Annotated in this window: 57 protein-coding genes (1 of these 57 only partly in view); 18 read left to right on the top strand and 39 right to left on the bottom strand. The window is 72.3% G+C overall.

Annotated elements, in window-relative coordinates:
• The 5 genes from EKO23_RS03625 to EKO23_RS03605 form a co-directional block, all read right to left on the bottom strand.
• Nucleotides 1–189, bottom strand: the beginning of a protein-coding gene (locus EKO23_RS03625; protein WP_134714153.1) for a hypothetical protein. 912 nt of this gene lie to the left of the window's left edge; only the first 189 of its 1101 coding nucleotides appear in the window; its start codon is at nt 187–189; its stop codon lies off the left edge, out of view.
• Nucleotides 190–199: 10 nt separating this feature from the next.
• Nucleotides 200–448, bottom strand: coding sequence for a DUF6752 domain-containing protein (locus EKO23_RS03620; protein ID WP_246050876.1), 249 nt, complete (start codon nt 446–448; stop codon nt 200–202).
• Nucleotides 445–2037: a class I SAM-dependent methyltransferase gene (locus tag EKO23_RS03615; protein ID WP_134714151.1), complete on the bottom strand. Its 1593-nt coding sequence runs from the start codon at nt 2035–2037 to the stop codon at nt 445–447. Before EKO23_RS03615 ends, EKO23_RS03620 begins: the two co-directional genes overlap by 4 nt.
• Before the next feature lie 76 nt (nt 2038–2113).
• Nucleotides 2114–3178: a hypothetical protein gene (locus EKO23_RS03610; protein WP_134714149.1), complete on the bottom strand. Its 1065-nt coding sequence runs from the start codon at nt 3176–3178 to the stop codon at nt 2114–2116.
• Between the two features lie 49 nt (nt 3179–3227).
• Nucleotides 3228–4130, bottom strand: coding sequence for a PhzF family phenazine biosynthesis protein (locus EKO23_RS03605; protein ID WP_134714147.1), 903 nt, complete (start codon nt 4128–4130; stop codon nt 3228–3230).
• A 26-nt stretch (nt 4131–4156) separates the two neighbouring features.
• On the opposite strand from EKO23_RS03605, the gene EKO23_RS03600 reads away from it, so the two are divergent.
• From EKO23_RS03600 to EKO23_RS03585, 4 genes are read left to right on the top strand one after another with little or no spacing between them, the layout of a single operon-like run.
• Complete coding sequence (locus EKO23_RS03600; RefSeq protein ID WP_134714144.1) at nt 4157–5440, top strand: magnesium transporter MgtE N-terminal domain-containing protein; 1284 nt, start codon at nt 4157–4159, stop codon at nt 5438–5440.
• Nucleotides 5433–6002: a DUF1003 domain-containing protein gene (locus EKO23_RS03595; protein WP_134714142.1), complete on the top strand. Its 570-nt coding sequence runs from the start codon at nt 5433–5435 to the stop codon at nt 6000–6002. Before EKO23_RS03600 ends, EKO23_RS03595 begins: the two co-directional genes overlap by 8 nt.
• 11 nt (nt 6003–6013) lie before the next feature.
• Nucleotides 6014–7168 carry an Mrp/NBP35 family ATP-binding protein gene (locus tag EKO23_RS03590; protein ID WP_134714140.1) on the top strand — a complete coding sequence of 385 codons (1155 nt, stop codon included), beginning with the start codon at nt 6014–6016 and terminating at the stop codon, nt 7166–7168.
• Nucleotides 7169–7171: 3 nt separating this feature from the next.
• Nucleotides 7172–7498 (top strand): sec-independent translocase, encoded by a 327-nt coding sequence (locus EKO23_RS03585; RefSeq protein WP_134714138.1) that lies wholly within the window; start codon nt 7172–7174, stop codon nt 7496–7498.
• A gap of 101 nt (nt 7499–7599) precedes the next feature.
• On the opposite strand, the gene EKO23_RS03580 is transcribed toward EKO23_RS03585, so the two are convergent.
• Genes EKO23_RS03580 through EKO23_RS03570 form a run of 3 tightly spaced genes read right to left on the bottom strand, consistent with a single transcriptional unit; the run spans nt 7600 to nt 9557 of the window.
• Nucleotides 7600–8160 (bottom strand): hypothetical protein, encoded by a 561-nt coding sequence (locus EKO23_RS03580; RefSeq protein ID WP_134714136.1) that lies wholly within the window; start codon nt 8158–8160, stop codon nt 7600–7602.
• Between the two features lie 57 nt (nt 8161–8217).
• On the bottom strand, nt 8218–9015 hold the full coding sequence (locus EKO23_RS03575) for a hypothetical protein (protein WP_134714134.1): 798 nt from the start codon (nt 9013–9015) through the stop codon (nt 8218–8220).
• On the bottom strand, nt 9012–9557 hold the full coding sequence (locus EKO23_RS03570; protein ID WP_217702432.1) for a SigE family RNA polymerase sigma factor: 546 nt from the start codon (nt 9555–9557) through the stop codon (nt 9012–9014). The genes EKO23_RS03575 and EKO23_RS03570 overlap by 4 nt, the downstream gene beginning before the upstream one ends.
• Before the next feature lie 169 nt (nt 9558–9726).
• Between EKO23_RS03570 and EKO23_RS03565 the strand changes: the two genes are divergently transcribed.
• Complete coding sequence (locus EKO23_RS03565) at nt 9727–10464, top strand: LysM peptidoglycan-binding domain-containing protein (protein WP_134714130.1); 738 nt, start codon at nt 9727–9729, stop codon at nt 10462–10464.
• Complete coding sequence (locus EKO23_RS03560; protein ID WP_134714128.1) at nt 10464–10991, top strand: Rv3235 family protein; 528 nt, start codon at nt 10464–10466, stop codon at nt 10989–10991. Before EKO23_RS03565 ends, EKO23_RS03560 begins: the two co-directional genes overlap by 1 nt.
• Nucleotides 10992–11167: 176 nt before the next feature.
• Here EKO23_RS03560 and secA read toward each other — a convergent pair whose 3' ends face one another.
• On the bottom strand, nt 11168–13978 hold the full coding sequence (gene secA, locus EKO23_RS03555; RefSeq protein WP_134714126.1) for a preprotein translocase subunit SecA: 2811 nt from the start codon (nt 13976–13978) through the stop codon (nt 11168–11170).
• Between the two features lie 125 nt (nt 13979–14103).
• On the opposite strand from secA, the gene EKO23_RS03550 reads away from it, so the two are divergent.
• The 3 genes from EKO23_RS03550 to EKO23_RS03540 all read left to right on the top strand — a co-directional run bounded on the left by EKO23_RS03550 (nt 14104) and on the right by EKO23_RS03540 (nt 17977).
• On the top strand, nt 14104–14289 hold the full coding sequence (locus EKO23_RS03550) for a hypothetical protein (RefSeq protein ID WP_134714125.1): 186 nt from the start codon (nt 14104–14106) through the stop codon (nt 14287–14289).
• Between the two features lie 85 nt (nt 14290–14374).
• Nucleotides 14375–16012 (top strand): glycoside hydrolase family 13 protein, encoded by a 1638-nt coding sequence (locus tag EKO23_RS03545; protein WP_134714123.1) that lies wholly within the window; start codon nt 14375–14377, stop codon nt 16010–16012.
• A gap of 165 nt (nt 16013–16177) precedes the next feature.
• Nucleotides 16178–17977, top strand: coding sequence for a hypothetical protein (locus EKO23_RS03540; RefSeq protein WP_134714120.1), 1800 nt, complete (start codon nt 16178–16180; stop codon nt 17975–17977).
• A gap of 130 nt (nt 17978–18107) precedes the next feature.
• Here EKO23_RS03540 and EKO23_RS03535 read toward each other — a convergent pair whose 3' ends face one another.
• The 13 genes from EKO23_RS03535 to EKO23_RS03475 all read right to left on the bottom strand — a co-directional run bounded on the left by EKO23_RS03535 (nt 18108) and on the right by EKO23_RS03475 (nt 31817).
• On the bottom strand, nt 18108–19286 hold the full coding sequence (locus tag EKO23_RS03535; protein ID WP_134714118.1) for a winged helix-turn-helix domain-containing protein: 1179 nt from the start codon (nt 19284–19286) through the stop codon (nt 18108–18110).
• A 10-nt stretch (nt 19287–19296) separates the two neighbouring features.
• Entirely contained in the window at nt 19297–19980 is a 684-nt protein-coding gene (locus EKO23_RS03530; RefSeq protein WP_134714116.1) for a response regulator, read from the bottom strand.
• Between the two features lie 57 nt (nt 19981–20037).
• Nucleotides 20038–20658 carry a ribosome hibernation-promoting factor, HPF/YfiA family gene (hpf, locus tag EKO23_RS03525; protein WP_134714114.1) on the bottom strand — a complete coding sequence of 207 codons (621 nt, stop codon included), beginning with the start codon at nt 20656–20658 and terminating at the stop codon, nt 20038–20040.
• Between the two features lie 394 nt (nt 20659–21052).
• Nucleotides 21053–21772 (bottom strand): ComF family protein, encoded by a 720-nt coding sequence (locus tag EKO23_RS03520; protein WP_246050875.1) that lies wholly within the window; start codon nt 21770–21772, stop codon nt 21053–21055.
• 81 nt (nt 21773–21853) lie between these two features.
• Entirely contained in the window at nt 21854–23596 is a 1743-nt protein-coding gene (locus EKO23_RS03515; protein WP_167880307.1) for an LpqB family beta-propeller domain-containing protein, read from the bottom strand.
• A gap of 11 nt (nt 23597–23607) precedes the next feature.
• A complete protein-coding gene (gene mtrB / locus EKO23_RS03510) occupies nt 23608–25209 on the bottom strand; it encodes an MtrAB system histidine kinase MtrB (RefSeq protein ID WP_246050874.1) in 1602 nt (533 codons plus the stop codon).
• A 6-nt stretch (nt 25210–25215) separates the two neighbouring features.
• Nucleotides 25216–25938 (bottom strand): MtrAB system response regulator MtrA, encoded by a 723-nt coding sequence (gene mtrA / locus EKO23_RS03505; protein ID WP_134714107.1) that lies wholly within the window; start codon nt 25936–25938, stop codon nt 25216–25218.
• A gap of 22 nt (nt 25939–25960) precedes the next feature.
• Nucleotides 25961–27391: an adenosylhomocysteinase gene (gene ahcY / locus EKO23_RS03500; RefSeq protein WP_134714105.1), complete on the bottom strand. Its 1431-nt coding sequence runs from the start codon at nt 27389–27391 to the stop codon at nt 25961–25963.
• Nucleotides 27392–27504: 113 nt separating this feature from the next.
• Nucleotides 27505–28608: a DUF808 domain-containing protein gene (locus EKO23_RS03495; RefSeq protein ID WP_134714103.1), complete on the bottom strand. Its 1104-nt coding sequence runs from the start codon at nt 28606–28608 to the stop codon at nt 27505–27507.
• Between the two features lie 159 nt (nt 28609–28767).
• Entirely contained in the window at nt 28768–29793 is a 1026-nt protein-coding gene (locus EKO23_RS03490; RefSeq protein ID WP_134714101.1) for an SIS domain-containing protein, read from the bottom strand.
• 7 nt (nt 29794–29800) lie between these two features.
• Entirely contained in the window at nt 29801–29965 is a 165-nt protein-coding gene (locus EKO23_RS03485) for a Trm112 family protein (RefSeq protein WP_134714099.1), read from the bottom strand.
• Nucleotides 29962–31365: a phosphomannomutase/phosphoglucomutase gene (locus EKO23_RS03480; protein ID WP_134714097.1), complete on the bottom strand. Its 1404-nt coding sequence runs from the start codon at nt 31363–31365 to the stop codon at nt 29962–29964. The genes EKO23_RS03485 and EKO23_RS03480 overlap by 4 nt, the downstream gene beginning before the upstream one ends.
• A gap of 77 nt (nt 31366–31442) precedes the next feature.
• Nucleotides 31443–31817 carry a DUF3499 domain-containing protein gene (locus tag EKO23_RS03475; RefSeq protein WP_134714095.1) on the bottom strand — a complete coding sequence of 125 codons (375 nt, stop codon included), beginning with the start codon at nt 31815–31817 and terminating at the stop codon, nt 31443–31445.
• A gap of 49 nt (nt 31818–31866) precedes the next feature.
• Here EKO23_RS03475 and EKO23_RS03470 point away from each other — a divergent pair, with 49 nt between their 5' ends.
• On the top strand, nt 31867–32298 hold the full coding sequence (locus tag EKO23_RS03470) for a metallopeptidase family protein (RefSeq protein WP_134714093.1): 432 nt from the start codon (nt 31867–31869) through the stop codon (nt 32296–32298).
• Nucleotides 32299–32428: 130 nt separating this feature from the next.
• Here EKO23_RS03470 and EKO23_RS03465 read toward each other — a convergent pair whose 3' ends face one another.
• Genes EKO23_RS03465 through sigE form a run of 3 tightly spaced genes read right to left on the bottom strand, consistent with a single transcriptional unit; the run spans nt 32429 to nt 35057 of the window.
• Nucleotides 32429–33934 (bottom strand): S1C family serine protease, encoded by a 1506-nt coding sequence (locus EKO23_RS03465; RefSeq protein ID WP_134714091.1) that lies wholly within the window; start codon nt 33932–33934, stop codon nt 32429–32431.
• Between the two features lie 14 nt (nt 33935–33948).
• A complete protein-coding gene (locus tag EKO23_RS03460; RefSeq protein ID WP_134714089.1) occupies nt 33949–34476 on the bottom strand; it encodes an anti-sigma factor in 528 nt (175 codons plus the stop codon).
• On the bottom strand, nt 34473–35057 hold the full coding sequence (sigE, locus tag EKO23_RS03455) for an RNA polymerase sigma factor SigE (RefSeq protein ID WP_217702431.1): 585 nt from the start codon (nt 35055–35057) through the stop codon (nt 34473–34475). Before sigE ends, EKO23_RS03460 begins: the two co-directional genes overlap by 4 nt.
• A 260-nt stretch (nt 35058–35317) precedes the next feature.
• On the opposite strand from sigE, the gene EKO23_RS03450 reads away from it, so the two are divergent.
• Nucleotides 35318–35959 (top strand): O-methyltransferase, encoded by a 642-nt coding sequence (locus EKO23_RS03450; RefSeq protein ID WP_134714210.1) that lies wholly within the window; start codon nt 35318–35320, stop codon nt 35957–35959.
• Nucleotides 35960–35983: 24 nt separating this feature from the next.
• Here EKO23_RS03450 and EKO23_RS03445 read toward each other — a convergent pair whose 3' ends face one another.
• The 3 genes from EKO23_RS03445 to EKO23_RS03435 are packed head-to-tail and all read right to left on the bottom strand — an operon-like array spanning nt 35984 to nt 38092.
• Complete coding sequence (locus EKO23_RS03445; RefSeq protein ID WP_134714087.1) at nt 35984–36328, bottom strand: hypothetical protein; 345 nt, start codon at nt 36326–36328, stop codon at nt 35984–35986.
• Entirely contained in the window at nt 36328–37923 is a 1596-nt protein-coding gene (locus tag EKO23_RS03440) for a leucyl aminopeptidase family protein (protein ID WP_246050873.1), read from the bottom strand. Before EKO23_RS03440 ends, EKO23_RS03445 begins: the two co-directional genes overlap by 1 nt.
• A gap of 1 nt (nt 37924) precedes the next feature.
• Nucleotides 37925–38092, bottom strand: coding sequence for a DUF3117 domain-containing protein (locus EKO23_RS03435; protein WP_134714085.1), 168 nt, complete (start codon nt 38090–38092; stop codon nt 37925–37927).
• Nucleotides 38093–38210: 118 nt separating this feature from the next.
• On the opposite strand from EKO23_RS03435, the gene EKO23_RS03430 reads away from it, so the two are divergent.
• Complete coding sequence (locus EKO23_RS03430; RefSeq protein WP_134714083.1) at nt 38211–38984, top strand: PaaX family transcriptional regulator; 774 nt, start codon at nt 38211–38213, stop codon at nt 38982–38984.
• 52 nt (nt 38985–39036) lie between these two features.
• On the top strand, nt 39037–39831 hold the full coding sequence (locus EKO23_RS03425) for an enoyl-CoA hydratase-related protein (RefSeq protein WP_134714081.1): 795 nt from the start codon (nt 39037–39039) through the stop codon (nt 39829–39831).
• Between the two features lie 21 nt (nt 39832–39852).
• On the opposite strand, the gene EKO23_RS03420 is transcribed toward EKO23_RS03425, so the two are convergent.
• Genes EKO23_RS03420 through ileS form a run of 7 tightly spaced genes read right to left on the bottom strand, consistent with a single transcriptional unit; the run spans nt 39853 to nt 47350 of the window.
• Nucleotides 39853–40626 carry a M14 family zinc carboxypeptidase gene (locus EKO23_RS03420; protein ID WP_134714079.1) on the bottom strand — a complete coding sequence of 258 codons (774 nt, stop codon included), beginning with the start codon at nt 40624–40626 and terminating at the stop codon, nt 39853–39855.
• Between the two features lie 3 nt (nt 40627–40629).
• Complete coding sequence (locus EKO23_RS03415; protein WP_134714077.1) at nt 40630–41055, bottom strand: hypothetical protein; 426 nt, start codon at nt 41053–41055, stop codon at nt 40630–40632.
• Nucleotides 41056–41069: 14 nt separating this feature from the next.
• Complete coding sequence (locus EKO23_RS26575; protein WP_175582656.1) at nt 41070–41474, bottom strand: DivIVA domain-containing protein; 405 nt, start codon at nt 41472–41474, stop codon at nt 41070–41072.
• 7 nt (nt 41475–41481) lie between these two features.
• Entirely contained in the window at nt 41482–42243 is a 762-nt protein-coding gene (locus EKO23_RS03405) for an LOG family protein (protein ID WP_246050872.1), read from the bottom strand.
• Complete coding sequence (dapE, locus tag EKO23_RS03400; RefSeq protein ID WP_134714075.1) at nt 42240–43361, bottom strand: succinyl-diaminopimelate desuccinylase; 1122 nt, start codon at nt 43359–43361, stop codon at nt 42240–42242. The genes EKO23_RS03405 and dapE overlap by 4 nt, the downstream gene beginning before the upstream one ends.
• A 25-nt stretch (nt 43362–43386) precedes the next feature.
• Nucleotides 43387–44064 (bottom strand): VOC family protein, encoded by a 678-nt coding sequence (locus EKO23_RS03395; protein WP_134714073.1) that lies wholly within the window; start codon nt 44062–44064, stop codon nt 43387–43389.
• 52 nt (nt 44065–44116) lie between these two features.
• A complete protein-coding gene (gene ileS, locus EKO23_RS03390) occupies nt 44117–47350 on the bottom strand; it encodes an isoleucine--tRNA ligase (protein WP_134714071.1) in 3234 nt (1077 codons plus the stop codon).
• A gap of 294 nt (nt 47351–47644) precedes the next feature.
• Between ileS and EKO23_RS03385 the strand changes: the two genes are divergently transcribed.
• The 3 genes from EKO23_RS03385 (at nt 47645) to EKO23_RS03375 (ending at nt 50180) form a co-directional block, all read left to right on the top strand.
• Nucleotides 47645–48169, top strand: a complete 525-nt coding sequence (locus tag EKO23_RS03385; RefSeq protein WP_134714069.1) for a DinB family protein — start codon at nt 47645–47647, stop codon at nt 48167–48169.
• Nucleotides 48170–48237: 68 nt separating this feature from the next.
• Nucleotides 48238–49182, top strand: coding sequence for a 2,3,4,5-tetrahydropyridine-2,6-dicarboxylate N-succinyltransferase (gene dapD / locus EKO23_RS03380; RefSeq protein WP_134714067.1), 945 nt, complete (start codon nt 48238–48240; stop codon nt 49180–49182).
• Nucleotides 49183–49223: 41 nt separating this feature from the next.
• Nucleotides 49224–50180 carry a VldE C-terminal domain-containing protein gene (locus EKO23_RS03375; RefSeq protein WP_246050871.1) on the top strand — a complete coding sequence of 319 codons (957 nt, stop codon included), beginning with the start codon at nt 49224–49226 and terminating at the stop codon, nt 50178–50180.
• A gap of 124 nt (nt 50181–50304) precedes the next feature.
• Here the strand turns inward: EKO23_RS03375 and dapC are convergent, their stop codons facing one another.
• Entirely contained in the window at nt 50305–51435 is a 1131-nt protein-coding gene (dapC, locus tag EKO23_RS03370; RefSeq protein ID WP_281280843.1) for a succinyldiaminopimelate transaminase, read from the bottom strand.
• A gap of 8 nt (nt 51436–51443) precedes the next feature.
• Nucleotides 51444–51770 carry a ferredoxin gene (gene fdxA / locus EKO23_RS03365; protein ID WP_134714063.1) on the bottom strand — a complete coding sequence of 109 codons (327 nt, stop codon included), beginning with the start codon at nt 51768–51770 and terminating at the stop codon, nt 51444–51446.
• Nucleotides 51771–51827: 57 nt separating this feature from the next.
• On the opposite strand from fdxA, the gene EKO23_RS03360 reads away from it, so the two are divergent.
• Nucleotides 51828–52790: a GNAT family N-acetyltransferase gene (locus EKO23_RS03360; protein ID WP_134714061.1), complete on the top strand. Its 963-nt coding sequence runs from the start codon at nt 51828–51830 to the stop codon at nt 52788–52790.
• Here the strand turns inward: EKO23_RS03360 and EKO23_RS03355 are convergent.
• Nucleotides 52787–53761 carry a DUF389 domain-containing protein gene (locus EKO23_RS03355; RefSeq protein WP_134714059.1) on the bottom strand — a complete coding sequence of 325 codons (975 nt, stop codon included), beginning with the start codon at nt 53759–53761 and terminating at the stop codon, nt 52787–52789. The two genes, EKO23_RS03360 and EKO23_RS03355, sit on opposite strands and share 4 nt — an antisense overlap.
• Before the next feature lie 112 nt (nt 53762–53873).
• Here EKO23_RS03355 and EKO23_RS03350 point away from each other — a divergent pair, with 112 nt between their 5' ends.
• A complete protein-coding gene (locus EKO23_RS03350) occupies nt 53874–56012 on the top strand; it encodes an ATP-binding protein (RefSeq protein WP_134714057.1) in 2139 nt (712 codons plus the stop codon).
• A 12-nt stretch (nt 56013–56024) separates the two neighbouring features.
• Here EKO23_RS03350 and EKO23_RS03345 read toward each other — a convergent pair whose 3' ends face one another.
• A complete protein-coding gene (locus tag EKO23_RS03345; RefSeq protein WP_134714055.1) occupies nt 56025–56297 on the bottom strand; it encodes a hypothetical protein in 273 nt (90 codons plus the stop codon).
• Nucleotides 56298–56427: the final 130 nt, after the last annotated feature.

The following is a 56427-nucleotide window of genomic DNA, read 5'->3' as shown; positions in this document are numbered from 1 at the left end:
GGGGTGCCGCCGGTCGAGCCCCTTCTCCTCGCGCACCACGCCGCTGGCCCACAGGTGCTGGCGCGGTCCGAACCCGGGCAGCAGCACGCCCTGCTCGCGCAGGACGTCCTTGTTGGCCCACGCGATGGACTGGAGGTACGTCGTGCCGGTCTTGGGGAGCCCGACGTGCAGGAGGACCCGGCGTGCCATCGACGAACGGTCAGCCGAGGTTCTTGGTGTAGCGCTCCATCACCTCGGTGATGCGCGCCTCGTCGCGCCGCGCCACGGGCAGCAGCAGCTCCTGGACCACGTCGGTCAGCTCCGCGAGCCGCAGGTTGAGCTGCCGGCACTCCTGGACCTCGGCCTCGAGCTCGGTCACCCGGGCCGAGAGCTTGACCATGTCCACCCGGGCGCCGCCGGCCTGGCGGACCTTGTTCACCCCGCGGGAGAGCTTCGTGCGCACGTTCATGCCTGCCATTCGACCACCAATCGACAGATCCGACGACGTCCGGCACGCGGGCGTCGCTGTTGCGTCCCCGGGCGACGGCCCAGGTTCTTGTCCTCGCGGGCCACGACCGTGGCGCCACGCGCCTCGAGCTCGCTGATCACGACCTCGGGCGAGAGCGGGTGCAGGTGACGTCGCCGGGCGAACCCGGCCCCCACCGGCCGCTGGCCGTCCTGCTCGGGGACCAGGAACTCGAGGTAGAGCCGGCCGCCCCCCGACAGGACCATCTGGGCGAACCGCCAGAGGTTCTGCCGGCCGACCGGGTTGGTCGCGTCGGCGACGTGGCGGGCGGTCACGATGCGCGGGCCGTCGTGCGGGGCGTGGGCCAGCCGCGCGCCCCAGCCGAGGACCTGGCGCAGCTCGAGCAGGTTGAACGTGTGGTACGTCGCGGGCACGCCGGCCTCGCGGGCCTGCTCGGCGAGGCGCTCGGCTCCGCGCGGGGAGTAGTCGAGCCCCACCGCCGGCACGCCGTTCTCCGCGAACCAGTAGGGGTCGACGCCACGACCGGTGCCGACGTCGACGACCTCGGCGATGTCCGCCTCGCGCTCGCGCACCCAGCGGGCCAGCCCGCTCGGCTGGATCCGGGGCGCCGTGCGCCGGTGCGCCGAGGAGTAGATGCGGTCCCACTCCTCACGCTTGATGCGGGTGCCGCGGAACCAGCCGTTGAGACGGCGATGGGTCGAGCGCGGGGTCTCGAAGTGGAACGCCGGGTCCGGCACCCGCCAGTGCGGGCCGTAGGTGGCGGCGAGGAAGCGGTCGGTGTCGGCGGGTGCCGGCAGCGTGCGTCCCTCGAGCGTCGTGGTGCCAAGCGGGAAGATCCAGTCACGCTCGAACGGGGTGCGGATCTCGCCCATCAGGACCAGGTTCCCGTCGTGCAGGAAGCCGCCGAACACGTCGAGCCCGCGGACCGAGCCGTCGGCCTCGATCACGTCGACCTTGAACGCGGCCCCGCTGTAGCGGGTGATCCGGTACCCCATGTCGGCGAGCCGGCGCTGGATGCGGAACGACTCGCGGACCACGTCGACCGGGTGGGTGTGCTCGCTGACGTAGCCGAGGTCGGCGTCGCTGTCGTGGCCGATCAGCTTGCCGCCGCGCACCGCGCCGAGCAGCGTGCCGTACGCGGGGAACGCCTCGATCCCGGCCTTGCGCAGCGCCTGCAGCACCTCCTCGATGGAGTCCAGGAGCGGCGCGACGTGCTCCTCGCTGCGGGTGTCGAAGGTCTGGGCGAGGCGGTTGCTCTTGTCGAGTCCGAGCGGCTTGCCCTCGGCGTTGACGACCGCGATCCGGGTCCCGGGGGCGGCCCGGCCGAGCGTGACCTCCTGCTCGAACACCGTGGTCCCCGAGACGTGCTCGACCAAGGCGAGCGTCGTCGTACCCCGGAGGAAGCGCTGGAGGGCCGGCGGCCAGGCGACGAACTGCCCGCCGTCACGCTCGACGCCGTCGCGGATCAGCCAGAACGACCAGATCCGGCGGCCGTCGAAGAGCACGTCGAGGACGACCTCGCTGCGGGTGGCGGCGAAGATCCCGTCGTCGTCGACGTGGACGCGCGACACCGAAGCCATGCGACGCGGGCTCTCTTTCCGTAGCGTGGGGGGACAGGGCGGGAGCGTACTCCTCCTGTGCCCCGAGTCACGCCTCGCCGGCGCTCTCCCGGCTCGCCCGCAGCTCCCGGGCCGCCTGCCGGACCACCACACCCCGCTCGTAGGAGCGGCGCGCGAGCAGGGTGACCGCCTCCAGGGCGGCGTCGAGCAGGTCCTCGGCCGGCACGTCGTACGACGCCGGGGCGTCGGGGTGCTCCCCGTGCAGGTCCGCGAGGTCCCCGACCACGTGGAACCCCCCGGTGGACAGCGTCTCGACCAGCCAGTCGTTCTCGGCCCGGGCCAGCGCCAGGGCCTCCCCCTCGAGCGCCGGCCGGATCGTCGACGAGCGACGGGACAGCTCGCCGTCGGCCAGGAACCTCTTGATCTCGCCGCGCTGCACCGGCACCGGGAGCTCGGGCTCGCGGGCGTTGACGCGGCGCAGCATCTCGGTGGCCACGAAGTCCAGGGAGGTGTTGCGGCGCTCGGCCTCGAGGGTGTCCATGGCGCGGGGGTCGACCCCCAGCACCGAGCAGAACCGCTCGAACAGGCGCTCCCGGGGGCCGCCCGGCGGCGGGACGGTCACGACGTGGATGCGCTCCGGCGGCACCACCGGCGGCCAGATCGTCAGCACCCGACGGATCCTCCGGCGCTGCTGCAGGCGGTAGGGGTCGGCGACGCCGTGGGCGCAGAAGTCCGGCCAGCTGCGCGTGCCGCCGTTCTTGACGTACTCCTGCCAGGCCGACGGCTCGGCCGCGACCAGGTCGCGCACGGTCACGACCAGGTGCACGTCGGCACCGGCCAGCGACTCGACGAAGGCGGCGACGTCCTCCCGCCGGGCCACCAGCGAGTAGCGCTCGGAGCTGAGCACCGCGCCCCGGGTCGGCGCGGCCTCGACCAGCTTGACCACCTTCGCCCACCTGTCGGTCGGGACCCGACCGGTCCGCTTCGACTTCGCGCCGCTGATCTCGCTGGCGGCGTCGTAGTGGAGCCGATGCCGGCCGATCACGGTCACGCCCTGCCGGGCGAAGGCGTCGCGGTTGGCGTAGAGCAGGGCCTGGAGGTACGTCGTCCCGGTCTTGGGCAGCCCGATGTGGGCGAAGACTCTCGACGGCACCGTTGTCCCTCCTGCCGACCCGCTGGATGGAACCCCCGTGCACGGCATCCTATGCAGGCGGCGCCTTCAGGGTGCCCCGGGCGATCGCGTGCACCTGGCCGGAGACGTGGCAGGCGGTGGCCCGCCCGTCCGTCGCGTCGACCCGGCCGGTGAGGCGCGAGGGCCGGCCCATCTCGACACCCTGCCGGATCCGGTAGCCGCCCCCGTCGGGCAGCACGCCCCTCGCGACCAGGGCCATCCCGAGCCCGGCGGCCGCGGAACCGGTGGCGGCGTCCTCGGCGCCGAGCAGGCCGGGGACGAAGACCCGGGCATGCACGTCGACCGGGCCGCCCACCCGCGCCGGCTGCGTCACCGCGACCAGGTTCACGCCGTCGCAGAGGTCCCGCAGCACCGGCCACCCGTCGTACGTCTCGAGGCGCCGGGTGCCGAGCCGGGCCCGCCCGAGTGCCTCCTCGACCACGGGGACGTGGGTCCAGCCGAGGCCGCAGCCGGCCACCCAGGCCTCGCCGGCCAGGTCGCCGGGCGCGAGTCCGTGGTCGCCGAGGATCGCGTGCACCAGGGGCTCGGGCAGCGGCCCGGCCAGCTCGCTCGGGGTCGCGGACAGCTCGACCCAGTCGCCGTCGAACGCGACCCGCACCTCGCCGGCACCGCAGTGCTGCACCACCGCGCCGCCGTCGATCTCGCCGCGCTCGCGGAGCACCCAGGCGGTGCCGAGCGTCGGGTGGCCGGCGAACGGGATCTCCGCGCTCGGGGTCAGGATCCGGACGTCGTACGCCGACCGGGAGCGGGCGGTGGGGAACGTGGTCTCGGAGTAGCCGAACTCCTGCGCAATCGCCAGCCGCTGTGCATCGGTGAGGTCGGCGCCGCCGTGGACGACCGCGAGCTGGTTGCCGGCGTACGGCGACTCGGCGAACACGTCGACGACGTCGAAGGCGAGCTGGTCGGGAGCCATGCCTGCAGACGCTAACGTGTGTGCCCGTGAGCACCGCCCCCTCCCGCGTCTTCGCGGCCCGCCTCGTCGGGCTGCCGATCTTCGACCCCCAGGGCGACCAGGTGGCCAAGGTCCGGGACTTCGTGGTGGCGCTCCGCTCGGAGGCCAGCCAGCCGCGGGTGCTCGGGATGGTGGCCGAGGTGTTCGGCCGGCGGCGGATCTTCGTGCCGATGACCAGGGTCACCAACATCGACAGCGGGCAGGTCTACACCACCGGACTGCTCAACATGCGCCGCTTCGAGCAGCGGCCCACCGAGACGCTCCTGATCGGCCAGATCCTCGACCGCACCGTCGGCATCAAGGGCAGCGAGGTCACCGGCACCGTCTTCGACGTGGCCATGGAGCAGGCCCGCACCCGCGACTGGGTGCTCAGCCGGGTCGCCCTCCAGGAGCCGAGCCGCGGCTTCCGCCGGCGCGGGCAGACCCACGTGGTCGAGTGGAGCGAGGTCACCGGGCTCATCAGGAGCGAGGAGTCGCAGGGCGCCACCCACCTGCTGGCGGCGATCCAGGAGATGCGCCCGGCCGACGCGGCGAGCATGATCCACGACCTCCCCCCGGCCCGCCGTTCGGCGGTCGTGGCGGCGCTCGACGACGAGCGGCTCGCCGACGTGCTGGAGGAGCTGCCGGAGGAGGACCAGGTCGAGATCCTCGGCCACCTCGACTCCGAGCGCGCCGCCGACGTCCTCGAGGAGATGTCCCCCGACGACGCCGCCGACCTCATCGCCGACCTGCCGCCGGAGACCGCGGCGACGCTGCTCGGGCTGATGGAGCCCGAGGAGGCCGAGGACGTGCGGCGCCTGATGTCGTACGTCGAGAACACCGCGGGCGCGATGATGACGCCCGAACCGGTCATCCTCGGCCCGGACGCCACCATCGCCGACGCGCTGGCCCACGTGCGCAACCCGGAGCTGACCCCGTCGCTGGCCGCGCTGGTCTACGTCTGCCGGCCGCCGCTCGAGACCCCGACCGGCAAGCTGCTCGGCGTCGCGCACATCCAGCGGTTGCTCCGCGAGCCGCCCTCGACGCTGGTCGCCGGCGCCCTCGACGTCTCGATGGAGAACCTCCCCCCGGAGGCCTCGATCGACGAGGTCGCCGCCCACCTCGCGACGTACAACCTGGTCGCGGCGCCGGTCGTCGACGACAACGGCCACCTCCTCGGGGCGGTCACCGTCGACGACCTGCTCGACCACATGCTCCCCGAGGGCTGGCGCGACCGGGCCACCCGTCCGCTGACGCCGCAGGCCCGGCGCCCGGGGGTGGGCCGTGGCTGAGCGCCGTACCCGCCTCGACACCCCGCTCGAGACCCGCCGCCCCCTGGTTCGGCGCCCGGAGTACGACTCCGAGATGTTCGGGGTGTTCGCCGAGCAGTTCGCCCGGTTCATGGGGACCGCCCGGTTCCTCGCCTACATGACGCTGTTCGTCGCGATCTGGATCGGCTGGAACATCCTGGCGCCGGCGGACCTGCGGTGGGACGACTACCCGTTCATCTTCCTCACGCTGATGCTCAGCCTCCAGGCGTCGTACGCCGCGCCGCTGATCCTGCTCGCCCAGAACCGGCAGGAGTCGCGCGACAAGGTGCTCGCCGAGCAGGACCGCCAGGCGAACACCCGGGCGCACGCCGACATGGAGTTCCTCGCCCGCGAGGTCGCCTCGCTGCGGATGTCGGTCGGCGAGGTGACCACCCGCGACTTCCTGCGCTCGGAGCTCAGGGGTCTGCTCAGCGACCTCGACGAGCGGGCCGCCGCCGCGGAGTCCCCCGACGGGGAGCCGGCACCGAGAGGCGGTGACGAAGGCCACGACGCCGACGGCGTCCGGCCCTCGGGCACCACGTAGGCTTGGGGATCATGAGCAGCCCCACCCTCGAGCAGGTCACCGCCGCGCTCGCGACGGTCAACGACCCCGAGATCAAGCGTCCCATCACCGAGCTCGACATGGTCGACTCGGTCGACGTCGCCGACGACGGCAGCGTGTCGGTCAAGGTGCTGCTCACCGTCGCCGGCTGCCCGCTCAAGGACACCATCAACCGCGACGTCACCGCCGCCGTCCAGGCGGTCCCCGGCGTCACCTCGGTCGCCCTCGAGCTCGGCGTGATGACCGCCGAGCAGCGCGCACACCTCCAGCAGACCCTCCGCGGCGGCCAGGCCCAGCGGGAGATCCCGTTCGCCCAGCCCGGCTCGCTGACCAAGGTGTTCGCCATCGCCAGCGGCAAGGGCGGAGTCGGCAAGTCCTCGGTCACCGTCAACCTCGCCGTCGCCATGGCCGGGCAGGGGCTCAAGGTCGGCATCGTGGACGCGGACATCTACGGCCACTCGGTGCCCGCGATGCTCGGTGTCGGGGACGAGCGGCCCACCCAGGTCGAGGACCTGATCATGCCGGTGCCGACCGCCTCCGGCGTCTCCGTGATCTCGATCGGCATGCTCAAGCCGCGCCGCGACCAGGTCGTCGCCTGGCGCGGCCCGATGCTCGACCGGGCGCTCGTCCAGATGCTGTCCGACGTCTACTGGGGCGACCTCGACGTGCTGCTGCTCGACCTCCCGCCGGGCACCGGCGACGTCGCGATCTCGCTCGGCCAGCACCTGCCGAACGCCGAGGTCGTCGTGGTCACCACCCCGCAGGAGGCCGCGGCCGAGGTGGCCGAGCGGGCCGGCACGATGGCGTCGATGATGCACCAGCGCGTGGTCGGGGTGGTCGAGAACATGTCGTTCCTCCCCTGCCCGCACTGCGGCCCCGAGCACCAGATCGACGTGTTCGGCTCCGGCGGCGGCGAGCGGGTGGCGACGACCCTCTCCGCCCGCTTCGGGTACGACGTGTCCGTGCTCGGCCGGATCCCGCTCGACCTGTCCCTCCGCGAGGGCGGGGACACCGGCAAGCCGATCGTCGAGGCCGACCCCACCGCGCCGGCCGCGGCCGAGCTGACCAGGGTCGCCGAGGGCCTCTCCGGCCGTGGCCGCGGCCTCGCCGGCATGCAGCTCGGCCTCACCCCGTCGTCCAGGTTCTGACCCGTGTTCGGCATCGGGCTCCCGGAGCTGACGGTGATCCTCGTGGTCGCCGTGTTCGTGTTCGGGCCCGAGCGGCTGCCTGAGTTCGCGCGCCAGGCCGGCCGGTTCCTGCGCCAGATGCGCACCTATGCCGACGCCGCCCGTGACGACATCCGCCGTGAGCTCGGCCCGGACTTCGCCGACCTCGAGCTGCGCGACCTCGACCCCCGCACGATCGTCCGCAAGCACATCCTCGAGGCGATGGACGAGGACGACGAGCCCCCGCTCCGCGCCGGCCTGCGCCCCCTCGCCGACGGCGAGCTCCCGCCGTACGACATCGACGCCACCTGACCGCCGAGCGGCCAGCTCTTGCGCAATGGCTGGCCGCTCGACCCGCCATTCCTGGCCGCTCGGGCGGGGTGGGTCAGAGGGGGTGGGTCAGAGGGGGTGGGTCAGAGGGGGTGGACGGCGGCGAGGGCGGTGAAGGCGACCAGCACCGGACCCGTCCTCGTCCCGGGTGGAGTCTCACCGAGGTGGGCCTCGACGAAGTCGGCGCCGACCCGGCCCAGGCGCGCGTCGTACGTCGTGCCGTCGCGCAGCAGCAGCCGGCACGGGTCGCGGGCCTCGGCCACCCGGCGCAGCGCGGAGCCGAGGCCGAGTCTCGCGGTCACCGGCCAGGCGGCCTCGGCGACCGACCGGGCGGGGAGCCCGCGGACCACCTGGACCGCCGGCAACCGCACGATCCAGCCCTGGCCGGCGACGTCGAGCAGGCACCAGCCGGCCGCCACCCGCTGCAGGGTGCCCTCCAGCGCGCCGACGCCCTCGACGGTCAGGGAGACCGGGGCACCGACCGCAGCCATCAGCCGTGCTGCCAGCGCGACCTCGGCGTACGCCGACCGGGCCTGCTCGGCCACCTCCCCCTCACGCTCCGCCGCAAACGCCGCCTCCGCCTGCTGCTCGAGGTCGTCGAAGAGCGCGAACAGCTGCTCCTCCCAGCGAGGGTCCCGAGTCATGGGCCGACCCTCACCGGCCGGACCGCGCGGTGTCAACATCCGGACCGCGACCACGAGTCAGCCGGTGCCACCGCCGGCGTGCGTCTCGACGTAGTCCTCGACGTGCTTCCGCCACAGCTCGATGGACCGGGGGGTCTCGGACTGCACGTCCCCCACCGGCCAGTCGGCGTACATGACCGCGGCGTCGCGCGGGTAGGCCTTGCTCACCCAGTCCACGAACGGGCCCCACATCTGCTGTCCGAACCCGTTCGCGCCGGGGCTCTGGACCTGACCGGCCTCCACGATCTTCCCGTCCTTGACGGCGAACGAGAACGTGTTCAGGTCGTAGGGTCCCTTCCCGAGCTGGTCGGAGCCGAAGGCGTGGAGCTTGTAGGCACACGACACGTAGGTCCCCTCGGACGACCTCCGGATGGTGTCGCAGCTGTCGAGCAGGAACTTCGCCTGGACCGCCTCCAGCCAACGGTTGCCCCGCTGCCAGTGGTCGTCGCCGTACTGGTCCACCCACAGGTCGAGGACGGCGTCGTCGGCCAGGTAGGAGGCGGCACGCTCCCGGTCGAAGGAGCCGTAGGCGTCGACGAACGCGGCGGCGGTCTGCTCGGCCCCGCGCTCCTGCGCCGGAGGGGCAGGCTGGGAGTCGCGGGAGACCGTGCCCGGCAGCCAGGCGATCAGTGCCGCGGCGGCAGCGACCGCCACGAGCCCTCCCGCTGCCCAGCCCTTCCGGCGCCGCTTCGCCTGTCGCTCGGTGTCGGCCTCGAACCTCGTCAGGAGCTCGTCGGTGCGTGTCTCGTTCATGGCGTCCTCCGCGTGCTGGTCGAGCACCGCTGCCAGCCGGCGCTCCAGCTCTGATGTGGTCATGACCCCGCCTCCATGGATCGGGCGAGGGCGTCGATTCCTCGACTGGCATGCCTCTTGATCGAGCCCGGGGACACCTGGAGCGTCTCGGCGATCTCGGCTTCGGACTGGTCGAGGTAGTAGCGCAGCACGAGCACCTGGCGCTGGCGGGTCGGAAGCCGCGTCAGCGCGCGCCACAGGCGGTCGGCCTCGTCGTGCTCGATGGCGCCCTGCTCGGCGGACTCGAGCGTCTCGGCCCGCGGGACCATCATCAGTCGGCGGGTGGCGGCCCGCTGTCCGCCGCGCAGCCGGTCGCGCCCGCCGTTGACGACGGCCCGGTTAAGGTAGGCGACCGCGGCGTTGGGGTCGCGCAGGTGCCGCCACCGTCGGTAGAGACCGACGAACGCGTCCTGGACGACGTCCTCGGCGACTGCCCGGTCGTCGACGAGGAGGGCCGCGAGCCCGACCAGGCGCCGGTGCTGGCTCCGGAAGAGGCTCGCGACCGCGTCCGCGCGCCCGAGCCCGGCGAGCTCGTCGGCCGCTCGCACCTCGTCCACGTGGCTCACGCCCCTCATGACCGATCAGACGTCTCAGCGTGGCGCCGGTTGACCGGAGCGGACAAGAGGGCCCGGAACGGCCTGTCCGGTCCAGAACTCCGACCTGTGGAAGGTCGATTGACAACTTCGACGAACAAGCCTTGACTGAAGCAAACGCAAGCAAACGAAGGCATCGGACATGTTGACTCGGCGACGTGAGAGCGGCCGGCCCTCGGGGTCCCCGGCTTCCTCGCTCACCCGCTGCCTGCTCGTCGAGACCACGGCCACCGCCGCGGCGACGGTCGTCCTGCGCCTCCTGTCCCCCGACCTGGCCTCCCTGCGGCACGCGGTCCCCGCGGGCGCCCCGTTCGACGTCCTTCTCGCCAAGGTCGCGGCGGTGTCGCTCGCGGCGTGCGTGCTGTGGGCGTGGATGGCCACGACCGCCGTCGTGGTCGAGGCGGTGACGGGCGTGCGGGTGCAGCGCGGCGGCTGCCCCCGCGTCGTACGGCGCGCGGTGCTGCTCGCCTGCGGCGTCGCCCTCGTCGCCGGCACCACCCCCGCGAACGCCACCACGGACGGACCGAGCGCCGTCGCCGAGGCGCGGGCCCCCGGCGGCGAGGACCGCTCGATCCTGGCCGGCCTGCCGATGCCCGACCGTCCGGCGGGCCCGGCGCGCCCGACCGTCGCCCCCACCCCCGTGCTTGCGGCCCGCCCACCGCACGACCCGGTCGCACCCCGGCACGGCGAGGTCGTCGTCCGGCCCGGCGACACGCTCTGGGACATCGCGGCGCGCGACCTCCCCGCCGAGGCTCCGCCCGCGGCGGTGTCCCGGCACTGGCAGCGGATCTGGACGGCCAACCGGGCCACGGTCGGCGCCGACCCCGACCTGCTCCGACCCGGCACCGCCCTCCGGCTGCCACCGCGAAAGGACGCCTGATGTCACCGTTCCACGACAACGTCACGCCGCTCCCGGGCCACCGCCCCGGCTGGTCCGCGCTCACCAGCATCCAGGGCACGCTCGCGCTCGACCTCGAGCCCGACCTCGGCCCGCCGTGGACCCCGGACACTCTGCCGCTGGAGGGCGCCGACGTCGTCCCGGTCGCCGCCAGCACCCGCCGCGACCTGCACCGCTGGGCGATGACCTTCCTGCAGGCGGTCGTCGAGGTGATCGGCGGCGACCGCCCCGCCGCCCAGCTGGTGCGCTGGACGGTCCCCGACGTCCACCAGAAGCTCGCCTACCGGGCCGGCGTCGTCGCCCGCGCCGGGGTGCACCAGGCCGGCCAGGGGCGCGGGCGTCGGCCCGTGGTCCGACCCCAGGTCGAGAACGTCCGCACCTGCTTCGTCGACGACGCCGTGGTGGAGGTGTGCGCGCGAGTTCGGTACGGCGAGCGGAACCGGGCCGTCTGCGGGCGGCTGGAGCTGATCGCGGGCAGGTGGCAGTGCGTGGTTCTCGAGTTCGGGTAGGCCTCAGCCGTCCTCACCGTTTCCGGCCAACCCGCTCGGGCTGGTCGGGATGCGCCGGCTGCGGACCCCGGTCACCTCGCCGAGGCATCAGTTCTCGTCGCTCCGCTGGCGCTCCGCGACAAGAACGGACCCTCGGCTCCTGACCCGCGTCCCCGGCTCTCGCTCGCTGCGCTCGCTCAGCCGTTGACGCGGGTCGTGAGGCCAGTCGGACCCCCGGGCGCACCGTGGCACTTCTTGTACTTCTTGCCGGAGCCGCACGGGCAGTCGGCGTTGCGGCCGACGCCGGCGAACGGGTCGTCCGCGGTGGTGACGGTGCCCCCCTGCGCGGTCGCGTCGCCGCCCTCGTCGGGACCGGAGTACGAGAGGTTCTGCGGCTGCTTGGGGGCCTCGAGGCCCTTGGCCTTGATCCGCAGGGCCTCCCTGCGCTCCTCCTCGGCGGCAGCGGCGACCGCCTCCGCCTCGGCGACGACGTCAGCCTCCTCGTCGGTCTCCTCCTCGAACTCGACCTGGAGGTTGAAGAGGAAGCCGACCGACTCCTCCTTGATGCCGTCCATCATCGCCGCGAACATGTCGAAGCCCTCGCGCTGGTACTCCACGAGCGGGTCGCGCTGCGAGTAGGCCCGCAGGTAGATCCCCTCGCGGAGGTAGTCCATCTCGTAGAGATGGTCGCGCCACTTCCGGTCGAGCACCGACAGCACCACGCGGCGCTCGAGCTCGCGGAGGTTCTCCGCGCCGATCTCGCCCTCGCGCACGTCGTACGCCGTCTGGGCGTCCTTCTTCAACGTCTCGATGAGCTCCTCGCGGGTCAGGTTGGCCTTGCCACCCGCCTGTGCCTCGAGCTTCGCGCGGTCGACGGAGACCGGGTAGAGCTGCTTGAGCGCGGTCCACAGCGCCTCGAGGTCCCACTCCTCGGCGAAGCCCTCGGTGGACCCCACGACGTAACCCTCGATCACGTCGTCGATGAAGCCGCGCATCTGGGTCTCGAGGTCAGCGCCCTCGAGCACCTCCCGCCTCTCGCCGTAGATCACGTGACGCTGGCGGTCCATGACGTCGTCGTACTTGAGGACGTTCTTGCGGGACTCGAAGTTCTGCGACTCGATCTGGCCCTGGGCGTTCGCGATCGCGCCGGTGACCCGCTTGTTCTCGATGGGCACGTCGTCCGGGACCTTGAGCACGGTCAGCACCCGGTCCACCCAGTCGGACTTGAACAGCCGCATCAGCTCGTCCTGGAGGGAGAGGTAGAAGCGGGACTCGCCCGGGTCGCCCTGACGACCGGACCGACCGCGGAGCTGGTTGTCGATGCGGCGGGACTCGTGGCGCTCGGTGCCGACCACGTAGAGGCCGCCGAGCCCCTTCACCTCGTCGTGCTCGTTGGCCACCTGCTCCTTGATCCGCTCCACCATGGACGGCCACGCGGCTTCGTACTCCTCGGAGGACTCCACCGGGTCGAGGCCCTGCTTGCGCAGCTCGGCGTCGGCGAGGAACTCCACGGAGCCGCCGAGCATGATGTCGGTGCCGCGTCCGGCCATGTTGGTGGCGACCGTGACCGCGCCCTTGTGGCCCGCGAGCGCGACGATCTTCGCCTCGTCCGCGTGGTGCTTGGCGTTCAGGACGGTGTGCGGGATGCCCTTCTTCTTCAGCAGCCCGCCGAGCAGCTCGGACTTCTCGACCGAGACGGTGCCGACCAGGATCGGCTGGCCCTTGCCGTGCCGCTCGGCGATGTCCTCGACGACCGCGAGGTACTTCGCCTCCTCGGTGCGGTAGACGAGGTCGGGCTGGTCGGCACGGACGAACGGCTTGTTGGTCGGGATCGGCACCACGCCGAGGCCGTAGATCTTGTCGAACTCCGAGGCCTCGGTCATGGCGGTACCGGTCATGCCGGAGAGCTTGGTGTAGAGGCGGAAGTAGTTCTGCAGGGTGACGGTCGCGAGCGTCTGGTACTCCTCGCGGACGGTCACGCCCTCCTTGGCCTCGATCGCCTGGTGCAGGCCGTCGTTGTAGCGGCGGCCGGCCAGCATGCGGCCGGTGTGCTCGTCGACGATGAGCACCTCGCCGTCCATGACGACGTACTCCTTGTCGCGGCGGAACAGCTCCTTGGCCTTGATGGAGTTGTTGAGGAAGGAGATGAGCGGAGTGTTGACCGAGTCGTAGAGGTTCTCGATGCCGAGGTGGTCCTCGACCTTGGTGATGCCCGGCTCGAGCACCGAGATCGTGCGCTTCTTCTCGTCGGTCTCGTAGTCGACGTCCTTGGTCAGGGTGCGCGCGACCTTGGCGAACTCGGCGTACCAGCGGACCTCGTCCTGCGTGGGGCCGGAGATGATCAGCGGCGTGCGGGCCTCGTCGATGAGGATCGAGTCGACCTCGTCGACGATCGCGAACGAGTGGCCGCGCTGCACGCAGTCCTCGATCGAGGAGGCCATGTTGTCGCGGAGGTAGTCGAAGCCGAGCTCGTTGTTGGTGCCGTAGGTGATGTCGCAGTTGTAGGCCTCGCGACGCTCGGACGGCTTCATCTCCGGCAGGATCACGCCGGTCGAGAGACCGAGGAAGTGGTGGATGCGGCCCATCCACTCGGCGTGGTACTTCGCGAGGTAGTCGTTGACGGTGACCACGTGGACGCCCTCGCCGGCCAGGGCGTTGAGGTACGCCGGCAGGGTCGCGACCAGGGTCTTGCCCTCGCCGGTCTTCATCTCGGCGATGTTGCCGAAGTGCAGCGCGGCGCCGCCCATGATCTGCACGTCGTAGTGGCGCTGGCCGATCACCCGGCGGGCGGCCTCGCGCACCGTCGCGAACGCCTCCGGCATGATGTCGTCGAGCGTCTCGCCCTTGGCCAGGCGCTCCTTGAACTCCGGGGTCAGGGCCCGGAGCTCGGCGTCGCTCATCGCCGTGAAGTCGTCCTCGATGGCGTTGACGGCCTTGGCGACGCCCTCGAGCTGGCGCAGGATCTTGCCTTCGCCGATGCGGAGGATCTTGTCGAGAATGGCAGGCACGGTGATGAGCTCCTGGAGGGGCGGCGAACCCGGTGTCGCCGCGGACGTGGATGTGCGGCTGCCACTCTACCCAGCGCACCGAAGCCTGCCCCATCTCGGGCAGCCGGCCCGCCGAGCGGGCCGGGGTGAGCGTGCAGCCCCTGCTCCGCCGGCTCGGCAGCCGCGACGGCCTGCTCGAGGCCACCTTCGCGCTCGCCACCGCCCTCGTGGAGGCCGAGCGCCGCGCCCCGGCGGGCGACGTACCGGCGGTGATGCGGGCGATCGTCGACCACTACGACTCAGACGGGGACGGCGTGATCGTGCTGCTCTGACCAGCCCGCGAGCGGGGCGTTGACGGGGCACCGGCGACTTCGCAAGATTTCGGGGCGACACCCGTCGACGAACGCGAGGCACCCCATGGCCGATGCTCACGCCCCCTGGTGGCGGCACGCCGTCATCTACGAGGTCTACCCCCGCAGCTTCGCGGACGGGAACGGCGACGGCGAGGGCGACCTCGCCGGGCTCCGGGCGCGGCTCCCCTATCTCCGGGACATCGGCGTCGACGGCATCTGGATCGCCCCGTGGTACCCCTCGCCGATGGCCGACGGCGGGTACGACGTCAGCGACTACACCGGCATCGACCCGCGCTACGGCACCCTCGACGAGGCCGACGCCCTGATCCGCGAGGCGCACGACCTGGGCCTGCGGGTCATCGTCGACGTGGTCCCCAACCACACCTCCGAGCAGCACCCGTGGTTCCGGGCCGCCCTCGCGGCGGCGCCCGGGTCTCCCGAACGTGCCCGCTACCTCTTCCGCGACGGTGCCGGTCCCGACGGGGACCGGCCCCCGAACAACTGGATCAGCTGCTTCGGCGGCGGCGCGTGGGAGCGGGTCACCGAGCCAGACGGCACGCCCGGACAGTTCTACATGCACATGTTCGCGCCCGAGCAGCCCGACCTCGACTGGAGCAACCCGGACGTGGTCGAGGCCTTCGACGGGATCCTACGGTTCTGGTTCGACCGCGGGGTCGACGGCATCCGCGTCGACGCCGCCCCCGCGATGGGCAAGGCCGCCGACCTCCCCGACGCCGACTACGGGCCGGAGCCGGCGTTCCGCACCCTGGAGTGGACCGACAACCCCCACTGGGACGTCGACCACGTGCATGACATCTTCCGCCGCTGGCGCACCGTCGCGGACGCCTACGACGGCGACCGCGTGTTCGTCGCCGAGGCCGTGGTCAGCGGCACCCGGCTGCGCAACTACCTGCGACCGGACGAGATGCACACCGCGTTCAACTTCCCCTACATGAAGACCGCCTGGGAGGCCTCGGCACTGCGCGCGGTGATCGACGAGACCATCGACCTGCTGGCTCCCATGGGCGCCCCCGCCACCTGGGTGCTGGCCAGCCACGACGAGACCAGGCTGGTCAGCCGCTACGGCCGGGCCACCACCTCCTCCGGGCACGTCGCCGACGGTCAGGGCGAGCCCGTCGACCTGGCGCTCGGCACCCGCCGGGCCCGGGCTGCGACGCTGCTGATGCTGGCGCTGCCGGGCGGGGCCTACCTCTACCAGGGCGAGGAGCTCGGCCTGCCCGAGGTCGACGACCTGCCCGACGAGGTGCTGCAGGACCCGATGTTCGCGCGCAGCAACGGCGCCATGCGCGGCCGCGATGGCTGCCGGGTGCCGCTGCCGTGGTCGGGCGACCACCCGCCGTACGGCTTCGGTGCGGAGGGCGTGGCCACCTGGCTGCCGCAGCCCGCGGACTGGGCGCCGCTCACCGCCGAGGCGCAGGCGGCCGATGCCGGGTCGATGCTGTCGCTGCACCGGGACGCGCTCCGGATCCGTCGCGAGGTGGCCGCCCTGTGCACCGACCACCTCAGCTGGCGGGCCGCACCGGACGGGGTGCTGGACTTCGATCGCGGCCCCGGATTCCGCTGCGTGGTCAACCTCTCGGGAGCGCCGCTGCCGCTCACGGACGCCTCCGTGCTGCTCAGCAGCCTGCCCCTGGAGGCCGGCGCACTCCCTCACGACGCCGCGGCCTGGCTGGGCGACTGACAGCCGGTCCCGGAGGCGTCGCGCACGCGGGCTGGCACGTCCGGGCTGACCCCTTCGGGGGGTTGTCGAACATGCTGGCCTGTTCGGCTGCGGAGAGGTCCTCCGGTGGGAAAGGATGCGCTGCGCGCGTCCGTCCGGGACCCGCCGTCACGAGGGGAATCCACCATGGTCACACGTGGGCTCGGGCCACGGCCCGCCCGTATCGTCGTCTCCGGACTGACCGCCGTCGTCGTCGGCGCGGCCGGCCTCGCCACCACCGTCACCAGCCCGGCCACCGCCGCCGACCCGTGCGTCACCGCCTTCCCGGAGTCCGGCCTGACCGACGGCCAGGCGGTCGAGGGCCTCACCGTCAGCAAGGGAACGGACCCCGAGTCCGGAGCGTTCACCGGCACCATCTCGGGCGCCCCGCTCCAGGACGGCATCGCTCCCGGCGTCGACCTGATCCTCGCCGAGCTGACGTCGCCGGCCGTGGACAAGAACGGCATCTGGGCCGGCATGTCCGGTTCGCCGGTGTACGCCGACCCCGAGCACACCCAGCTGATCGGTGCGGTGTCCTACAGCCTCAACGAGGGCAGCACCCACCTGGCCGGCATCACCCCGGCCTCGGCGATGCTCGACCTGATGCCGGCCCCGGCGGCCACCGTCGCGATCCCGCGCAAGGTCGCGGACCGCCTGGTCGCCGACGGCGTCGCCACCCGCGCCCAGCTCGCCAACGGCATGCGCCCGCTGCCGACCCCGATCGGCGTCTCCGGCCTGACCAGCCGCCGCTTCGACCAGCTCGCCGGCTGGCTCGACAGCCAGGGTCCGGTGGCGAACGCCACGATCGGCTCCACCACCTCGACGGCCGACGCCTCCGACATCGTGCCCGGCGGCAACATCGCCGCCTCGCTCGGCTGGGGATTCGTCTCCGCCGCCGCGGTCGGCACGGTCACCGCGGTGTGCGGCAACGACGTGGTCGCGTTCGGCCACCCGTTCAACTACACCGGCGACTCGACGTACTCGCTGCACCCGGCGGACGCGGTGGCGATCGTCCCGGGCGCCACGTTCGGCGGCTACAAGCTGGCCAACCTCGGCGACCGGGTCGGCACCATCTCCGACGACCACCTCGCCGGCATCCACGGCACGTTCGACGCAGGCCCGACGGCGTACGACGTGAGCTCCACGGCGACCTACCAGGGCAGGACCGTCTCCGGCACCACCCACGTCACCGTCGCCGACCTGGTGACGGACGCCGGGCTCGCGAACGCGTTCGCTGCCAGCGACCGCGCCATGGACAAGTACGGCAAGGGCACGGCCAGGGCGTCCTGGACGATCACCGGCAAGCGTCGCAGCGGAGCTGCGTTCGAGCTGACCCACAGCGACGTCTACACCGACACGTACGACGTCTCGTCGGCGCCGCTCATGGACCTGGCGATGCAGGCCTACACGCTGCTGGAGAACCAGTCCGAGGCGGTCACGATCACGGGCATCTCGACCGCCACGACGATCAGCGACGAGGCCGTCAGCTGGCGGATCGGCCGTACCTACTGGCGCAAGAACGGCGCCTGGAAGCGGGTCACCGCCAAGTCCCCGGCCGTCGTCAGGGCCGGCCGGACCGCGAACATCCGGGTGGAGCTCTACTCGCGTGACGCCGCCTCGAGGTACGTCACCGTCCCGGTGACCGCCTCCCGCAAGTCCGCGGGCCGCACCGGCCGGCTGGCCCTGCAGGGCGGCTTCTCGGGCGGCGAGGACTACTACTTCTACGACAGCTCCGAGGAGTTCGTCGACGCGTACGGCGACTCCATGGTCGGCGGAAGCGTGCCGGAGAGCATCCCCGCGGTGCTCGAGCAGCTGCGTGCCGACCAGAGGAACGACACCATCGCCTCGACGTTCACCGTCCGCGGCACCGCCACGAAGAAGCGGAGCCTCGCGCTCGGCCAGGTGGTCTCCGGCAGCGTCCTGGTGCCCGTGGTCGTCCGCCCCTGACCCCGACCCGCCGGCCGCCGTACCCTGCAACTCGTTGCCCATGTAACGCGGTGTTCTTGTCACTCAGCACGTGCTCGAACCAGCACTGACCGACAAGAACACCGCGTTACAGCGGTTGTCGGGGGGCGGTTCAGAAGCGGAGCAGCGGGGCCAGGTCGCCACGGTCGGTGACCGAGATGCCGGAGAGGTCGAGCCAGGCGGCCAGGGCCTTCAGCTCGTCGGCCAGCTCCTCGGCGGTCTCCTCGGGCGCTCCCGGCTCGGCGTACGCAGCCTTCACCAGCAGGGTGCCCGACGGGCGGTCGGCCTTGAGGTCGACCCGGGCCACGATCTCGTCCCCGAGCAGGAACGGCAGCACGTAGTAGCCGTGCACCCGCTTCTCCGGAGGGGTGTAGATCTCGATCCGGTAGTGGAAGTCGAAGAGCCGCTCGGTCCGCTCGCGTTCCCACACCACCGGGTCGAACGGGCTGAGCACGGCCCGCGCATCCACCCTGCGGGGCAGCCGCGCATCGCGATGGAGGTACGCCGGACGCGTCCAGCCCTCGATCGTCACCGGCTCGAGCTCGCCGGCGTCGACGAGGGACTGGATCGCCGGCTTCACGTGGTCGTTGTGCATCCGGTAGTAGTCGCGCAGGCACTTCGCGGTGGCGACCCCGTGGGACGCGGCCGCCCGGCGCACCAGCTCGCGGGTCGCGTCCTCGACGGTGGGGGTCGGGGCGTCGAGGACCGCCGCGGGCAGCACCCGCTCCGGCACGTCGTACCTCACCTCGAACTGACTGTTGCGACCGGCGATCGCCAGGTCACCGCACATGTAGAGGAAGTCCAGGGCCTTGCGGGCCTCGGACCAGTTCCAGCCCCAGTGGTCCTTGCGGCGCGGAGTGCCGTCGTCGAGGTCGCGCGCCGTGGAGGCACCTCGCGCGGCGACCTCGGCGCGGACCGACGCGAGCAGGTCCTGGTCGACGCCGCTCCACCACTTGCCGCGGCGCTCGCGGTAGTGGTCCATCCGGTGCCGCATCACCGGCCACAGGTCGACCGGCATGAAGGCCTGGACGTGCGCCCAGTACTCGACGATCCGCCGGGGCCGCTTCTCGGCGGCGCGGCGGAGCAGCTCGGTGTCGTAGGCGCCCATCCGCGAGAACAGCGGCATGTAGTGGGCGCGCTGCAGCACGTTGACCGAGTCCACCTGGAGCACGCCGGTGCGCGCCAGCGTCCGCGAGAACGTCCGCATCGTCGGCGTCGTGTGCCGGGGGTCGCGGAACCCCTGGGCGGCGAGCGCGACGCGGCGCGCCTGCCGCCGTGAGAGGGACTGCATCAGCGGCGGCTCACGGGATGTCGAGCAGCTTCTCGCGCACGGCGTACATGACGGCCTCCATGCGCGAGTGCAGCTGGAGCTTCTCCAGGATGTTGCGGACGTGGTTCTTGACGGTGTTCTCCGAGATGAACAGCTGCCGGGCGATCTCGCGGTTGTTCATGCCCTTGGCCACCAGCCTCAGCACCTCGAGCTCGCGCTCGGTGAGCCGCAGGCCCGGGACCTGGCTGCGCTCCGGCTTCGACATCTGCTTGAACTCGTCGATCAGCTTGACCGCCATGGACGGACTGATCAACGACTGCCCGTCGGCCACCACCCGGACCGCCTGGGCCACCTCCTCGATGGAAGAGTCCTTCAGCAGGTAGCCCGAGGCCCCGCTCTTGACCGCCTCGTAGAGATCGGCCTCCTCGTCCGAGACCGTCAGCATGATGATCTTGGCCGACGGCACCGTCTCCTTGATCGCTGTGCACGCCTCGATGCCCGATCTCTTGGGCATCCGCACGTCCAGCAGCACGACGTCGGGGGCGGCACTCGCCGCAAGGTTCGTGCCCTCGACTCCGTCACCGGCCTCACCGACGACTTCGATGCCCGGCTCGACGCCGAGCAACATGACCAGACCCCGCCGGAACAGCTCCTGGTCGTCTACGACCAGGACCCGGATCGGCTCGGGCTCCGAGGTGGAGGTGCTCTCGCTCACAGGCGCATCATGTCAGATGCCGGTCCATACAGCGGTGAACTGGCCACCGACGGGTCGTCAACTGACCACGTCGAGCGAGATCACGCCGTAGTCGTAGCCGCGGCGGCGGTAGACGACCGACGGCCGTTCGCTCTCCTTGTCGACGAAGAGGTAGAAGTCGTGGCCGACCAGCTCCATCTCGTAGAGCGCCTGGTCGAGCGTCATCGGCGAGGCCGGGTGCGACTTCTCCCGGACCACCAGCGGTCCGTCGCCGGTCACCGTGATCGGGCCGACCTGGCGTTCCGTGGTGACCACGCCGTCGGCCTCGGTCTCCGTGGGCGCCGGGCCGGCGTCGGCGAGCGCCTCGCCCACGGACACCGGCGTGTGCCGGCCGTGGTGCACCCGGCGACGGTCGGCGGCGCGGCGCATCTGCGCGGCCATCTTGTCGACGGCGAGGTCGAGCGCACCCATCTTGTCCTCGGCCGCGGCCTCGGCACGGATGACCGGCCCCTTGGACAGGGCGGTGAGCTCTACCTTGACGGCACGATCGGCCTGGCGGGGATTGCGCTCCTTCTCGACCTCGACCTGCACGCGGATGATCCGATGGTCGTGCTTCTCGAGCCGGGCCAGCTTCTCAGTTGCGTGACTACGGAACCGGTCGGACACCTCGCAGTGCCGAGCGTTGACCACAACATCCATGTAGACCTCCCGTACCGTGGGTTCAGTTGCGTCGGCACGCCCGGATCACCGCAGGTGGGCGGGACCGGGCGTGGGATGGAGTCCGTCCGGCCGACCTGGTCTTCGACCCCACAACCGCCTGCTGAGGCTCTCGCAGCTTGGTGCCACTACCCACCTTCTCCCGTCCGGCCGTCGCATCTGGCGACGGGGACAGGGCAGGACTTACCTCTAAGCCGCACCGTGATCGGCCGCCCGACGCGGGGCTCGCACCCCGGTCGATGGCCTTACGTGGACCGCTTTGCCTGCGACTGGCATCGGCTAGCCGGAGCGACGCATTGGTCCCTCCGACGCAACCACGGACCCGGACGGACTCCATGAAATGACGCTACTTCCTCCCTCGCCGCTATTCCAGCCGTCAGTGGGGTTGACTTCCCGGGGAGCGTTTGCGCGTGGCCGCAACCGTGGCAATCCCGACCAACGGCACACCGGAGGACATCAGGGCACGTTGTGCCTCGCGGGCGGTGGCGCCGGTGGTGAGCACGTCGTCGCAGACCACGACGTACGCCGCCGGGTGGCGCCGGGCGAGCCGAGCGAGCGCCGGCGCCGGACAGTGCATGGAGCCGGCCAGGTTCGCAGCCCGCTCCGAGGCGTCGAGGCCGGACTGGTCGGCCACCCGCCCGACACGGAGGAGCCGGGCCGGGGTCGCGGGGACGCCGCCGGCGGTGAGCACGGCCCCGGCCGCCCGCACCAGTGCGTACGTCGCGTCGTGGCCGCGGGCGCGGACGGTCGCCGACCGCGAGGGCACCGGGACCAGCACCACCGGTCCGCACGGGGCGGTCGCCGCGGCGCCGTCCGGGGTGACCAGACCGGCCACCGCGCCGGCCAGCAGCCGCCCGAGCGGGCGGCGGAGCGAGAGCTGGGCGTGCTCCTTGTGGCCGAGCAGCAGGGTCCGCAGCAGCCCGGCGTACTCCCCTGCCGCCCAGCACGCGGCGAGACCGTCGGGGCAGGGCGTGGGGCGCACCGGGCGGGCCCGGTCGCCGAGCCCGGCCGCGCAGGACCGGCACAGCACCCGCCCGGGCTCGCCGCAGCCCGCGCAGGCCGACCCGGTGACCAGGTCGACGAGCGGTGCCAGCACGCCGCCATCCCACGGCCGCAGCGCCGGCTCCGCAACCGGCGCCCCGGGCGCCTGTGGACGGTGACGGCTGAGCGGGGCGGCTCAGCCGACGTAGGTCAGCGACCGGATGCCGAGCACGGGCGATGAGACGTCCCGCTCGGGCGACAGCTCGATGACGGAGCCGTCGGTGGCCACCACCCAGGCGGACCGGTCGGCGTTCGGCGAGCTGACCAGCCGGACGACGTTCTCGCGGATCAGCTCGGTGGGAGTGTCGCCGAGCTCGGTGTCGGGCGAGCCGTCGACCGAGAACGTGCGCACCTCGGACAGGGCGTCCGTCACCGCGGAGATCATCGCCACCTCTGTCGGCGACCGCCAGCCGAGGTCGCGGATCTGGAGCTGCTCACCGGCGCCGCGCACGATGGTGTGCGCCCGGGAAGCCCGGATCGAGGAGTCACGGCGCACCACGCGCGAGGTCACCACGATGTCGCTGCCGGGGCGGTCGATCGCGGCCACGATCCGGGACCCGTCGCGCGAGACCAGGAAGTCAACGACGTCCTCGCCGCTGATGCCCGGCACCCGCACCGGAACCCGGCGGTTGCCCTGCACGTAGGAGATCCGGGCCCCGTCGGCGGTGCGGTCGACCACCCAGAGCCGGTCGGCGTGGTCCCAGGCCGGGTGGAGGAGGTGGGTCGCTCCGGAGACGATCGGGCGCGCCACGCGGCCGGTCTCGGCGGCGACGGGTGCCAGCAGCAGTGCCGTGCGGTCGCGGGTCACCCCGGCCACCTCGCTGGCGGCGAGGTCGACCGACAGCTCGCCGAGCGCGTAGTCGCGCTGGCCGAACGGACCGCTGACCCGCGTCTCCTTGCCGTTGACCGAGTTGACCATCCGACCACCGCGCAGGCCGAACATGTCCTGGTAGGCGTAGACACCGGCCGGGTCGTAGGACTGGCCGATCTCGACGTCGAAGTCGGGGCCCTCGCCGGCGAGGGTGATCGGGGTGTCGCCCACGGTGACCCGGACCCGTTTGACGCTCGGGTCCTGGCGCAGCGTCCACGCGATCTGGACGGTCATGAGCTCGACGGTCTCGGGGTCGAGGCCGGAGATGTCGCCCTGCAGGGTCACCTCGGCCAGGCCGTCGGAGGACACCGGCACGGACAGGTCCAGGGTGAGCCCCTTCGGGATGAAGGACCTCGACACCCCGCGCAGCTGGTTGCCCGGACCGCGCAGCAACCCGCGGATCAGGGAGGTGGCGAACTGTTCGCCCGAGGGCACGAACACCGGCTCTGGCACCAGGATCTGGCCGGTCGGGTCGAAGAAGTAGAGCGACACCTGACGGTAGCTCGACGCGAACCACGAGTCGGAAACGATCATCGCGTTCGGCGCCCGGGCGATCCGCCACTCGTCCTCCTCGACGGTCATCGGGAAGGTCAGCCGTGCGTCCTTCCGGGGGACCGGGCCACCCCAGACACCCCGCGAGTCGAGCTGGTTGGCCTCGATCAGGTTGACGTCCACGTCGGTGTTGCCGGTCGGCGTCGTCGCGTCGGCGTACGTGATCATCCGGCGCTCGGGGTTCCAGGCCGCGCGTGCCGAGGTCGAGAGGTACTGCTTGGCGACCGAGGTCTGGATCGGGTTCGCGGTCATCGCGTCGAGGAAGTGGCGCACGATCTCGGTCGCGGTCTCGCCGGGCTGTGGCGGCTGCGGGACGTACGGGAAGCCCTCGTCGAGGGTGGTGTCCTGCTGGTCCGCGGTCACGTTGACCGGGCCGTCGTCGGGGAGGCGCACGCAGCCCGCCGCGACGGTGGCGACCAGCAGCGCGGCCACCACGCCGGTGAGCGCGCGTGTCATCGGGTTCGTCCTCATGCGCTCCGGTCCTCCGCATCCTCGGGCACCAGCGGCAGCGGGCTCTGGCGCAGCACCGCGCCGGCGTGGCGCGGCAGCGTCAGCCGGAACTGGGCGCCCCGGCCGGGCATGCCCCAGGCCTGCAGCCACCCGCCGTGCAGGTGGGTGTCCTCCAGCGAGATCGACAGGCCGAGGCCGGTGCCGCCGCTGGTCCGGGCGCGGGCCGGGTCCGCCCGCCAGAACCGGTTGAAGACCAGTGCGGCCTCGCCCGGCGCCAGGCCCACGCCGTAGTCGCGTACGGCGAGCGCGGCGGCGTGGTCGTCCCCGTTCACCAGGATCACGATCCCTCCGGACTCCGCGTGGTCGATCGCGTTGCTGACCAGGTTGCGCACGATCCGCTCGACCCGGCGGGCGTCGGCCTCGGCGAGGCAAGGCTCGGTGAGCGCCTTGACGGTGACCGAGGTGCCCCGCTGCTCGGCCAGGCCGCGCGTCATGTCGACCACGCGGTACGCGATGTCGACGAGGTTGACGTCGTCGAGGTCGAGCGCGGCGGCGCCGGCGTCGAAGCGGCTGATCTCGAGCAGGTCGGTGAGCAGTCCCTCGAACCGGTCGAGCTCGGTCTGGAGCAGCTCCGAGGCCCGTGCCGTCGTCGGGTCGAAGTCGGACCGGGCGTCGTGCAGCACGTCGCCGGCCATGCGGACCGTGGTGAGCGGCGTACGCAGCTCGTGGGAGACGTCGGAGGTGAACCGTCGCTGCACGCGCGAGAGCTCCTCCAGCTGCCGGATCTGGCGCTGGAGGCTGGAGGCCATCTGGTTGAACGACGTGCCGAGGCGGGCGATGTCGTCGTCGCCACGCACCCGCATCCGCTCCTCGAGCTGCCCGGCGGCGAGCCGCTCCGCGACCCGGCGGGCCATCCGGATCGGGCTGACCACCTGCCGGGTGACCAGCCAGGTGAGGCCGGCGACCAGCACCAGCAGCAGGATGCCGGCGGTCAGCAGGGCGCGGGACACCAGCGCGATGGTGTCCTGCTCCTGGCTCATCGGGTAGAGGAAGTAGAGCGTGTAGAAGCCGCGGTCCGCCGGCAGCTGGATCCGGGAGCCGACCGCGATGCCCGGCACCTCCTCGGGTCCCGACCCGTCGTCGGTGCGGATCGTGGTGAACGTCCACGCCGTCGCCGGGGACTCGTCGAAGTGCTGCACCAGGCGGTCCGGGACCGACGACAGGTCGACGCCCGGGGAGGTCCGGGTGCCGCCTGCCGACAGGTCGCTCGGCCGGTCGCCGACCGGCCCGGCCAGCACCACGGAGAAGCCGCGCGACTGTCCGCGCAGGACGATCGGCCCGATCAGCTGCTCGAGCTGGCGCGACGTGTCGTCGTCGGTGCCGACCACCGCGGCGAGGCGGTCCTTGGCCTCGGCGGTCTCCCGCGCCGCGTCGGCGCGGACCACGTCGACCCGGTTGTCGACCAGGCCGTCGCGGGTCTGCTGGAGGAGGTACCACCCGACGGCGCTGACCACCAGGGCGCTGAGCAGCACCGTGCTGATGACGATCCGGGCCTGGATCGAGCGACGCCAGAAGGTGAGACCGCGGCGTACGGCGGCCATGGGGTTGCGTTCGGCCACCGTGACCTACGCAGTTCCGGCCTTGTACCCCACGCCCCGGACCGTCACCACGATCTCGGGGTTCTCCGGGTCGTGCTCCACCTTGGACCGCAGCCGCTGGACGTGCACGTTGACAAGTCGGGTGTCCGCCGCGTGGCGGTAGCCCCACACCTGCTCGAGCAGCACCTCGCGGGTGAAGACCTGCCACGGCTTGCGGGCCAGGCACACGAGGAGGTCGAACTCCAGCGGGGTGAGGTTGATCGGCCTGCCGTCCCGGGTGACGGAGTGTCCGGCCACGTCGATGGAGAGGTCGCCGATGGTCAGGCTCTCCTGGACCTCGGGGTCCAGGCGGCGGACCCGGGCCCGGATCCGCGCCACCAGCTCCTTGGGCTTGAACGGCTTGACGACGTAGTCGTCGGCCCCGCTCTCGAGGCCGACGACCACGTCGACGGTGTCGCCCTTGGCCGTGAGCATGACGATCGGCACGCCGGACTCGGCGCGGATCTCCTTGCACACGTCGATGCCGTCCTTGCCGGGCAGCATCAGGTCGAGCAGGAGCACGTCGGGCCGGTAGTCGCGGAACTCCGCGAGGGCCCGGTCACCGCGGGAGCAGACCCGGCTGTCGAAGCCCTCCTGGCGCAGCACGATCGTGAGCATCTCGGCGAGGGACGCGTCGTCGTCGACGACGAGGACCCGCCCCTTGGTGCCGTAGTCCGATGCCGCGTTGGGCGCGCTCGGTGCTGTGCTCATGCCCCCACTCCCCTGCCTCCGCTCAGTAGCGGTACTGCTCCGACTTGTAGGGACCCTCGACGGCCACGCCGAGGTAGTCGGCCTGCTCGGAGGTCAGCTCGGTGAGCTTGACGCCCAGCGACTCGAGGTGCAGGCGCGCGACCTCCTCGTCGAGGTGCTTGGGCAGCACGTAGACGCCGGTGGGGTACTCCTCGGTCTTGGTGTAGAGCTCGATCTGCGCCAGGACCTGGTTGGTGAACGAGTTCGACATCACGAACGACGGGTGGCCGGTCGCGTTGCCGAGGTTCATCAGCCGGCCCTCGGACAGGATGATGATGCTCGGGCCGCCCGGGAACGTGAACAGGTCGACCTGCGGCTTGACCGTCTTGCGCTCGATGCCGGGCCAGTTCTCGATGCCCGCCATGTCGATCTCGTTGTCGAAGTGGCCGATGTTGCCGACGATCGCCTGGTGCTTCATGCGGCTCATCTGCTCGGCCGAGACGACGTCCTTGTTGCCGGTCGCGGTGATCACGATGTCGGCGATCGGGAGCACGTCCTCGAGGGTGGAGACCTGGTAGCCGTCCATCGCGGCCTGCAGCGCGCAGATCGGGTCGATCTCGGTCACGATGACACGGGCGCCCTGGCCGCGCAGCGACTCCGCGCAGCCCTTGCCGACGTCGCCGTACCCGCAGACCACGGCGACCTTGCCGCCGATGAGGACGTCGGTGGCGCGGTTGATGCCGTCGACGAGGGAGTGGCGGCAGCCGTACTTGTTGTCGAACTTGGACTTGGTGACCGAGTCGTTGACGTTGATGGCCGGGAAGAGCAGTGAGCCCTCCTTCATCATGTCGTAGAGCCGGTGCACGCCCGTGGTGGTCTCCTCGGTGACGCCCTTGATCTCGTTGGCGATCTTGGACCAGCGGTCGCCGGACTCGGCGAGCGATTCGGTGAGGACCTCGAAGATGATCCGCTGCTCGGTGCTGGTGGCGGTGGCGGGGTCCGGGGCCTGGCCCTTCTTCTCCGCCTCGACCCCGAGGTGGAGCAGGAGGGTCGCGTCGCCGCCGTCGTCGAGGATCATGTTGGCGAACTGACCGTCCGGCCAGCGGAGGATCTGCTGGGTGCACCACCAGTACTCCTCCAGGGTCTCGCCCTTCCAGGCGAAGACCGGGATGCCCTGCGGGTTCTCCGCGGTGCCGGTCGGGCCGACCGCGATCGCCGCGGCGGCGTGGTCCTGCGTCGAGAAGATGTTGCAGGACGCCCAGCGGACCTCGGCGCCCAGCGCGACCAGGGTCTCGATCAGGACGGCCGTCTGGATCGTCATGTGCAGCGACCCGGCGATCCGGGCACCGGCCAACGGCTTGCTCGCCGCATAGCGCTCGCGCATCGCCATGAGCCCGGGCATCTCGTGCTCGGCGAGGGAGATCTCGGTGCGGCCGAAGTCGGCCAGGGAGAGGTCGGCGACCTTGTAGTCCATGTTTGTGTATGTCCTCCGTCGGGCGGGCAGTCGATCCAATGTAGCCCCGGGATCCCCACGTCCGGGAATTCTCGACGCACCGCGCAACACGCGTCCCGACCCGTCGTACGGCGTCAGGCGGTGGTGCCCTCCGGCCCGCGGCCCGGCGGGTCTTCCTCGCCGTCCGGGCCGTGCTCGCCCGTGGGCTGCCCCGCGGTCGCGTCGTGCTCGTCCGTGGGCTCCTCGCCGTGACCCTCGCCGTGACCCTCGCCGTGACCCTCGCCGTGGCCCTCGCCGTGACCCTCGCCGTGGCTCTTGCCGAACGGCAGCACGTGCATGACCGCGACCACGACCGCACCGACCACCAGGCCCACGACGGCGGAGAAGAACGTGTTCACCAGCCAGCCGAGGGCCGCCCCGATCCCGGAGACCGCGTGGTGCACGTCCTCCTCGACGTGGTGCACCGCGTCGTACGGCGCGTGCCAGCCGAGCTCGTCGACACCGACCAGCAGGATGTGGCCGCCGACCCAGAGCATCGCGATCGTGCCGACCACCGAGATCACCGCCAGCAGCCGCGGCATCGCCTTGACCAAGCCGTGCCCGAACCGCTGGACGCCCTGCGAGCTCCGCTGGGTCAGGCTGAGGCCGACGTCGTCCATCTTCACGATGGCTGCGACCACGCCGTACACCAGGATCGTGATCGCGATGGCGACCACGACGAGGATGATCGCCCGCGACACGAAGGGCTGGTCCGCGACCTCGTTGAGCGCGATCACCATGATCTCGGCGGAGAGGATGAAGTCGGTCCGGATGGCGCCGCGCACCATCGCGGCCTCCTCCTCGGGGCCGAGCTCGGTGCGGAGCTCCTCCTGCGGCGTGTGTCCGCTGACCTTCTCCCAGACCTTCTCGGCGCCCTCGTAGCAGAGGTAGGTGCCGCCGACCATGAGCAACGGGGTCAGCAGCCACGGCAGGAACTGGCTGAGCAGCAGCGCGGCCGGGAGGATGAACAGCAGCTTGTTGCGCAGCGAGCCGACCGCGATCTTCTTGATGATCGGCAGCTCGCGCTCGGCGGCGACGCCGTGGACGTACTGCGGGGTGACTGCGGTGTCGTCGACGACCACGCCGGCGGCCTTGGCGCTGGCGCGTCCGGCCGCGGCACCGACGTCGTCGACGGACGCAGCCGCCAGGCGGGCGAGCACCGCGACGTCGTCGAGGAGCGCGAAGAAGCCGCCGCTCACCGGGTCTCCCCCGCTCGTCGTACCCGCCGTCCGGCCCTGTGCGTCGTCACGCGCGCAAGCCTAGCGAGCGCCGGGATCGTTGCGGTTGGGTCCCCGACCGCGCGAGATCGCGGCAGGAACGTGCGGTTCGTGACCGATCGACGGGGTGCGAGGGCCCGGTCAGTCGGTGTGGCCGACCTGGAGGTACGCCGCGGCGTAGCGGCCGTGGAGGGTGAGCGAGGCGTAGCGCGCGACCTCGCTCTCGGCCTCGGTCGACACCGTCTCGACCCGCACGCCACGCGAGTCGGCGGCGGTCAGCAGCCGACCGCGCTGCTCGCGGACCACGGCGTCCTCGGCGCGGTCGTCGAGCACCAGCAGCACCGGCCGGCGATCGGCCGGCTCGTCGCCGAACGGGTCGTCGAAGACGTCACGCGGGCGGGCCGCCTCGATCACCGGCAGCAGGTGCTCGGCGTCACCGGCCAGCGCGCCGCGGCCGACCGCCCGGCGCAGGGACTCCGCGACCCGGCGGGCGGCGCGGGCGGCCAGCACCGACCCGCCCCACACCAGCGGGTTGGCGTCGGCCAGCGCGATCGCCAGCACCTTGGCCGGGTTCACCGCGAGGTCGCGGTGCGGCGAGCAAGCGATGGCGACGTCGTCGAGCGCGGTCGCCACCTCGTCGGCGTCCGTGGTCGGGCCCAGGCCCACCCGGTGCAGGTAGTCCAGCATGACCACCGCGGTCGCCAGCTGGTCGCCCGAGCGGGTCGGCAGGATCGAGGTCCAGCGGCCGGCCGCGTGCTCGGCCACCATCGAGTCGGGGGCGCAGGCCACCACGACCTGACAGCCGCGGCGCACCGCCTCCGCGACCGCGGACGCCGCGGCCGGGTCGGAGCGCTCGGGTGCCAGCATCACGACCAGGTCGAGGCTGCCGGCCCACCCGGGGAGCTGCGACCCGGGCCAGGCCACGAACGGCACCGGGCACCACGGCTCGAGCACCGCGCGCAGAAGCCGCGAGTCGGGACCGGCGGCGATCACCGCGCGCGGGCGGACGTCCCGGTTGCGCTCCCACGCCTCCGCGGTCGCCTCGGCGGCCTCGACGGCCTCGCGGCGCACGCGCGCGCCCGACTCGGCGAGGTCGCGCAGCAGGGCGTCGTACCCGCCGAGGGCACGCTCGTCTTCGAGCCGGGACTCGTCGAAGTAGCCGGCCATCGGTGCCTCAGGAGGGCTTCCGGGCCTCGTCGACCAGGAGCACGGGGATGTCGTCGCGCACCGGGTAGGCGAGCCCGCATCCCTGGCAGACCAGCTCCTCGCCCTCGGCGACCAGGCTGCCGTGGCAGTCCGGGCACACGATGATGTCGAGCAGCTGCTTGTCGAGGTTCACTGGTCTCTCCTGATCACGGTGAGTACGTCGTCACGGATGGTGGCCATCGTCGCCGCGTCGGCGCCCTCCGCGTTGAGGCGGAGCAGCGGCTCGGTGTTCGAGGCGCGAACATTGAACCACCAGTCCTCGTGGGCGAAGGTCAGGCCGTCCAGCTCGTCGACCGTCACACCCGGCCGCTCGCCGTACGTCGCCCGGAGCTCGGCCAGCACCGCCGCCTGGTCGGCGACGGTGGAGTTGATCTCGCCGGAGACGACGTACCGCTCGTAGTCGGCGAGCAGCGCGGTCAGCGGCTGGTCGGTCTCGGCGAGCGCGGCCAGCGCGTGCAGCGCCGCCAGCATCCCGGAGTCGGCGCGCCAGAAGTCGCGGAAGTAGAAGTGGCCGCTGTGCTCGCCGCCGAAGATCGCGCCGGTCTCGGCCATCGTGGTCTTGATGAAGGAGTGCCCGACCCGGGTGCGGACCGGGGTGCCGCCGAGCTCGGTGACGATCTCCGGCACCGCGCGCGAGGTGATCAGGTTGTGGATCACGGTGGCGCCGGGCTCGCGGGCCAGCTCGCGGGCGGCGATCAGCGCGGTGAGCGTCGACGGCGACACGAGCCCGCCCTGCTCGTCGACGAGGAAGCAGCGGTCGGCGTCCCCGTCGAAGGCCAGCCCGATGTCGGCGCCCTCGGCGACCACGCGCTTCTGGAGGTCGACCAGGTTGTCCGGGTCGATCGGGTTGGCCTCGTGGTTCGGGAAGGTGCCGTCGAGCTCGAAGTACAGCGGGACCAGGTCCACGACGTCTCCGAGCCGGCCGAACACCGCCGGCGTGGTGTACCCCGCCATGCCGTTGCCGGCGTCGACCACCACCTTGAGCCGGCGACCCCGCACCGGGGCCAGGGACAGCAGGTGCGCGGCGTACGCCGCGAGCACGTCGGTGTGCGTGAGCTGGCCCGGCGTACCGGCACGGACGGTCGCGCCCGCGGCGACCCGGTCGCGGATCGCGGCCAGGCCGGAGTCGCGACCGACCGGGGCGGCGCTGGAGCGGCACAGCTTGATCCCGTTGTACGTCGCGGGGTTGTGGCTGGCGGTGAACATCGCCGCCGGGTGCCCGAGATGTCCGGAGGCGAAGTACAGCTGGTCGGTCGAGGCCAGCCCGATCATCACCACGTCGGCGCCGGCGTCGGTCGCTCCCTGGGCAAAGGCGCCGGCCAGCGCAGGCGAGGACTCACGCATGTCGTGGCCGACCACCACGGTCCGGGCCCCGACCTCGGCCACGAACGCGATGCCGACCGCACGGGCCAGCTCCTCGTCGACCTGGGAGCCGACCAGCCCGCGGACGTCGTAGGCCTTGAAGACGGCGTCGAGGTTCGTGGGGTCCAGCGTGGAGCTGGCGGGCTGCGTGTCGGGCTCGGTGTCCGGCATGGTCGGGAGCCTAGTCGGCGAGGCCCGGTGCCGTCAGGCGGCCGGCGGAGCCATCGGCGGTCGGCACCACTGTCGGGTCAGTCCGTGGTGAGGACCCGCAGGTGGCCGCGCCGGGTGCCCTCGCGGATCGTGTCCAGCGGCTCCACGCCGGCGAGACCGATGGGCTGCGGGGCGGGCACCGGGCGGGCGGCCTCACGGACGGCGTCGGCCAGCGCGAGCAGGTCGTCGCTGGACGGCTCCAGCGTCGACGGGTCGGGCGCCAGGCGCATGACCTCCCAGCCGCGCGGGGCGCTGAGCCGCTCGCTGTGGGAGTCGCAGAGGTCGTAGGCGTGCGGCTCGGCGTACGTCGCCAGCGGGCCCAGCACGGCGGTCTGGTCGGCGTACACGTAGGTCAGCGTGGCGACCGCCGCGCGGCCGCACGCAGTCCGCGAACAACGACGTGCTGGGTTCACGTGGGAGACGCTACCCGGGACCCGAGCACGCCCCGATTAGGCTCGCGGTGTGAGGTCGAGGATCAGGGACCGGCGGGGGCGCGGACCACGGGGACCGGGGGTGCTGCCGGCCACCGCGCCGGGGCAGCGCGTGGTGCGCCCGCAGCCCGACCGGCGCGCGCAGTTCGACAAGCTGGTGCTCGGGATCGTCACCGACGTCGACGAGCGCTGGCACGACCGGCTGGGGCTGGTCGAGTACGCCGTCGAGGACACGCCGCTGATCCCCGACGACTGGGACGACGACACCGTCCCGCTCTCGTCGCTGATCCGCGGCACCGGCGGCAACCCGAGCCGGCTGGTGCTGTTCCGCCGCCCGATCGAGCAGCGCGGCGCCACCCGCGAGGAGCTCGAGGCCCTGGTGCTGACGATCGTCGTCGAGCAGGTCGCCGAGCTGCTCGGCATCGACGCCGAGGACGTCGACCCCCGCTACCGCGCCGACTGACCGGTCGTCACCCCTGCCGGATGATTCCCCGGGCGACCGGGGAATCTGTCGCTTGTCAGGCAATGCTTTCCCTGACAGGCACGGGTTTCCCCGGTCGACCGGGGAATCCTGCTGCCCCCGGGGATGCGGCTCAGCCGACCTTCGAGTCCAGGGTGACCTGGAGCTTCTTGGTCTGGCCGTCGCGGTCGACGGTGAGGGTGACCTCGTCACCGGGCAGGTGCGAGCGGATCGCGACGATCAGGGTCGGGCTGTCGGTGACCGCACGGTCGTTCAGCGCGGTGACCACGTCGCCCTTCTCGAGGCCGGCCTGCTCGGCCGGGCTGCCCTTCTCGACATCCTTGATGTGGGCGCCGTCGCCGGAGCCGTCGCTGTCCACGGAAGCACCGATCACGGGGTACCGCGCCTCGCCGTCCTTGAGGATCTGGTCGGCGGTGACCTTGACCTGCTCGATCGGGATCGCGAACCCGACGCCGATGTTGCCGGACTCGCCGCCGAGGCTGCCGCCGGTGGTGGCGATCGCGGAGTTCACGCCGACGACCTGGCCGCGCATGTCGACCAGCGGGCCACCGGAGTTGCCCGGGTTGATCGCGGCGTCGGTCTGCACGGCGTTGATGTACGACGCGACGTTGTTGGCGTCGCCGCCGGTGGTCACCGGCCGGTCGAGCGCGCTGACGATGCCGGAGGTGACGGTGCTGCTCAGGCCGAGCGGCGAGCCGATCGCCACGACACCCTCACCGATCTGGAGGTTGGTGGAGTTGCCGAGCGAGGCCGGCTTGATGTCCTTCGGCGGGTTCTTCAGGTAGAGCACCGCCAGGTCGTAGATCGGGCTGCGGCCGACCACCGTCGCGGGGTACCGCTTGCCTGCCTGGTCGATGACCTCGATCTCGCCTCCGTCGGCGGCCTCGGCGACCACGTGGTTGTTGGTGACGACGTGGCCCTGGCTGTCGAGGAAGAAGCCGGAGCCGGTGGCGCCGCTGCTCTCGTCGCCGCCGGTCTTGGCGATGATCTGTACGGTGCTCGGCAGGGTCTTCTTCGCGACCGCCGCGATGCTGCCGTTGTCGGCGGGCAGCGGCGCCTTGGAGACCGTGTCGACGTCGGCCAGCCCACCGCTGGTGCGGCCGGGGTCCTGGGTGGCCTCCTGCCACTGGTCGACGACCGCCCCGCCGACGGCACCGCCGACCAGGCCGACCACCAGCGCGAGCACGGCGACCGGCCAGAGGGCGCCACGGCGCTTCTCCTTGCGCTCCGCCTGGGGGTACGACGGGCCCGCGGTGCCGTAGCCGGCGTACGGCTGCGGGTAGACGCGGCCCTGCTGCTGGGTCGGGGAGTACGACGCGGGGCCGGACGGGACGTACGACGGCGCCCCTTGCTGGGCGTGCGCCCCCTGCTGCTGTGCGCCGTACCGGCCGTAGGGCTGCTGGCCGTACTGGCCGTACTGCGGGTAGCCCTGCGGCGCCTGCTGCGGCGCCTGCTGCTGGGCCTGCTGCTGGGCCTGCTGCTGGGCCTGCTGCGGCGCCTGCTGCTGGGCCTGCTGCGGTGCCTGCTGCTGGGCCTGCTCGCCCGGCAGCCGGAGCGTGTGCTCGACGTCGGCGGGCTCGTCGGGGCGCTCGGGTCCGGACTGCTGCTGGTCGTTCACGGCGTGATTCTCACTCACTTCGACTCGGGGGTGACGGCCAGGGCGAGCCGCGCGGAGGCGGTGGTGCCCAGCCGGAGCTGCCGGGCCGGGCGGCCTTCACGGGCACCGGTGGTGTCCTGGCCGCCCTGGGAACCGGACTCGGAGGGTCGGGTCAGGGAGGTGGTCGGGAGGCGCCGGTCCAGGCCCGGGGTCTGGGCAGCGGGCACGGTCATCGCGAACACGCCGATGAACGCGGCGCCGACCGATCCGACCCCGATCGCAGCGGCCATGAGGCGGCGCCGGTCGTGGGCGGGCTCGATCTCGGGCTCCGGCCAGCCGAGGGCGGTCACCCGGGCCAGGCTGCCGGTCAGGTGACCGGGAGCGCACGGCTGCGGGCCGGCCAGGCCGAGCTCGGACACCCGGGTCTTCACCCAGCCCTCGCGCTCGACGGCGAACCGGCAGGTGTGACAGGTGTGCACGTGCGCCCACAGCCGCTCGGACTCCGCCGCGGGGAGCTGGCCGTCGACGAGGGCACTGACCCGGTTGCCGACATGCCCGATCACCGGACCGCCTCCGGGGTCCCGGTCGGGTGCGGCCCGGCGTACCGGACCCGGCCCTCGCTCGGGGCGCGGTGCGCCAGCTCCTTGCGCAGCATCGCCCGGCCGCGGTGGATACGGGAGCGGACCGTCCCCAGCTTCGCGTCGAGGATCTCGGCGATCTCCTCGTAGGACAGGCCCTCGATGTCGCAGAGCACGACAGCGGCACGGAAGTCGGGGGGCAGCTGGGCCAGGGCCCGCTCGACGTCGTCGTCGAACATGCGGTCGTCGACGTGGCCGTGCGGGGTGGTGTCGCTGGTCAGCCGCGCGGCCCGCTCGTCGGACAGCGCATCGAACCGGATCCGCTGCTTGCGGCGGGCCTGGTCGAGGAACAGGTTCGTGGTGATCCGGTGCAGCCAGCCCTCGAAGGTGCCGGGGGTGTACGTCGAGAGCGAGCGGAAGACCCGCACGAAGACGTCCTGGGTGAGGTCCTCGGCATCGGCGGCGTTCCCGGTGAGGCGGTAGGCGAGGCGGTAGACGCGATCCGAGTGCTGGGCGACGATCTCCTCCCAGCTGGGGACCACGGGTGCGTCGGATGCCACGGGCATCTCCTTCTCGCGACGTCGTCTCAACTGTGACCTCTCTGACCGTAGGGACTGCTGCTGAGAGAACCCTGAACGCCGAGCCTCCTGCTTCCTTTGAACCCGGTCTGCACCGGTGCTGCCGGGACGCCGGTCCTCTCCGTCGGAGAACGAATCCAGCGCCCTGCCTGTTCCCGATCCACGCTCCGGCAACACGCGGTTCCCACGCGGTAAGGTCGCCGCAACGGCGCGTCGTACGAGCCCAGGAGGCCATCATTCCCACCACGATCAAGCCCGCCAGCTGGTCCTACGCCGAGGAGTTCGTGGCCGAGGACGACGTGCTCTCAGCGGCCCGTGCCCGCGCCGAGGAGGTCGGCGTGGTGCCGATCGGCTCCGGCGGCGGCGCTGCCCTGCGCTTCCTCGCGTCCGTGCTCGACGCGCGAGCGGTGGTCGAGGTCGGCACCGGCACCGGCGTGTCGGGCCTGTGGCTGCTGCGCGGCATGCGGTCGGACGGCGTGCTCACCACCGTCGACATCGAGGCCGAGCACCAGCGCCTGGCCCGGCAGACCTTCAGCGACGCGGGCATCGCCTCCAACCGGATCCGCACCATCTCGGGCGCGGCCCTCGACGTGCTGCCGCGGCTGACCGACGGCCACTACGACCTCGTGTTCTGCGACGGCGACAAGCGGGAGTACGCCGACTACCTCGGCGAGTCGCTGCGGCTGTTGCGCCCCGGTGGCGTGGTCGCCTTCGACAACGCCCTGTGGCACGACCGGGTCGCCGACCCGGCGCAGCGGGACGAGGAGACGGTCGCGATCCGCGAGCTGGGCCGCGCTGTGGCCGCGGACGACGGTCTGGTGCCGGTGCTGCTCCCCGTCGGCGACGGCCTGCTGGCCGCCCGGAAGGTCTGGGTCCCGGAGGGCGACTGACCCCGGGGGCCGGTCCGACCGGGGTCAGGCCTCCGCGCGCGGGCTGGCGGCGAAGCCGTCCTTGCCCTCGGCGATGGCCACGACCTCGCACGGCTCGATGAGCACCGGCGCGCTGCCGATGATCTGCGAGCCCGGCGACTCCGCGGCAGTGGCGACGAAGGACTCCTGGAACTCCGCCCGCGCCTCGTCGGAGGCGAAGACGTAGCAGCCCTCGAACCACTCCCCCGGGCGCATCCGCCAGGTCTTGAAGCCCAGGCCGTCCTTTCCGGTGAACCGGGCGTGCGAGGTGTCCGCGACGTACGTCGCGAGGAGCTCGGCCACGTCGGCCGGCGCGTCGGCGAGGGACCAGCGGACGGTCAGGCCCTTCATCACAGCCCTCCCAGGGGGTCGTCCTCGAGCCAGTGGAGCAGCACGCGGGTGCCGAATCCGGTGGGGCCGGCGGTCCACTCGGCCCAGTCGCTCACGGCGTCGCCGACCGAGGCGATGTCGAGGTGGGCCCACGGCACGTCGCCGGTGAACGGCTGCAGGAACAGGGCGGCGGTGATCGCGCCCGGACCGCCGCCCGCGTTGTCGGCGTCGGCGACCTTCGACTCGATCAGCTCGCCGTACTCCTCGTGCAGCGGCATCCGCCACAGGCGCTCGCCGGAGGCGGCCGAGGCGGCCGCGATCGCGGCGGCCAGCCCCTCGTGGTCGGCGAAGTAGCCGCCGGTGCGCAGCCCCAGCGCCACCTTCATCGCGCCGGTCAGGGTGGCCACGTCGACCAGGGCGTCCGGCTTGATCCTGTCGACGGCGTAGGCGAGCGCGTCGGCCATCACCAGGCGCCCCTCGGCGTCGGTGTTGGTGACCTCGGTGGTGCGGCCGCCGTAGTGGGTGATCACGTCACCCGGCCGGAACGACGCGCCGCCGATGGCGTTCTCCGCGGCCGCGACCAGGCCGGTGACGCGGACCGGCACGTCGAGCGCGGCCAGCGCCGCCATGGTCGCGATCACGACCGCGCCCCCGGTCATGTCGCGCTTCATGTTGACCATCGCCTCGCCCGGCTTGATCGAGAGGCCACCGGTGTCGAACGTGATCCCCTTGCCGACCAGCACGACGTGGCCGTGCGTCTTGCGGCCGGACCTCGTCGGAGTGTGGTCGAGCCGGACCAGCCGCGGCGGCGTGGCCGAGGCGGAGCCGACGGCGAGGATGCCGCCGAAGCCCTCCTTGGCCAGCTGCTTCTCGTCCCAGACCGTGACCTTCAGCCCGGTCTCCCCCGCCGCCGCGACCGCCTGATCGGCGAGCCAGGCAGGGTTCTTGATGTTCGACGGCACCGTGGCCAGGAACCGCGCGCGCCACCCGGCGCCCGCGACCGCCACCGCCTTGTCGACCACCGGTTGTCTCGACCCGTCACCGGCCAGCAGCACGCGGCCGACGGGCCTGCTCCTCGGGCCGTTCGACCGCACGTGGAAGCCGAACGAGGCCAGGGTCAGGCCCACCACGAAGCCGCGCAGGGCCGCGTCGTCGGCGAGCCCGGGCAGCGTCGTCGCGACCGCCTCGCGGTCACGGACCGAGCGGGCCAGCGCGGCACCGGCCAGCCGGAACGCGTCGGTCCCCAGGTCACCGACACCGACCAGCGCGACCTCGCGCACGCCCTCGTGGCCGAGCACCGGGTGCCGGTGCACCTCGCCCGGCTTGCCGGTCGCACCGTGGTGGTCGAGCGCTGCCAGCAGGTCGATGCCGAGCGCGTCACCGAGGTCCGCGGCACCGGGGCCCAGCGCCGGACCGCTGGTGCCGTCCTCGTCGCCCCCGTCGGCGGGCAGCACCGGCAGCGCCACCACCACCCCGCCGTCGGCGCCGATGTCGGCGTCGAGGGCGTGCAGCGGCGATCCCGTCCACGAGAACGTGGGAGGTACTACCTGGTCGGGAACCTGGTCGGCAGTGCGACCGGCGGTGTTGTTCGAAATGTCGTCGACTCCCGTGGGCACGTCAGCCGGTGACGTCCTTGAGCGCGTCACCGAGAGCTCCGGCCTCGTCGGCGTTCAGCTCGACAACGAGGCGGCCACCTCCTTCGAGCGGGACGCGCATCACGATGCCGCGTCCCTCCTTGGTGACCTCCAGCGGACCGTCGCCCGTCCGCGGCTTCATCGCCGCCATCCGCGCACCTCTTCCTGTTCCTCCGAGCGCCTGGTGGCGCCGTACGCGCGGCCATTATCCCCTATCGCCGGGTGTGCTCCGACACGTTCCGGTCAGGTTCGCTGGCAGACTCCCTCCCATGCACGCGCGGTCGGCCCTGTTCGATGTCTACGGAGACCACCTGCGCACGCGTGGCAACGAGGCGCCCGTGGCCGCGCTGGTCCGGCTCCTCGAGCCGGTCGGGATCGCCGCGCCGGCGGTGCGCACCGCCATCTCGCGGATGGTGATCCAGGGCTGGCTCGAGCCGACGATGCTGGAGGCCGGTCGTGGGTACGCCGCGACGGAGCAGGCGATCCGGCGCCTCGACGCTGCCGCCGAGCGGATCTACCGCACGACGCGCCGGGAGTGGGACGGCTGCTGGCACCTGGTGTTCCTGGACCCGATCCGGCAGCGCGCCGACCGCAACCGGGTCCGGGCCGGCCTCGGCTGGCTGGGGTACGCCGAGCTGTCTGACGCCGTCTGGATCTCGCCGTGGCCGCAGCCCGAGCTCACCGGCCTGCTGGGAGGCGAGGGCGCGACCGCGGCCACCGCGACCGCGACCGACTTCCAGCCGGCCGGACTCCCGGCGTCGTGCTGGGACCTCGCCACCCTCGGCGAGGAGTACGCCGAGTGGCTGGAGCGGGTGCGGGAGGTCGAGCCCGTCGACGACCACGACGACCCGGACGAGGCGGCGTTCGCCCAGCGTTTCTCGCTGGTGCACGAGTGGCGGCTGTTCCTGTTCCGCGATCCCGGCCTGCCCGACGAGCTGCTGCCCGCCGCGTGGCCGGGGCGGGAGGCTGCGGCACACTTCACCGCGGAGGCGGAGCGGCTCAAGCCCGGCGCCGACCGGTACGTCGACCGCTGCCTCCAGTGACCTGCCCCGCCCCACGACCCGCCCCACACTCGCCCCGACGAAGGGATCCCCGATGTCCGACCAGCCCGTCCTCCTCGAGGTCGCCGACGGCGTCGCCACGATCACGCTGAACCGCCCGGACGCGATGAACAGCCTCGACGTGGCCACCAAGGAGGCGCTGCTGGAGGCGGTCCGCTCGGCCGCGGAGGACGACGCGGTGCGCTGCGTGGTGCTCTCCGGCTCCGGGCGCGCGTTCTGCGTCGGTCAGGACCTCAAGGAGCACGTCGAGCTCCTCCGGAGCGGGTCGAGCGACGCGCTGTTCACCACCGTCGAGCGGCACTACAACCCGATCGTGACGCTGCTGGCGACGATGCCGAAGCCGGTGGTCGCCGCGGTCCAGGGTGTGGCTGCCGGGGCCGGCGCGAGCCTGGCGTTCGCGTGCGACCTCCGGGTGCTGGCCGAGTCGGCCGGCTTCAACCTCGCCTTCACCGGGGTGGCGCTGTCGGCGGACACCGGCGCCACGTGGACCCTCCAGCGGATCGTCGGCCGGGCCAAGGCGATCGAGCTGCTCTACTTCCCCAGCACCATCGGGTCGGCGCAGGCGCTGGAGCTCGGCCTGGCCACGTCGGTGGTGCCGGCCGAGGACTTCGCCGCCGAGGTCGCCCGGCTGGCCGGGCGCCTGGCGGCGGGGCCGACCGTGGCCTACGGCGCGATCCGGCGCGCGGTGGCGAACTCCGCCGGCGCGTCGTTCGAGGACGCGATCGCGTTCGAGGGCGAGATGATGACGCTCACCGGCGGCACCCGCGACCACCGTGCTGCCGTGGACGCCTTCCTCGCCAAGGAGAAGCCGGTCTACGAAGGCCGGTGAGTCGGCACATCCTGTGCCGGGTCAGCCGACCCGGTAGGCGTAGAGCGCCTTGAGCAGCTGCCGCGGTGCGGCCTTCCGCATGCGGTAGCGGGTCGGGCTGGCGCCGTACTCGACCGTGATCGCCGCGCCGGCGAAGTTGTGGTTGAACCACATCGTCATCGTTCCGTGGCACACGCCGCCGCACGTGAACTGCTTGCGCGGCAGGTTGAGGTGGTCGGCGAGGCGGCGTGCGAACGCCGGCCGCTTGGTGTCCGTGTCGACGCCGTGCAGCGGCTGGTGGAAGCTGACCACCCACTTCGGGCGCACGTCGCGCAAGAACCGCATGACGGCGCGGGTCTCGGGCTCGGAAGCGGCCCGCGCCCCGGACTCGTAGCTGCCGTCGAGGTCGCGCCAGCGGTAGGGGAAGTTGCGGTTGAGGTCGACGCCGCGGGCGTTCTTGCGGGTGTGGCGGGCGTAGCCGTCGGGGTTGTACGTCGGCACCAGCCACATGTCGATGCCACGCACCTCGGCACCGTCCCTGAGTGCCAGCAGGATCTGCCGGGTGTGCCGCTCGTCGCCGTGCATCGTCGAGAAGATCACCGCCCGGTCGCGGTTGCCGGGACGACCGACCCGCCAGGCGACGATCGGCCGGTCCTGCCGGCTGCGACCGATCACGCGCTTCTCCACGACCGCGTCGGGCAGTCGCGCGGCCGCTTGCCGGGCGACCGGCGCGGCCGGGGAGGCCGAGGTGAGCGCCGGGGTGGCGAGGAGCGGCAGGGCGACCGCCGCTGCCGTGAGGAGGACCCGAGAGAACATGAGCTACACCGCCGAGGTGAGGTAGGCCCAGGTGAACACGCTGACGCCGACCAGCATCCCGACGTGGGCGAGGATCGAGAGCCCCGGCCCTTCGCTCCATTCGTCGTGGACGGCGCCGGCGGAGTGCTTGCCCTGGGAGGGGAGCCAACGGATGAGGATCATCAGGCCCACGATCGCGGTGATCCACCACAGCGCGAGCGCCGCGATGCCGATGAGCGCGTTGCCACTGCCGTCACCGAACCCGGTGACCAGGAACACCACCCAGCACATGAGCGCTGCGAGGCCGACGATCGTGTGCGTGTTGAGCAGGCCGTGCGAGATCTGGAGCCGTCCGGCTCCCGCCTTGTCGCCCCCGAGCCGGACACGCGTGAGGACCACCACGACGCCTGCGAGCGCGGTGAGGATGTAGACGATCCATTCGAGGGGCACGGGGCGAGTGTGCCCTAAACGCCAGTGTGGGGGCCATCACCCCCGCCGTCGGCGGGGCGATCGGCAGAGTGGTCGTCAGGGTGGTCGGCTGGGTGGTCGGCTGGGTGGTCGGCTGGGTGATCGGCAAGGTGGTCCGCGGGAGGGCCGTCGTCGCCCTCCGCCTCGGCGGCACGACGTTCGGCGTCCTCGAGCTGGGCGGCGAGGCGGTCGAGGAGGGCGTCCACCTCGGACATCCGGTAGCCCCGCAGGACGGTGGTGAAGCGCACCCGACGGAGGTCGCCCCCGACCAGGTCGTCGGCCGGCACCAGCACGTCCGGCCGGTCGTCGTACGTCGGCGCGAGGGGTGCCCCCCAGCCGCTTGCGACCATCGCGATGCCGCCCAGGGCCAGCACGATGAGGATCGCGAAGAACCAGGTCATGTGCGGCTCACTCCGGCTGGTGCGGCTTGTCGGCGGTGGGGCCGTGGCCCTCGCGCGCCTCCACCATGAGGCGTACCGCGAGGTCGACGTCGTCGGTGACCGTGATCAGGTCGAGGTCGTCCTGGGTGATCTTGCCTCCCGCCAGCACCGTGCCCCGCAGCCAGTCCATGAGGCCCGACCAGTAGTCGACGCCCACCAGGACGACCGGGAACGACGTGACCTTCTGGGTCTGCACCAGGGTGAGCGCCTCGAAGAGCTCGTCGAACGTGCCGAGCCCACCGGGCAGCACCACGAAACCCTGGGCGTACTTCACGAACATGGTCTTGCGGGCGAAGAAGTACCGGAAGTTGATGCCGACGTCGACCCACTGGTTGAGCCCCGCCTCGAAGGGCAGCTCGATGCCGAGCCCCACACTGATGCCGCCGGCCTCGGAGGCACCCTTGTTGGCGGCCTCCATGGCGCCGGGCCCGCCGCCGGTGATCACCGCGAACCCGTGCTCGACGAGGAGCCGCCCGACCTGCTCGCCCTGGGCGTACGCCGGGTCGTGGTTCGCGGTGCGCGCCGACCCGAACACCCCGATCGCCGGCCCGAGCTCGGCCAGCGCCCCGAAGCCCTCGACGAACTCGGACTGGATGCGGAGGACTCGCCACGGATCGGCGTGCACCCAGTCCGTCGGGCCGCGCGAGTCCAGCAGCCGCTGGTCGGTGGTGCCCGTGTCGACCTGGGACCGGCGCATCAGCACCGGCCCCTTGCGCTTGTCCCGGCTCATGCGCCCTCCCCCTGATCTGCCTGCCCGACCGTCATCCCCTCCGTCAGCCCCTCCGTCAGCCCCTCTGTCAGCCAGGCCCGGAGCCGGGCCTCGCAGCGCTCGATGTCCGCGAACGGCACGTGCTCCTCCTGCTTGTGCGCCAGCAACGGGTCGCCGGGTCCGTAGTTCACCGCGGGCACGCCGAGCCCGCTGAACCGGGCGACGTCGGTCCAGCCGAACTTGGGGTGCGCCTCGCCGCCGACCGTCGCGAGGAACGCCGCCGCGGCGGGCACGGAGAGCCCGGGCAGCGCGCCGGGGGCGCTGTCGGTGATCGTGACGTCGTACCCGCGGAAGAAGCCGCGCAGGAACTCCTCGGCCTCGACCTCGGAGCGGTCGGGCGCGAAGCGGTAGTTGACCTCGACCACGCACTCGTCGGGGACCACGTTGCCGGCCACGCCGCCGTGCACCCTCACCGCGTTGAGGCCCTCGCGGTAGCGCAGGCCGTCGATCCACGGCTGCCGCTCGCGGTAGTCGTCGAGCAGCCGCAGCACGGCCCCGGCCTTGTGGATGGCGTTGTCGCCCATCCAGCTGCGGGCGCTGTGCGCGCGCTCGCCGGCGAGTCGGACGTCGATGCGCATCGTTCCCTGGCAGCCGGCCTCGACGCCCGCGTTGCTCGGCTCCATGAGGATCGCGAAGTCGGCCCGCATGAGCTCGGGGTCGCTGGCGGCGAGCTTGGCCAGGCCGTTGTGCTCGGCCTCGATCTCCTCGGCCTCGTAGAAGACGTAGGTGACGTCCCGGTTGGGCGCGGCGAGATGGGCGGCGAGCCTGAGCGCCACCGCGACGCCACCCTTCATGTCGCAGGAACCGAGGCCGTGCAGGTTCTCCTCGTCGCGCCACGCCGGCAGGTTGTCGTTGAGCGGCACCGTGTCGAGGTGTCCGGCGATCACCACACGCTCCCGGCGACCGAGGTCGGTGCGAGCGACGACCGTGTTGCCGCGGCGGGTTACCTCGAGGTGGCTGACCGCGCCCAGCGCCTCCTCGACCTCGTCGGCGATCTGCTTCTCGTCGAGGCTGACGGAGAAGACGTTGACCAGCTGCTCGGTCAGGGTGACGGCGTCGGCGGAGAGGTCGATCGGCATGCCCTCATCCAAGCAGGTCGGCCCCTCACGCCCGGGGAGGCGGGAAGACGCAGAACTCGTTGCCCTCGGGATCCGCGAGCACCCTCCAGTCCGGCATCTCCCACAGGACCGTGGCGCCGCGCTCCAGCAGCGGCCGGACCTCGCCGGTGACGTCCCAGTGCACCCGGTTCGGCCCCTGCCGGGGCTCGGGCACCGGCGCGAAGTCGAGCTCGATCAGCGGGTCCGGCGTCGCCCTCTCGAGCGTGACCCACCCGTCGTGCGTCGTCGGGGTCACGCCGAAGACCTCGCCCCACCATGCCGCCTGGGCGGCCGCGTCGGCGCAGTCGACGCCGACCGCACGCAGGCGGTACGCCGGGAGGTCGGCCGGGTCGCGGAGGAACGCGCAGAACTCGCCGCCCTCGGGGTCGGCCATCAGCGTCCACCCCAACCCGGTCTCCTCCATGGGCGCGACCACGGTGGCACCGAGCGCGACCAGGTCCTCGATCGCCGCGGTGGCCACGTCGAGGTGCACGCGGTGCTTGACGGTCTTCGGCCGGTCGACGTGGTTCACCCAGACCCGCTGGTACGGCGCGGAGCCGAGCAGCGCGGTCGCGTGCGGCTTCACCACGTCGCGCTCGAGGCCGAGCACCGGCGCCCAGAATGCTCCCATCGTGTCGGGCTCGAGCGCGTCGATGCAGAGGTCCTTCCAGGTCGCCAGGCTCATTCGGAGTCCCTGAGCGAGGCGGAGCGCAGCGAGCATTCGCGTGGGGTGGACGTCACGCCCGGACCACCTCGACGTCGAGCTCCTCGGCCGGCTCGTAGGACACCGTGGTGGCCAGCGTCTCGCCGGCGACCAGCGCCTCGTGGGTGCGGGCCGCGGCCAGCACCGTCTCAGGGGCGCGCACGGTCAGCGCGATCCGGTCGGACACGTCGAGGCCGGCGTCGCGACGGGCCTGCTGGACGGACCGGACGAGGTCGCGGGCCTGCCCCTCTGCCTCGAGCTCCGGGGTGACCGCGGTGTCGAGCACCACGAACCCGCCGCGCGGCAGCATGCCGGTCGCCGAGTCGCCGACGGAGTCGGCGGCGACGGTCTCCAGGGTGTACTCGCCCTCCTCGAGCGCCAGCCCGCCGGAGGTCACCGTGCCGTCCGCGGCCACCGACCAGTCACCCGACTTCGAGCCCTTGATCGCCACCTGCACGTCGCGGCCCAGGCGCGGGCCCGCGGCGCGGGCGTTGACCGTGAGCCGCTGGGACACGCCGTACGACGCAGCTTCCGGGGCGGCGAGGTCGAGCAGCAGGACCGACTTCACATTGAGCTCGTCGGCGACGATCGCCTCGAAGCCCGTCAGCGCGTCGGGGCCGTCGACGACGACCGTGAGCCCCGCCAGCGGCAGCCGGTTGCGCAGGCCGGCCGCCTTGCGCAGCGCCGAGGCGGCCGAGCAGACGTCGCGCACCTGGTCCATCGCGGCCACCAGAGCGTCGTCGGCCGGCAGGTCGCCGGCATCGGGCCAGTCGGCGAGGTGCACGGACCGGCCGCCGGTCAGGCCGCGCCAGACCTCCTCGGTGGTGAGCGGCAGCAGCGGCGCCGTCACCCGGCACACGACGTCGAGCACCGTGTAGAGCGTGTCGAACGCCGCGGTGTCGACCTCGCCACCGGTCGACCAGAACCGCTCGCGGGAGCGGCGGATGTACCAGTTCGTGAGCACGTCGAGGAACGCCCGCGTCGAGTCGCAGGCGTTCGCGACCTCGTAGTGGTCCATCTGCCGGGTCATCGCGTCGACGAACTGCCGGGTCTTGGCGAGCAGGTAGCGGTCGAGCGGGTCAGTGGACGCCGTCGACCACCGCGCGTCGTACCCCTGGCCGGGGCCGCCGGCGGCGTTGGCGTAGAGGCTGAAGAAGTACCAGCTGTTCCACAGCGGGATCATCACCTGGCGCACGGAGTCCCGGATGCCCTGCTCGGTGACGATCAGGTTGCCGCCGCGCAGGATCGGCGAAGCCATGAGGAACCAGCGCATCGCGTCGGCGCCGTCGCGGTCGAAGACCTCGCGCACGTCGGGGTAGTTGCGCAGCGACTTCGACATCTTGTTGCCGTCGGAGCCGAGCACGATGCCGTGGCTGATGCAGTTCTCGAACGCGGGCCGGTCGAACAGCGCGCTGGCGAGGATGTGCAGGGTGTAGAACCAGCCGCGGGTCTGGCCGATGTACTCGACGATGAAGTCGGCCGGGAAGTGATGCAGGAACCACTCGTCGTTCTCGAACGGCACGTGCACCTGGGCGAACGACATCGAGCCCGAGTCGAACCAGACGTCGAGCACGTCGGGGACCCGGCGCATCATCGACCTCCCGGTCGGGTCGTCGGGGTTCGGGCGCACCAGGTCGTCGACGTACGGACGGTGCAGGTCGGGCTGGCCGTCCTTGTTGCGCGGTAGCCGTCCGAAGTCGCGCTCGAGGTCCTCGAACGAGCCGTAGACGTCGAGGCGGGGGTACGCCGGGTCGTCGCTCTTCCACACCGGCACCGGGCTGCCCCAGAAGCGGTTGCGGGTGATCGACCAGTCGCGGGCGTTCTCCAGCCACTTGCCGAACTGGCCGTCCCTGATGTGGTCCGGCACCCAGTTGATCTGCTGGTTGAGCTCGATCATCCGCTGCTTGAACGCGGTGACCTCGACGAACCACGACGAGACGCCCTTGTAGATCAGGGGCTCGCGGCAGCGCCAGCAGTGCGGGTAGGAGTGGTCGTAGGTCTCGCGGCGCAGCAGCACCGTTCCCTCGGTGACGGCGCCGCGGTCAGCCCCTCCGCGGGTGGCGGCTTTGAGGTGGTCGATGATGTGGAGGTTCGCGTCGAAGACCTGCATGCCGGCGTACTCGTCGACCGGCGCGGTGAACCGGCCGTCCTTGCCGACCGGCATGACCGCCTCGATGCCCTCGCGGTCGGTGACCTCCTTGTCGGCCTCACCGAACGCGCCGGCGGTGTGCACGAGTCCGGTGCCGTCGGTGGTGGTGACGAACTCGGAGGCGGCGACGATCCGGAAGGCGCGCTCGTGGCCGAGGTAGTAGGAGAACGGTGGCTGGTAGGTGCGCCCCACCAGCTCGGCACCGGTGTAGCGGCCCCGCACCTCCGGCTCCTCCCCCAGCTCGCGGACGTACGCCGGCAGCCGGGCCTCGGCGATGAGGTAGCGCTCGGTGGTCCCGGTCGCGTCGGACTCCACGACGACGTACGCGATGTCCTCGCCCACCATCACGCCGAGGTTCGACGTCAGCGTCCACGGAGTCGTCGTCCAGACCAGCGCGAGCACACCCGCCAGCGGGTCGGACTCGTCGGTGCCCTCGATGCGGTAGCCGACGGTGACCGCGGGGTCCTGGCGGTTCTGGTAGACGTCGTCGTCCATCCGCAGCTCGTGGTTGGACAGCGGGGTCTCGTCGTTCCAGCAGTAGGGCAGCACCCGGAATCCCTCGTAGACCAGGCCCTTCTCGTGCAGCTGCTTGAAGGCCCAGATCACCGACTCCATGTAGTCGGGGTTCATGGTGCGGTAGTCGTTGTCGAAGTCGACCCAGCGGGCCTGCCGGGTGACGTAGTCGCGCCACTCGCCGGTGTACTTCATCACCGAGGCGCGGCAGGCCTCGTTGAACTTCTCGATGCCGAGCTCGAGGATCTCGTCGGTGGTCTTGATGCCGTTGAGGCGCATCGCCTCGAGCTCCGCCGGGAGGCCGTGGGTGTCCCAGCCGAAACGGCGCTCGACCCGCCTGCCGCGCATCGTCTGGTAGCGCGGCACGACGTCCTTCACGTAGCCGGTGAGCAGGTGGCCGTAGTGCGGCAGGCCGTTCGCGAACGGCGGGCCGTCGTAGAAGACGAACTCGTTGTCGCCGTTCTCGCCGGCCGGGCGCTGGTCGACGCTGGCCTGGAAGGTGCCGTCCTTCTCCCAGTAGGCCAGCACGGCTTCCTCGATCGCCGGGAAGGCGGGGTTGCCCGGTACCTGACCGGCGTCGGTGTGGGAGACCTTGGGGTAGGTCATCGGTGGCTCTCCTGCGGCTCGTCGTTCGTGCTCCGGCACGAGGACGACATCACTGCCGCGGTACCACCCCGCTTGTCCCGTCGTACGACGCGACCACTCGTTGACGGCTGTGACGGGCCTACCCGTCCGGTTCTAGTGAGGCCCTGCCCATCGCTGGGAGGTCCCGTTCTTCCGGAGGCTCGCCGCTGATGACGGCTCGAACGCCTGTGCCGCACAGCGTACGGCGCCCGCCCCGCGCCCTGCCAGTCGGATTCTGCTTGGGTGCACCTGGGTACGGCTGGTCGGATGGCGCCCATGACCGAGACCCAACAGGCGGACCCCCGCGACTACCGGTCGACCCACGGCGAGCAGGACACCGTCCTGACCTACCTGCGCAACTACCGCCTCACGTTCGAGATGAAGTGCCAGGGGCTCGACGCCGAGCAGCTCGCCCGTCGGTCGGTGCCACCGTCGACGATGTCGTTGCTCGGCCTGGTCCGGCACCTCGCAAAGGTGGAGCACAGCTGGAACCGGCGGGTCCTCCAGGAGAACCTCGACGCGCCCCGGCTGTACTGGTCGGAGGACCAGCCCGACCTCGACTTCGACGGCGCCGTCGCCGACCCCGAGGTCGTCGCCGAGGCGTGGGAGTCGTGGCGACGCGAGGTCGCCGACGCCGATGCGTGGCTGGCCGGGGAGGCCGACTGGAGCCGGGAGGTGCCCGTGCACGGCGAGCCCACCGAGGTCCGCGACATCGCCGTCCACCTGGTCGAGGAGTACGCCCGGCACGCCGGCCACGCCGACCTGCTCCGGGAGTGCATCGACGGTCGGACCGGGCAGTGACCCGTCCCTCGCCACCGGGCCGTCCCGCCGTTTGGAACTCTGCGGGGGCCACTCCGTAGGGTTGGCGCGTGACTTCCGCCGCCTGGGGCTTCGGCCTCGCCACCATCGCGCCCAACGACACCGTCCTCGACGTGTGGTTCCCCGAGCCCGCGCTCGGCGAGGGGCCGCAGAACGGCACCGCCCCGGAGGGACTGGACGCGCTGGCCGGCGACGACGAGCTGCGCGGCGTACGCCGTGAGGTCGTCCGGGTCGACATCTCCGACCTCGACGCGGCCCCGGACTCGACCGCGGACGTGTGGCTGCGGCTGCACCTGCTCTCCGCGCGGCTGGTCACCCCCCACTCGATCTCGCTGGAGGGCGTCTTCGCGCTGCTGACCAACGTCGTGTGGACCAGCGCCGGCCCCTGCGCGGTCGACGGCTTCGAGCTGACCCGCGCCCGGCTCCGGGCGGCCGGCCAGCACGTGACGGTGTACGGCGTCGACAAGTTCCCGCGGATGGTCGACTACGTGCTGCCGACCGGCGTCCGCATCGCCGACGCCGACCGGGTCCGCCTCGGCGCCCACCTCGCCCCCGGCACCACCGTGATGCACGAAGGCTTCGTCAACTACAACGCCGGCACCCTCGGCGCCTCGATGGTCGAGGGCCGGATCTCGGCCGGCGTCGTGGTCGGCGACGGCTCCGACGTGGGTGGAGGCGCCTCGATCATGGGCACCCTGTCCGGCGGCGGCAAGGAGACGATCTCGATCGGCGAGCGCTGCCTGCTCGGCGCCAACGCCGGCCTCGGCATCTCGCTCGGCAACGACTGCGTGGTCGAGGCCGGCTGCTACGTCACGGCAGGCACCAAGGTGACGGTCAAGGACATGGACAACAAGCCGCGCGTCGTCAAGGCCCGCGACCTCTCGGGCGCGGACAACGTGCTGTTCCGCCGCAACTCCGTGTCCGGCGCGATCGAGGCCGTGCCGTGGCAGCGTGAGGGCATCTCGCTCAACGCCGCGTTGCACGCGAACGACTGACGGTGGCCCGCTCCACGGCGCGCCGCAGGGGGCGCCGGGGCGTGTGGGTCCTCGTGCTGGCCGGTCTGGTGGTGGTCGCCGGCGCCGGCCTTGTCTGGCAGCTGGGCCTGGGGCCGCTGCCCGACCCCGAGGGCTGCACCGCGACGGTCGGGGGCCGCACCGTCACCCTGACCACCGAGCAGGCCGAGAACGCCGCGCTGATCTCCGCCATCGCCGTGCAGCGGGGGCTGCCCGCGCGCGCCGCCAGCATCGCGCTGGCCACGGCGTACCAGGAGTCCAAGATCGTCAACCTCGAGCACGGCGACCGGGACTCGATCGGCATCTTCCAGCAGCGCCCGTCGCAGGGCTGGGGCACTCGTGAGCAGATCCTCGACCCGGTCTACTCCATCAACGCCTTCTACGACGCGCTGGTACGGATCGAGGGGTACCGCTCGATGCGGATCACCGAGGCCGCGCAGGAGGTGCAGCGCTCCGGCTTCCCCGAGGCCTACGAGGACCACGCCGACGACGCCCGGGTGCTGGCGTCCGCGCTGACCGGCAACTCGCCGGGCGGCCGGTTCACGTGCGTGGTGCGGCACTCCCTCGAGGAGGAGCCCGACACCCTGGACAAGGGCGGCCTCACCGGCCGCGCCGCCGTCGTACGGCGCGAGCTCGAGGGGGTCTTCGGCGACCTCTCGCTGGGCGGCTTCGCCCCGGGCGGAGTGCGCGAGGGCCACATGCCGGGGTCGACGCACTACGAGGGCCGGGCCATCGACGTGTTCGTGCGCCCGATCAACCGCGCGAACAAGCGTCAGGGGTGGGCGATGGCGTACTACCTGGTGGCGCAGGCCGGCCGGCTCGGCGTCGACCACGTCATCTTCGACAACAGGATCTGGTCCGCCGGCCGCCGCTCCGAGCAGGGCTGGCGCGCCTACGACCCGGACACGCGTGGCCGCCCCCCCGCCGTACGCAAGGTCCTCGAGCATCGCGACCACGTGCACGTCGACGTGGTCGACTGATCGTCCGTCTCTCCTGTCACAAGATTCACCGGGCGCCCGGGGAAATCCTGTCCTGTCAGGGAAAGCATTCCCTGACTGGGCATCAATTCCCCGGACGGCCGGGGAATCCTGGGGCTGCTGTGAGTTAGGCGGAGAGGCGGGCGACGGCGGCGTCGACCCGCTCGTCGGTGGCGGTGAACGCGACCCGGACGTGCTGGGCGCCGGCGCGGCCGTAGAAGGCGCCGGGGGCGACCAGGATGCCCTGCTCGGCGAGGGTGGCGACCGTGGCCCAGCAGTCCTCGCCGCGGGAGGCCCAGAGGTAGAGCGAGGCCTCGGAGTGGTCGATGGTGAAGCCGGCGCCGAGCAGCGCCTCCTTGAGCTTGGCCCGGCGGGCGGCGTACCGCGCGTGCTGGTCGGCGGCGTGCGCGTCGTCGGCGAGTGCGGCGGCCATCGCGACCTGCTGCGGGCCGGGCATCATCAGCCCGAGGTTCTTGCGTACGGCGAGCAGCTCGCCGACCAACGCCGGGTCACCGGCCACGAACGCGCAGCGGTAGCCTGCGAGGTTGGAGCGCTTGGACAGCGAGTGCACGGCGAGGATGCCCTCGGACGAGCCGCCGCTGACCGAGGGGTGCAGCACGGAGAACGGCCGCCCCTCCCAGGTGCACTCGACGTAGCACTCGTCGGAGACCAGGATCGCGCCGCGCTCGCGGCACCAGTCGACCATCTTCTTCAGGTGCTCCGGCGGCAGCACCCGGCCGGACGGGTTGGACGGGCTGTTCACCCAGACCAGGGCCGGCGTCTCGGGACCGAGCCGGGTCAGGGCGTCGGTGGCGACGGCCCGGGCCCCGGCCAGCGCGGCACCGACCTCGTAGGTCGGGTACGCGAGCTCCGGGTAGACCACCAGGTCGCCGGGTCCGACGCCGAGGTGCAGCGCCAGCGACCCGATCAGCTCCTTCGAGCCGATAGCGGGCAGCACCGCGTCGAGGCCGAGCCCGGTCACGCCCAGCCGGCGCGCCATCCAGTCCAGCGCCGCCTGCCGGGTCTCCGGACGGCCGATCGTGACCGGGTAGCCGGGCGAGTCGGCCGCGTCCGCGAGTGCCCGCTGCACGACCTGGGGGGTCGGGTCGACGGGCGTGCCGATCGAGAGGTCGACGACCCCGTCGGGGTGCGACCGCGCGGTGGCGGCGTACGAGGTGAGCTTGTCCCAGGGGAAGTCGGGCAGCCGGGAGGAGACCCGCGGGTTTCGAGACAGGCGCTGCGCGCCTTCCTCAACCACGGGAGCCGTCAGTGGTCCTGCTCCTGCGGGGGCAGCGCCTCGATCAGCGGGTGGTCCTTCTCGATGACCCCCATCTTGGCGGCACCACCGGGCGAGCCGAGGTCGTCGAAGAACTCGACGTTCGCCTTGTAGTAGTCCTTCCACTGCTCCGGCGTGTCGTCCTCGTAGAAGATCGCCTCCACCGGGCAGACCGGCTCGCAGGCACCGCAGTCCACGCACTCGTCGGGGTGGATGTAGAGCATCCGCTTGCCCTCGTAGATGCAGTCGACCGGACACTCGTCGACGCACGCGCGGTCCTTGAGGTCGACACACGGCTGGGCGATGACGTAGGTCACCAGATCCTCCTAGGACTGAAGCAATGCCGGAACACCGGCCAGCCTAGTATCCCCGCCATGGATTCGGGCAGGGACTCCCGGCAGGTGGGCAATCACCTGCTCGGGCCGCACGTGGTCGGCCGCCGCGTCGTCGTACGCCGGCTGCTCCGCGGTGAGACCGGACCGAGCGGCGGGCCCGCGATGACCGACGTCCTGGGCACCTGTACGGCGTGGGGTGGAGGCCGCTGCGTCGTCGTGCCGGAGTCGGGCGACCCGGTCGAGATCGCGCTCGCCGACATCGTCTCCGGCAAGCCGGTGCCCCCGCGCCCGTCGGTGCGGCACCGGGTCTCGGCAGCCGAGGCCGAGTCCCACGTGGCCGCGCTCTGGCCGCACCTGGTGACCGAGCCGCTCGGCGGGTGGACGCTCCGCTCGGACCCGGCCCCGGTCGGGCGGCTGCGGCGCCGGGCCAACTCCTGCCTGGCGATGGGCGACCCCGGTCTCCCGTTCGCCGACGCCGAGCACCGGATCCGGTCCTTCTACGCCGAGCGGGACCGGCCGGTGCTGGCCCAGGTCGAGCTCGGCTCCGACGTCGAGGACGCGTTCCGTGCCGCCGGGTGGGAACCCCTCGGCAACGGCGACGCTCACTTCCTGCTGGCCTCCCTGGCCCGCGCCCTCCGCAGCTGCAACGCGGGGGGCCGTCCCGCCACCGTCGCGCGCTACCACGAGAAGGGGCTCGGGCAGGTGGTGGTCGAGCTGGTCGAGGGCGAGGTGGTGGTGGCACGCGGCGAGGCGACGTACCAGCGCGACTGGCTGGGCGTCCACGGCCTCGAGGTGGTGCCGGAGCACCGTCGCCGCGGCCTCGGCACGGCGGCGCTGGCGGCGCTGCTGGACTGGGGCGCCGAGCGCGGCGCGACCACGGCCTGGCTGCACGTCGAGACCGACAACGAGCCGGCGGCGGCGCTCTACGGACGGCTCGGGTTCGCCCGGCACCACACCGGCCGCTACCTGCGGCCGGCGACGGTGCGGGTCGCCGGGCCCTAACCGCGGGCCGACGGCTCGCGACCGAGCCCGAACAGGTGTGCGGTGCGCGCCATCACCCGGTGCCACAGCAGGCGTTGCAGGGCGAGCACGATCGTGCCCGCCACCACCATCCCGGCCACGTTGACCCCGAGCTGGGCCGCGGAGCCGCGGATCTCGTACGGCGCCCAGACGGCGAGCGCGAGCGCGAGGTTGCCCGCCGCGGGGACCGTGGTGACGGAGATGAACACGCCCACCATGGCGTTCGCCTTCTCCGTCGACAGCGCCAGCACGCCGGCGGCGCCCGCGATCAGGGCCACGATGAGCGACCAGATGTCCGGGTGCCAGATGAACCCGGTCTGCGGCCGTGCCCGGGTCACCATCTCCTCGGTGATCACGCCGAGCAGCACCAGGAACAGCGCCATCAGCGTCACCACCGCGATCGCGAACGTGAAGCTGAGCACCAGCAGCCGCAGGCTGGCGCCGGCCAGCCGGGCCTTGCCGAACACGATCCCGGTGCACAGGGCCGCGACCGTGCTGAACTCCGGACCGACCACCATCGCCCCGACCACCAGGACCGAGGAGTCCGTGATCACCGCGACCGAGGCGAGCATCGTGGCCAGCACCAGGAACACGTGGAAGGTGATCGTCGGCCGGCTCGCGGCGTACGCGTCGGCGACCACCTTCTCCCACAGCACCGCGTCCTCCGGGTCGCCCGGGGCCAGCCGCTCCAGGCGCCGGGCCGCCGCGAACGGCGTACCGGTGGGGGTGGTCAGCACGATCCCGCCGACGTCGGGCAGGCCGAGGCCGTCGAGCGCCCGCAGCAGCTCGCTGGCGGTCTCGCGGGCGACGTCGCACTCGAGCAGGTCACCCTCCGGGTCGAGCGACGCGCCCTCGAGGACGACCACGTTGGTCACGTGGTCGTGGTCGAGGAGGAGCTCCCGGACCGGGCCGGACAGGCGGGTGGGCACCGTCAGGCGCAGGTGGACGAGCACCCCGGCAGACTAGTCCGGCTGAGCCGCGGTTCGGCCGCGCGGCGCCAGCTCAACGCCTAGCATGGCGCGGGAACGGGGCTTTCCGGCAGCCCCGTCGGATCCCGGGGACCCGATGCTGCAGAGCTCACCCACCGCCCAGTCCTCCGAGGCCGACCCGCTCGCGGGCCGCCCGGAGGCCGTCCGCTGGTCGGTCCGGGTCGCGATGCTCGCGCTGGTCGCCGCCGCCCTGGTGTACGTCGTGTCCACGATCCCGGGCGTCCGGTCCAACTCCGGCTTCGTGCCGGTCCTCGACGGCTGGTTCCAGGGGGCGACGTACGCCCTGACCGCGGTGGTCGCCGGCCTCCGCCCGGCACTGAGCCGGGTCGACCGGCTGCTGTGGAGCCTGGTCGCGGTGGCGCTGGCGCTGCGAGCGGTCGGGTTCATCTACTACTTCTTCGTGGTGCGCACCCAGGTGCCCCAGCCGTACCCGTCGCTGTCCGACGCGTTCTGGACCGCCAGCTCGCTGGTGATGATCGCGGCGCTCGTGGTCCTCGCCCGGGCCAGCTCCCGCCACCGCGGTGCGCTGCTCGCGCTCGACGCGTTGACCATGACGATCACGGCCGCCGGGGTGACCGCGATGTTCCTGCACGACACGGTGGTGGACCGGGCGGGACCGGGCACCTCCTCGGCCGCGGTGACCGTCAACCTGGCCTACCCGCTGATGGACGTCGCCCTGCTGGGCCTGGCGTTCGGCGTGGTGACGATGGCCCGGGCTCGGCTCGCGGCCTCCGTCTGGCTGCTGCTGCTCGGCGTGGTCGGCTTCACGGTGATCGACGCGGTGTTCCTGGTCCAGATCACCGCCGGCACGTTCGAGCCGGCCACGATGCTGTCCGGGCTGAACATGGTGTCGACGGTCGTCATCGCCTTCGCCGGCTGGGTGCTGCCCCGGCACCGGCACGCTCACGCGCAGCGTGCGGAGGCGGACGAGCCGACCCGTGGCGGGCTGTGGATCGGCCCGCGCGGGATCCTGGTCCCGGTCGTGTGCGCGGTCGTCTGCGTGGTCACGATCCTCTACGCCACGGACCAGGACCAGCGCCAGCTCGCGCTCACCCTGCCGGCGCTCGGCGTCCTGCTGGTCATCGCCCGAGGTGTGACCACCGTGCTCGCCGAGCGCGACGTCGCCGACCGCGAGCTGCGGCTCAAGAACGACGAGCTGCTCCGGTTCCAGTCGCTGGTCGAGGCCTCCAGCGACTTCATCGCGATCGCCGGCGTGGACGGCACCGTGGCCTACGTCAACCCCGCAGGACGGAAGCTGGTCGGACTCGCGCCGGACGCCGACGTGACGCGTACGACGATCGCCGACTACCTCACCGAGGAGGGCCTGCAGGCCTCGCTCGCGGTCGAGCAGCCGGCGGTGGTGGCGCAGGGACACTGGGAGGGCGAGTCGACGCTGCGCGACATGGGCGGCGGCCCGCCGGTCCCGGTCGCGATCAACAGCTTCCTCATGCTGCACCCGGTGACCGGGGAGCCGATGTCGCTGGCCACCGTGCAGCGCGACATCACCGACCGGAAGTCCGCCGAGCAGGGCTTGCGCGACCTCGCCGACCAGCGGCAGGAGCTGCTCGACCGCCTGATCCAGGCCCAGGAGGACGAACGGGCCCGGATCGCCGCGGACGTGCACGACGACTCCGTGCAGGCGCTGGCCGCGCTCGAGCTCCGGCTCGGCATGCTGCGCCGTCAGGTGCAGGACAGCGATCCGCGGCTGCTGCCCGGCCTGGAGGCCAGCCAGCTGACCCTGGAGACCGCGACCTCCCGGCTGCGGCACCTGCTCTTCGACCTCGACTCCCCCGCCCGGCGCGACCCGCTGCCGGTTGCGCTCGAGCAGGCCGCGACGTACGTCTTCGAGGACGCCGTCCCGTGGCAGCTGACCGGGGACCGCGACGTCGACCTGCCCGAGGCGCTGCGGGTGACCGCCTACCGCATCGCCAAGGAGGCGATGGTCAACGCGCGCAAGCACGCCGACCCGTCGCTGGTCCGGATCGAGCTGGCCGCGGTCGACGGCGGCGTCGAGGTGGCGGTCGTCGACGACGGCCGCGGCGCCGGGCCCGAGCAGCTCCGCGAGGTGCCGGGCCACCTCGGGCTCGGAGGCATGCGGGACCGGGCCACCGTCGCCGGCGGCCGGCTCACCATCACCAGCGCACCGGGCGAGGGCACCGCGGTGCGGTTGTGGCTGCCCGACCCCGGGAGCGACCCGGCCACGACCGCCGGCTGAGCCGGGCGCGGGTCAGCGACCGCCCCAGACCGCGTGCGCCCGCGCCACGACGTACGCCGCGATGTCGTCGAGGGTGCGCAGGGAGCGCCGTACGTCGGCGGGGACGGAGATCGCGTAGCGGTACTCCAGACGGTCGAACAGCGAGTGCAGGGCGCCGCTGTCCGCGGCCCGGGCCAGCGGGACGTCGGTCGGGACGTCCTCGGCGACGTCGGGCGCGGCCACCAGGAGCTCGAGCCGGGTGACGGCGAGGACGGACTCACGGTCGAGCTGCTGGGTCACGCACATGGTCCCTCCTGACGCACGGTACGGCCGGTCAACTGGAGGAGGGCCGAGCGGCGTCGGTGATACGTCGAATCCGATGCGACAACCCCCTGCGGGCCGACGTACGATCGCGGCGGAGCGCGTGAGGACTGAC

The sequence above is a fragment of the Nocardioides guangzhouensis genome, from assembly GCF_004519545.1.
Lineage (GTDB): Bacteria > Actinomycetota > Actinomycetes > Propionibacteriales > Nocardioidaceae > Nocardioides > Nocardioides guangzhouensis.
Note: the sequence above shows the minus strand (reverse complement) of the source record. Positions and strands in the feature narration are given on the sequence as shown.

Excerpts from the sequence above, each read along its gene's own strand:
- EKO23_RS03620 (WP_246050876.1), bottom strand. The coding sequence starts at position 448 with ATGAACGTGCGCACGAAGCTCTCCCGCGGGGTGAACAAGGTCCGCCAG.
- EKO23_RS03605 (WP_134714147.1), bottom strand. The coding sequence starts at position 4,130 with ATGGCTCCCGACCAGCTCGCCTTCGACGTCGTCGACGTGTTCGCCGAG.
- EKO23_RS03590 (WP_134714140.1), top strand. The coding sequence starts at position 6,014 with ATGAGCAGCCCCACCCTCGAGCAGGTCACCGCCGCGCTCGCGACGGTC.
- EKO23_RS03580 (WP_134714136.1), bottom strand. The coding sequence starts at position 8,160 with ATGACTCGGGACCCTCGCTGGGAGGAGCAGCTGTTCGCGCTCTTCGAC.
- EKO23_RS03575 (WP_134714134.1), bottom strand. The coding sequence starts at position 9,015 with ATGACCACATCAGAGCTGGAGCGCCGGCTGGCAGCGGTGCTCGACCAG.
- EKO23_RS03565 (WP_134714130.1), top strand. The coding sequence starts at position 9,727 with ATGTTGACTCGGCGACGTGAGAGCGGCCGGCCCTCGGGGTCCCCGGCT.
- EKO23_RS03560 (WP_134714128.1), top strand. The coding sequence starts at position 10,464 with ATGTCACCGTTCCACGACAACGTCACGCCGCTCCCGGGCCACCGCCCC.
- EKO23_RS03545 (WP_134714123.1), top strand. The coding sequence starts at position 14,375 with ATGGCCGATGCTCACGCCCCCTGGTGGCGGCACGCCGTCATCTACGAG.
- EKO23_RS03540 (WP_134714120.1), top strand. The coding sequence starts at position 16,178 with ATGGTCACACGTGGGCTCGGGCCACGGCCCGCCCGTATCGTCGTCTCC.
- EKO23_RS03535 (WP_134714118.1), bottom strand. The coding sequence starts at position 19,286 with ATGCAGTCCCTCTCACGGCGGCAGGCGCGCCGCGTCGCGCTCGCCGCC.
- hpf (WP_134714114.1), bottom strand. The coding sequence starts at position 20,658 with ATGGATGTTGTGGTCAACGCTCGGCACTGCGAGGTGTCCGACCGGTTC.
- EKO23_RS03515 (WP_167880307.1), bottom strand. The coding sequence starts at position 23,596 with ATGACACGCGCGCTCACCGGCGTGGTGGCCGCGCTGCTGGTCGCCACC.
- mtrA (WP_134714107.1), bottom strand. The coding sequence starts at position 25,938 with ATGAGCACAGCACCGAGCGCGCCCAACGCGGCATCGGACTACGGCACC.
- ahcY (WP_134714105.1), bottom strand. The coding sequence starts at position 27,391 with ATGGACTACAAGGTCGCCGACCTCTCCCTGGCCGACTTCGGCCGCACC.
- EKO23_RS03490 (WP_134714101.1), bottom strand. The coding sequence starts at position 29,793 with ATGGCCGGCTACTTCGACGAGTCCCGGCTCGAAGACGAGCGTGCCCTC.
- EKO23_RS03480 (WP_134714097.1), bottom strand. The coding sequence starts at position 31,365 with ATGCCGGACACCGAGCCCGACACGCAGCCCGCCAGCTCCACGCTGGAC.
- sigE (WP_217702431.1), bottom strand. The coding sequence starts at position 35,057 with ATGCCCGTGGCATCCGACGCACCCGTGGTCCCCAGCTGGGAGGAGATC.
- EKO23_RS03445 (WP_134714087.1), bottom strand. The coding sequence starts at position 36,328 with ATGAAGGGCCTGACCGTCCGCTGGTCCCTCGCCGACGCGCCGGCCGAC.
- EKO23_RS03435 (WP_134714085.1), bottom strand. The coding sequence starts at position 38,092 with ATGGCGGCGATGAAGCCGCGGACGGGCGACGGTCCGCTGGAGGTCACC.
- EKO23_RS03430 (WP_134714083.1), top strand. The coding sequence starts at position 38,211 with ATGCACGCGCGGTCGGCCCTGTTCGATGTCTACGGAGACCACCTGCGC.
- EKO23_RS03425 (WP_134714081.1), top strand. The coding sequence starts at position 39,037 with ATGTCCGACCAGCCCGTCCTCCTCGAGGTCGCCGACGGCGTCGCCACG.
- EKO23_RS03420 (WP_134714079.1), bottom strand. The coding sequence starts at position 40,626 with ATGTTCTCTCGGGTCCTCCTCACGGCAGCGGCGGTCGCCCTGCCGCTC.
- EKO23_RS26575 (WP_175582656.1), bottom strand. The coding sequence starts at position 41,474 with ATGACCTGGTTCTTCGCGATCCTCATCGTGCTGGCCCTGGGCGGCATC.
- EKO23_RS03405 (WP_246050872.1), bottom strand. The coding sequence starts at position 42,243 with ATGAGCCGGGACAAGCGCAAGGGGCCGGTGCTGATGCGCCGGTCCCAG.
- dapE (WP_134714075.1), bottom strand. The coding sequence starts at position 43,361 with ATGCCGATCGACCTCTCCGCCGACGCCGTCACCCTGACCGAGCAGCTG.
- EKO23_RS03395 (WP_134714073.1), bottom strand. The coding sequence starts at position 44,064 with ATGAGCCTGGCGACCTGGAAGGACCTCTGCATCGACGCGCTCGAGCCC.
- ileS (WP_134714071.1), bottom strand. The coding sequence starts at position 47,350 with ATGACCTACCCCAAGGTCTCCCACACCGACGCCGGTCAGGTACCGGGC.
- EKO23_RS03385 (WP_134714069.1), top strand. The coding sequence starts at position 47,645 with ATGACCGAGACCCAACAGGCGGACCCCCGCGACTACCGGTCGACCCAC.
- EKO23_RS03360 (WP_134714061.1), top strand. The coding sequence starts at position 51,828 with ATGGATTCGGGCAGGGACTCCCGGCAGGTGGGCAATCACCTGCTCGGG.
- EKO23_RS03350 (WP_134714057.1), top strand. The coding sequence starts at position 53,874 with ATGCTGCAGAGCTCACCCACCGCCCAGTCCTCCGAGGCCGACCCGCTC.
- EKO23_RS03345 (WP_134714055.1), bottom strand. The coding sequence starts at position 56,297 with ATGTGCGTGACCCAGCAGCTCGACCGTGAGTCCGTCCTCGCCGTCACC.